The 56,647-nt window shown below is 71.5% G+C and carries 51 protein-coding genes, 1 tRNA gene and 1 pseudogene (2 of these 53 only partly in view); 21 read left to right on the top strand and 32 right to left on the bottom strand.

The window, feature by feature from the left end:
• The 7 genes from ACGF5T_RS15955 to ACGF5T_RS15925 form a co-directional block, all read right to left on the bottom strand.
• A protein-coding gene (locus ACGF5T_RS15955; RefSeq protein ID WP_392888136.1) for a hypothetical protein crosses the window boundary here: on the bottom strand, positions 1-215 show its 5' portion. 79 nt of this gene lie to the left of the window's left edge; only the first 215 of its 294 coding nucleotides appear in the window; it begins with the start codon at positions 213-215; the stop codon falls past the left edge of the window.
• The gene (locus tag ACGF5T_RS15950) at positions 212-1,258 is read right to left on the bottom strand and encodes a WYL domain-containing protein (protein WP_366768248.1); all 1,047 of its coding nucleotides are present in this window, start codon (positions 1,256-1,258) and stop codon (positions 212-214) included. Before ACGF5T_RS15950 ends, ACGF5T_RS15955 begins: the two co-directional genes overlap by 4 nt.
• A gap of 18 nt (positions 1,259-1,276) precedes the next feature.
• The gene (locus ACGF5T_RS15945; RefSeq protein WP_356605916.1) at positions 1,277-2,254 is read right to left on the bottom strand and encodes a WYL domain-containing protein; all 978 of its coding nucleotides are present in this window, start codon (positions 2,252-2,254) and stop codon (positions 1,277-1,279) included.
• Between the two features lie 137 nt (positions 2,255-2,391).
• Positions 2,392-2,763 carry an FKBP-type peptidyl-prolyl cis-trans isomerase gene (locus tag ACGF5T_RS15940; RefSeq protein WP_361012462.1) on the bottom strand — a complete coding sequence of 124 codons (372 nt, stop codon included), beginning with the start codon at positions 2,761-2,763 and terminating at the stop codon, positions 2,392-2,394.
• A gap of 60 nt (positions 2,764-2,823) precedes the next feature.
• Entirely contained in the window at positions 2,824-3,825 is a 1,002-nt protein-coding gene (locus ACGF5T_RS15935; RefSeq protein WP_366768249.1) for an FKBP-type peptidyl-prolyl cis-trans isomerase, read from the bottom strand.
• Between the two features lie 151 nt (positions 3,826-3,976).
• Positions 3,977-5,338: a Pup--protein ligase gene (gene pafA / locus ACGF5T_RS15930; RefSeq protein WP_052837743.1), complete on the bottom strand. Its 1,362-nt coding sequence runs from the start codon at positions 5,336-5,338 to the stop codon at positions 3,977-3,979.
• A gap of 9 nt (positions 5,339-5,347) precedes the next feature.
• Positions 5,348-6,607 carry an MFS transporter gene (locus tag ACGF5T_RS15925; RefSeq protein ID WP_361012467.1) on the bottom strand — a complete coding sequence of 420 codons (1,260 nt, stop codon included), beginning with the start codon at positions 6,605-6,607 and terminating at the stop codon, positions 5,348-5,350.
• A 147-nt stretch (positions 6,608-6,754) separates the two neighbouring features.
• Here ACGF5T_RS15925 and ACGF5T_RS15920 point away from each other — a divergent pair, with 147 nt between their 5' ends.
• Complete coding sequence (locus ACGF5T_RS15920; protein WP_366768250.1) at positions 6,755-7,774, top strand: LacI family DNA-binding transcriptional regulator; 1,020 nt, start codon at positions 6,755-6,757, stop codon at positions 7,772-7,774.
• Between the two features lie 60 nt (positions 7,775-7,834).
• Here the strand turns inward: ACGF5T_RS15920 and prcA are convergent, their stop codons facing one another.
• The 6 genes from prcA to arc all read right to left on the bottom strand — a co-directional run bounded on the left by prcA (position 7,835) and on the right by arc (position 14,020).
• Positions 7,835-8,596, bottom strand: coding sequence for a proteasome subunit alpha (prcA, locus tag ACGF5T_RS15915; protein ID WP_356605926.1), 762 nt, complete (start codon positions 8,594-8,596; stop codon positions 7,835-7,837).
• A 63-nt stretch (positions 8,597-8,659) separates the two neighbouring features.
• The gene (prcB, locus tag ACGF5T_RS15910) at positions 8,660-9,505 is read right to left on the bottom strand and encodes a proteasome subunit beta (protein WP_356605928.1); all 846 of its coding nucleotides are present in this window, start codon (positions 9,503-9,505) and stop codon (positions 8,660-8,662) included.
• The gene (locus ACGF5T_RS15905) at positions 9,457-10,062 is read right to left on the bottom strand and encodes an endonuclease VII domain-containing protein (protein ID WP_366768251.1); all 606 of its coding nucleotides are present in this window, start codon (positions 10,060-10,062) and stop codon (positions 9,457-9,459) included. The genes prcB and ACGF5T_RS15905 overlap by 49 nt, the downstream gene beginning before the upstream one ends.
• A gap of 51 nt (positions 10,063-10,113) precedes the next feature.
• Positions 10,114-10,332 (bottom strand): ubiquitin-like protein Pup, encoded by a 219-nt coding sequence (locus ACGF5T_RS15900; protein WP_053128307.1) that lies wholly within the window; start codon positions 10,330-10,332, stop codon positions 10,114-10,116.
• Between the two features lie 177 nt (positions 10,333-10,509).
• Positions 10,510-12,021 (bottom strand): depupylase/deamidase Dop, encoded by a 1,512-nt coding sequence (gene dop, locus ACGF5T_RS15895; protein WP_356605933.1) that lies wholly within the window; start codon positions 12,019-12,021, stop codon positions 10,510-10,512.
• 232 nt (positions 12,022-12,253) lie between these two features.
• On the bottom strand, positions 12,254-14,020 hold the full coding sequence (gene arc / locus ACGF5T_RS15890) for a proteasome ATPase (protein WP_356605935.1): 1,767 nt from the start codon (positions 14,018-14,020) through the stop codon (positions 12,254-12,256).
• 245 nt (positions 14,021-14,265) lie between these two features.
• Here arc and ACGF5T_RS15885 point away from each other — a divergent pair, with 245 nt between their 5' ends.
• Entirely contained in the window at positions 14,266-14,571 is a 306-nt protein-coding gene (locus ACGF5T_RS15885; RefSeq protein ID WP_356605937.1) for a ferredoxin, read from the top strand.
• Positions 14,572-14,645: 74 nt separating this feature from the next.
• Here the strand turns inward: ACGF5T_RS15885 and ACGF5T_RS15880 are convergent, their stop codons facing one another.
• The 3 genes from ACGF5T_RS15880 to ACGF5T_RS15870 all read right to left on the bottom strand — a co-directional run bounded on the left by ACGF5T_RS15880 (position 14,646) and on the right by ACGF5T_RS15870 (position 18,013).
• A complete protein-coding gene (locus tag ACGF5T_RS15880; RefSeq protein ID WP_361012482.1) occupies positions 14,646-15,224 on the bottom strand; it encodes a hypothetical protein in 579 nt (192 codons plus the stop codon).
• Positions 15,225-15,437: 213 nt separating this feature from the next.
• Positions 15,438-16,340 carry a tRNA (adenine-N1)-methyltransferase gene (locus ACGF5T_RS15875; protein WP_356605941.1) on the bottom strand — a complete coding sequence of 301 codons (903 nt, stop codon included), beginning with the start codon at positions 16,338-16,340 and terminating at the stop codon, positions 15,438-15,440.
• A 59-nt stretch (positions 16,341-16,399) separates the two neighbouring features.
• The gene (locus tag ACGF5T_RS15870; protein ID WP_361017545.1) at positions 16,400-18,013 is read right to left on the bottom strand and encodes a site-2 protease family protein; all 1,614 of its coding nucleotides are present in this window, start codon (positions 18,011-18,013) and stop codon (positions 16,400-16,402) included.
• A 172-nt stretch (positions 18,014-18,185) separates the two neighbouring features.
• On the opposite strand from ACGF5T_RS15870, the gene ACGF5T_RS15865 reads away from it, so the two are divergent.
• Both ACGF5T_RS15865 and ACGF5T_RS15860 read left to right on the top strand, forming a co-directional pair.
• On the top strand, positions 18,186-19,175 hold the full coding sequence (locus ACGF5T_RS15865; protein ID WP_356605945.1) for a RecB family exonuclease: 990 nt from the start codon (positions 18,186-18,188) through the stop codon (positions 19,173-19,175).
• A 14-nt stretch (positions 19,176-19,189) separates the two neighbouring features.
• A complete protein-coding gene (locus tag ACGF5T_RS15860) occupies positions 19,190-19,861 on the top strand; it encodes a response regulator transcription factor (protein WP_361017547.1) in 672 nt (223 codons plus the stop codon).
• A gap of 75 nt (positions 19,862-19,936) precedes the next feature.
• Here ACGF5T_RS15860 and ACGF5T_RS15855 read toward each other — a convergent pair whose 3' ends face one another.
• From ACGF5T_RS15855 to metH, 3 genes are all read right to left on the bottom strand, one after another.
• Positions 19,937-21,541 (bottom strand): ABC transporter substrate-binding protein, encoded by a 1,605-nt coding sequence (locus ACGF5T_RS15855; RefSeq protein ID WP_361017549.1) that lies wholly within the window; start codon positions 21,539-21,541, stop codon positions 19,937-19,939.
• Positions 21,542-21,985: 444 nt separating this feature from the next.
• Positions 21,986-22,687 (bottom strand): HAD family phosphatase, encoded by a 702-nt coding sequence (locus ACGF5T_RS15850; RefSeq protein WP_361017551.1) that lies wholly within the window; start codon positions 22,685-22,687, stop codon positions 21,986-21,988.
• Positions 22,688-22,814: 127 nt separating this feature from the next.
• Positions 22,815-26,327, bottom strand: a complete 3,513-nt coding sequence (gene metH / locus ACGF5T_RS15845) for a methionine synthase (protein ID WP_361017553.1) — start codon at positions 26,325-26,327, stop codon at positions 22,815-22,817.
• 439 nt (positions 26,328-26,766) lie between these two features.
• On the opposite strand from metH, the gene ACGF5T_RS15840 reads away from it, so the two are divergent.
• From ACGF5T_RS15840 to parJ, 6 genes are all read left to right on the top strand, one after another.
• Positions 26,767-27,531, top strand: a complete 765-nt coding sequence (locus ACGF5T_RS15840; RefSeq protein ID WP_361017555.1) for an IclR family transcriptional regulator — start codon at positions 26,767-26,769, stop codon at positions 27,529-27,531.
• Between the two features lie 338 nt (positions 27,532-27,869).
• Positions 27,870-28,664 (top strand): MIP/aquaporin family protein, encoded by a 795-nt coding sequence (locus ACGF5T_RS15835; protein ID WP_356605957.1) that lies wholly within the window; start codon positions 27,870-27,872, stop codon positions 28,662-28,664.
• 84 nt (positions 28,665-28,748) lie between these two features.
• Complete coding sequence (gene glpK / locus ACGF5T_RS15830; RefSeq protein WP_356605959.1) at positions 28,749-30,287, top strand: glycerol kinase GlpK; 1,539 nt, start codon at positions 28,749-28,751, stop codon at positions 30,285-30,287.
• A gap of 17 nt (positions 30,288-30,304) precedes the next feature.
• Entirely contained in the window at positions 30,305-31,921 is a 1,617-nt protein-coding gene (locus ACGF5T_RS15825) for a glycerol-3-phosphate dehydrogenase/oxidase (RefSeq protein ID WP_356605961.1), read from the top strand.
• 124 nt (positions 31,922-32,045) lie between these two features.
• Positions 32,046-32,717, top strand: coding sequence for a FadR/GntR family transcriptional regulator (locus ACGF5T_RS15820; protein WP_356605963.1), 672 nt, complete (start codon positions 32,046-32,048; stop codon positions 32,715-32,717).
• A 156-nt stretch (positions 32,718-32,873) separates the two neighbouring features.
• Complete coding sequence (gene parJ, locus ACGF5T_RS15815; RefSeq protein WP_356605965.1) at positions 32,874-33,857, top strand: filament polymerization regulator ParJ; 984 nt, start codon at positions 32,874-32,876, stop codon at positions 33,855-33,857.
• A gap of 70 nt (positions 33,858-33,927) precedes the next feature.
• On the opposite strand, the gene mshC is transcribed toward parJ, so the two are convergent.
• The 4 genes from mshC to ACGF5T_RS15795 all read right to left on the bottom strand — a co-directional run bounded on the left by mshC (position 33,928) and on the right by ACGF5T_RS15795 (position 37,417).
• A complete protein-coding gene (mshC, locus tag ACGF5T_RS15810; protein ID WP_366768015.1) occupies positions 33,928-35,157 on the bottom strand; it encodes a cysteine--1-D-myo-inosityl 2-amino-2-deoxy-alpha-D-glucopyranoside ligase in 1,230 nt (409 codons plus the stop codon).
• A gap of 104 nt (positions 35,158-35,261) precedes the next feature.
• Positions 35,262-36,092: an SCO1664 family protein gene (locus ACGF5T_RS15805; protein ID WP_366768016.1), complete on the bottom strand. Its 831-nt coding sequence runs from the start codon at positions 36,090-36,092 to the stop codon at positions 35,262-35,264.
• On the bottom strand, positions 36,056-36,646 hold the full coding sequence (locus ACGF5T_RS15800; RefSeq protein ID WP_053128347.1) for a DUF3090 domain-containing protein: 591 nt from the start codon (positions 36,644-36,646) through the stop codon (positions 36,056-36,058). The genes ACGF5T_RS15805 and ACGF5T_RS15800 overlap by 37 nt, the downstream gene beginning before the upstream one ends.
• 84 nt (positions 36,647-36,730) lie before the next feature.
• A complete protein-coding gene (locus ACGF5T_RS15795) occupies positions 36,731-37,417 on the bottom strand; it encodes a histidine phosphatase family protein (protein WP_361017563.1) in 687 nt (228 codons plus the stop codon).
• 61 nt (positions 37,418-37,478) lie between these two features.
• Here ACGF5T_RS15795 and corA point away from each other — a divergent pair, with 61 nt between their 5' ends.
• Positions 37,479-38,474, top strand: a complete 996-nt coding sequence (gene corA, locus ACGF5T_RS15790) for a magnesium/cobalt transporter CorA (RefSeq protein ID WP_356605974.1) — start codon at positions 37,479-37,481, stop codon at positions 38,472-38,474.
• A gap of 22 nt (positions 38,475-38,496) precedes the next feature.
• On the opposite strand, the gene ACGF5T_RS15785 is transcribed toward corA, so the two are convergent.
• Entirely contained in the window at positions 38,497-39,285 is a 789-nt protein-coding gene (locus ACGF5T_RS15785) for a ferritin-like domain-containing protein (RefSeq protein ID WP_361017565.1), read from the bottom strand.
• Positions 39,286-39,560: 275 nt separating this feature from the next.
• Entirely contained in the window at positions 39,561-40,619 is a 1,059-nt protein-coding gene (locus tag ACGF5T_RS15780) for an LLM class F420-dependent oxidoreductase (RefSeq protein ID WP_366768017.1), read from the bottom strand.
• A 112-nt stretch (positions 40,620-40,731) separates the two neighbouring features.
• On the opposite strand from ACGF5T_RS15780, the gene ACGF5T_RS15775 reads away from it, so the two are divergent.
• Positions 40,732-41,718, top strand: a complete 987-nt coding sequence (locus tag ACGF5T_RS15775) for an aldo/keto reductase (RefSeq protein WP_356605980.1) — start codon at positions 40,732-40,734, stop codon at positions 41,716-41,718.
• The gene (locus tag ACGF5T_RS15770) at positions 41,715-44,240 is read left to right on the top strand and encodes a helix-hairpin-helix domain-containing protein (RefSeq protein ID WP_366768018.1); all 2,526 of its coding nucleotides are present in this window, start codon (positions 41,715-41,717) and stop codon (positions 44,238-44,240) included. The genes ACGF5T_RS15775 and ACGF5T_RS15770 overlap by 4 nt, the downstream gene beginning before the upstream one ends.
• A 105-nt stretch (positions 44,241-44,345) precedes the next feature.
• On the opposite strand, the gene ACGF5T_RS15765 is transcribed toward ACGF5T_RS15770, so the two are convergent.
• Entirely contained in the window at positions 44,346-45,146 is an 801-nt protein-coding gene (locus ACGF5T_RS15765; protein WP_356605984.1) for a hypothetical protein, read from the bottom strand.
• Between the two features lie 47 nt (positions 45,147-45,193).
• On the opposite strand from ACGF5T_RS15765, the gene ACGF5T_RS15760 reads away from it, so the two are divergent.
• Positions 45,194-45,382 (top strand): DUF5703 family protein, encoded by a 189-nt coding sequence (locus ACGF5T_RS15760; RefSeq protein ID WP_027758838.1) that lies wholly within the window; start codon positions 45,194-45,196, stop codon positions 45,380-45,382.
• A gap of 123 nt (positions 45,383-45,505) precedes the next feature.
• On the opposite strand, the gene ACGF5T_RS15755 is transcribed toward ACGF5T_RS15760, so the two are convergent.
• From ACGF5T_RS15755 to ACGF5T_RS15745, 3 genes are all read right to left on the bottom strand, one after another.
• Positions 45,506-46,459 (bottom strand): chaplin family protein, encoded by a 954-nt coding sequence (locus ACGF5T_RS15755; RefSeq protein WP_366768019.1) that lies wholly within the window; start codon positions 46,457-46,459, stop codon positions 45,506-45,508.
• A 168-nt stretch (positions 46,460-46,627) separates the two neighbouring features.
• Positions 46,628-46,861, bottom strand: coding sequence for a chaplin ChpH (chpH, locus tag ACGF5T_RS15750; protein ID WP_356605988.1), 234 nt, complete (start codon positions 46,859-46,861; stop codon positions 46,628-46,630).
• A 166-nt stretch (positions 46,862-47,027) separates the two neighbouring features.
• On the bottom strand, positions 47,028-48,353 hold the full coding sequence (locus ACGF5T_RS15745; RefSeq protein ID WP_356605990.1) for a M20/M25/M40 family metallo-hydrolase: 1,326 nt from the start codon (positions 48,351-48,353) through the stop codon (positions 47,028-47,030).
• Between the two features lie 173 nt (positions 48,354-48,526).
• Here ACGF5T_RS15745 and ACGF5T_RS15740 point away from each other — a divergent pair.
• Together ACGF5T_RS15740 and ACGF5T_RS15735 are read left to right on the top strand one after the other, a co-directional pair.
• Positions 48,527-48,614 (top strand) — tRNA-Leu (locus ACGF5T_RS15740).
• A 62-nt stretch (positions 48,615-48,676) separates the two neighbouring features.
• Positions 48,677-49,060: a YchJ family protein gene (locus tag ACGF5T_RS15735; RefSeq protein WP_392888116.1), complete on the top strand. Its 384-nt coding sequence runs from the start codon at positions 48,677-48,679 to the stop codon at positions 49,058-49,060.
• A gap of 6 nt (positions 49,061-49,066) precedes the next feature.
• On the opposite strand, the gene ACGF5T_RS15730 is transcribed toward ACGF5T_RS15735, so the two are convergent.
• On the bottom strand, positions 49,067-49,768 hold the full coding sequence (locus ACGF5T_RS15730; RefSeq protein WP_356605994.1) for an FCD domain-containing protein: 702 nt from the start codon (positions 49,766-49,768) through the stop codon (positions 49,067-49,069).
• A gap of 146 nt (positions 49,769-49,914) precedes the next feature.
• On the opposite strand from ACGF5T_RS15730, the gene ACGF5T_RS15725 reads away from it, so the two are divergent.
• Both ACGF5T_RS15725 and ACGF5T_RS15720 read left to right on the top strand, forming a co-directional pair.
• Positions 49,915-50,433: a gluconokinase gene (locus ACGF5T_RS15725; protein ID WP_361017646.1), complete on the top strand. Its 519-nt coding sequence runs from the start codon at positions 49,915-49,917 to the stop codon at positions 50,431-50,433.
• A gap of 90 nt (positions 50,434-50,523) precedes the next feature.
• The gene (locus tag ACGF5T_RS15720) at positions 50,524-51,921 is read left to right on the top strand and encodes a gluconate:H+ symporter (protein ID WP_356605998.1); all 1,398 of its coding nucleotides are present in this window, start codon (positions 50,524-50,526) and stop codon (positions 51,919-51,921) included.
• Positions 51,922-52,021: 100 nt separating this feature from the next.
• On the opposite strand, the gene ACGF5T_RS15715 is transcribed toward ACGF5T_RS15720, so the two are convergent.
• On the bottom strand, positions 52,022-53,560 hold the full coding sequence (locus tag ACGF5T_RS15715; protein WP_366768021.1) for an APC family permease: 1,539 nt from the start codon (positions 53,558-53,560) through the stop codon (positions 52,022-52,024).
• A 37-nt stretch (positions 53,561-53,597) separates the two neighbouring features.
• Positions 53,598-54,548, bottom strand: a complete 951-nt coding sequence (locus tag ACGF5T_RS15710) for a hypothetical protein (RefSeq protein WP_356606002.1) — start codon at positions 54,546-54,548, stop codon at positions 53,598-53,600.
• Between the two features lie 262 nt (positions 54,549-54,810).
• On the opposite strand from ACGF5T_RS15710, the pseudogene ACGF5T_RS15705 reads away from it, so the two are divergent.
• From ACGF5T_RS15705 to ACGF5T_RS15695, 3 genes and pseudogenes are all read left to right on the top strand, one after another.
• Positions 54,811-55,705: pseudogene (locus ACGF5T_RS15705) on the top strand (DMT family transporter).
• A 26-nt stretch (positions 55,706-55,731) separates the two neighbouring features.
• Complete coding sequence (locus ACGF5T_RS15700; RefSeq protein WP_356606006.1) at positions 55,732-56,241, top strand: NUDIX domain-containing protein; 510 nt, start codon at positions 55,732-55,734, stop codon at positions 56,239-56,241.
• A 70-nt stretch (positions 56,242-56,311) separates the two neighbouring features.
• Positions 56,312-56,647, top strand: partial view of a DUF202 domain-containing protein gene (locus ACGF5T_RS15695; RefSeq protein WP_366768022.1) — the 5' portion only. The gene runs 57 nt beyond the window's last position; 336 of the gene's 393 nt are visible here — the first part of the coding sequence; the start codon lies at positions 56,312-56,314; its stop codon lies beyond the right edge, outside the window.

Here is a 56,647-nt window from a genome sequence, read left to right as displayed (position 1 = left end):
CGGACCGCGGAGCCGCACTCGGGGCACGTGAACGAGTAGAAGGTGGTGCGGCTCGTGGCGCCGATGGCGAGGCGCAGGGCGCTCGCGGCGAGTTCGAAACGACCGCGGCAGTCGGGGCAGCCCGCCTTGAACACGACCGGGGACACCCGCCTCATGCCGGCGAACGCGGACGCCGCCGTGATGCCCGGCACCGCCGGCCGCGCGGACTCGGTCACAGCGCTCGCTCCTGCCTGTCGTCGGACCCGGCGCCCGGTCCGTCGTGCACCCCGGCCGCCTCGATCCCGTCGTACGCCGCCAGCGCCTCGCGGGCCACCCGCCGGGCGCTGTCGGCCAGCTCGGGCGGGGAGACGATCCGCCCGTCGCGCCCGAGCCGCAGCGCCAGCCGCCGCAGGGACGCCGGGTCGGGGGTGCGCAGGGTGATGCGCAGTCCGCCGTCGGCCAGCTCCTCCGCACTGTCGTGGGGGTAGTACTCGGCGACCCAGCGCCCGCCCGGGCCGACCTCCACCACGACCTCCGGATCCTCGGCGGCAGGCTGCACCAGGCCTTCGGAGAGGTCCCGCAGCTCCACCTCGGGCGGCGCGGACGGCTCGTCCAGGATGCGGATCTCGGCGACCCGGTCGAGCCGGAAGGTGCGCCGGGCCTCGGACCGACGGCACCAGGCCTCCACGTAGGTGTGCCCCACGCTGACCAGCCGGATCGGGTCGATCTCGCGCTCGGTCAGCTCGTCGCGCGCCGGTGAGTAGTAGCGGATCCACAACCGGCGGCGCTCGGAGATCGCCCGGTCCACGTCGGCGAAGACACCGCCCTCGGACTCGAAGGTGACGGACAGGCGCGAGCTGGCGCCCGCGGCCTCACCGGCCGAGGTCTCCACCTTGGCGGTCGCCCGCAGCAGCGCCTGCCGGTCGCTCTCGCGCAGGCCGGGCAGGGTCGCCACGGCCCGGGCCGCGACGAGCAGCGCGGTGGCCTCGTCCGCGGCCAGCCGCAGCGGCTCGGCGGCGTCCGCACCGAGGGCGGCGGGGTTGTGCCACCAGATGCGCTCACCGTCGGTGTCGATGTCCAGCAGGTCGCCACCGCGGAAGCTGGTGCCGCACATGGGCAGCACGTCGAGGTCGGAGACCAGCTCGTCCTCGGTGATGCCGAAGGCGCGCGCGACGTCCTCGACGCGGGCGCCGGGGCGCTCCCGCAGATACGTCACCAGGGACAGCATCCGTCGGGTCTGGTCGATGGCGTTCACGGGCCTGACCGGTTTGCCTGCCACTGTGTTGTCCGCTCCCCCTCAGCCCTTGGCCACGGCACGCAGCCGGTCCACCACGTCCGCGCGCAACTCCGCGGGCTCCAGCACCACCACGTCCGGTCCGAACTCCACCAGCCAGGCGTCCAGACCGTGCCCGTACGGGATCTCCAACTCGTCCCAGCCGTCACCGAGTTCCCGCACCGCCGTGGCCTTCGCCCGAAGGGGGTAGCCCGCGCCCGTGCGCAGCCGGATCCGCGCGGAGCGGTCGGCGGTCTCCCCCGCCCAGCTCGCGACCGTCTCGCGGACGGTGACGACGTCGGGCACGGGGGCGGTGAACCGCGCACCGCGCGAACGGACCTTGCCGGTGATCCTGGACAGCCGGAAGACCCGCTCGGCGCCGCGGTCGCTGTCGAACCCGGCCAGGTACCAGTGGCCGCGCCAGCACTCCAGCGCCCAGGGCTCGACGTGCCGGACCTCGGGCTGGGCCGCGTTGGCCTTGCGGTAGTCGAAGACGACCGGGCGGCGGTCCCGGCAGGCCAGCATCAGCGGCTCGAAGGCGGCCTCGTGCACCGGGATGCGCGGCTCCAGCGCGCTGTGCGCCTCGTACGGGTCGACGTCCTCGGGCAGCCCGGCCGCACGCAGCTTCTGCAACGCGCCGCTCGCGGCGCCGGCCAGCCTGGCCTGCTGCCACACCTTGGCGGCCAGACCGAGCGCGGCGGCCTCCTCGGCGTCCAGGGTGATGGGCGGCAGGCGGTTGCTGTCGCGGCGGGCCAGGTAGCCGACCTCGCCGTCGAGGCTCTCGACGGTCTCGATGACGAGCCCCAGCTCCCGCAGGTCGTCCTTGTCCCGCTCGAACATACGGTTGAAGGAGTCGTCGGAGCCCGCCGTGCCCTGACCCGACCGGGACGCCTCGACGTAAGCCTCGATGGAGTCACGCAGCTCACGCTTGCTGAGGGGCCGCCGCGTCCCGAGCAGACACAGCGCCAGGTTCATCAGCCGCTCGGCCTTGGCAATGGCCATCGACGCCCTTCTCCCTATGGTGCTTACGACGGATGACCGTACCGCCCCGGAGCGGCGCGGCAAAAGCCGAGGGCCCATGCCCGAGCAGGCATGGACCCTGGATGACCGGCTCTGATCACTGTCCGTTCGGACGTCGATCAGACTCCGAGCAGATCGACCACGAAGATCAGCGTCTCACCGGGCTTGATGGCCGGGGTCGGGCTCTGGTCGCCGTAGGCGAGGTGGGCCGGGATGGTCAGCTGACGACGGCCGCCGACCTTCATGCCCTGCACGCCCTGGTCCCAGCCCGCGATGACACGGCCGCCACCGAGCGGGAAGCGGAACGGCGCACCGCGGTTCCAGCTGGCGTCGAACTCCTCGCCCGTGCTGAACGCCACGCCCACGTAGTGGACGGTCACGGTCTGACCGGCCTCCGCGACCGGGCCGTCGCCCTCCCAGATGTCCTTGATCTCGAGGTCCGTCGGGGGCTCGCCACCCGGGAAGTCGACCTCGGGCTTGTCGATGCTCACGTGTTCAGCTCCTGCTTGTGTACGGAAAGGCAACGGGCCAAGTCTTACATCACCGAGGGGTCACATCTTCGCCAGGATGTCGACGGAGAAGACCAGCGTGGAGTCCTTCTCGATGCCGCTGCCCTGCGGCGGGTTGTCGCCGTAGCCCAGGTCGGGCGGGATGACGATGAGGACGCGGCTGCCGACCTTCTTGCCGGTCAGACCCTGCGACCAGCCCTTGACGACCTGCTGGAGCGAGAACGACGTCAGCTGCTTCCTGGCGTACGTGGAGTCGAACTCCTTGCCGCCGTCCCACACCACGCCCTTGTACTGCACGAGCACGCTGTCCTGGGCGCCGACCTCGGGGCCGTCGCCCTCCATGACGTACTCGGCCACGAGCTTCTTCGGCGCGTCGGCCTTGGGCACCTCGATGGAGGGCGCCTTGCCGTCGGTGTTGGTGCCGACCTCGGGCAGGGCCGCGTCGTCCTGGGGGACCTTCTCGCCCTTGGCGGAGCTGTTGGCGTTGAACGTGTCCTGGACGTCGACCACGAACACCAGGGTGTCGGTGCCCTTGATGCCCGCCTCCTCGTTGCCCTGCTGGCCGTAGCCCCAGGTGGGGGGCACGGAGAACTGGACCCGGCTGCCGGTCTTCCGGCCCGCGAGCGCGTACCGCCAGCCCTCGATGATGCTGCCCTGGGCGAGCTGGATGACCAGCGGGGTCTTGCGGTCGTAGGAGTTGTCGAAGACCTTGGCGCTGCTCCAGATCTGGCCGAGGTAGTTGGCGATCACGAAGTCGTTCTCGGCGACCGCCTTGCCGCCTCCGGCGATGACGGTCCTCACCGCGAGGTCCTTGGAGGGGTCGCCGCTGCCCTTGGCCACGGTCGGCTTCTCGTCGAACTTCGTACCCGCGGTGATCGCCGGCAGCGGACCGTCGACGATCTTCGGGGACGGTGGTGCCGACGTGCCCGAGGCCTCGGGCGAGGCGCTGTCGCCGGTGCTGCTCGAACCGGAGTCGTCGTCGCCGCACGCGGCGAGTGTGACCAGTCCGGCGGGGACGGCGATGAGGAGTGAGCGTCGGCGCACGGTGGGGGCCTCGTTATCGGTGTCGGGTCGATCCTGCGGGACGGGGTGCGCGCAACTCTACGACGCGAGAAGGGCACCGTACGGTTAACGTACGGTGCCCGTGTGGCGTTCCGCCCGCTCGTGCGGGGCGTCCGCCTCGTCCTCGTCCGGCTCACATCCCGGCGATCAGCTTCTCCACCCGGTCGTCCACGGAACGGAACGGGTCCTTGCACAACACGGTGCGCTGCGCCTGGTCGTTGAGCTTGAGATGGACCCAGTCGACGGTGAAGTCCCGGCGCTGCTCCTGGGCCCGCCGGATGAAGTCGCCGCGCAGCCGGGCCCGAGTGGTCTGCGGCGGGACGGACTTGCCCTCGAAGATCTTCAAGTCGTTGGCGACCCGGGCCGCCTGACCCTTCTTCTCGAGCAGGTAGTACAGGCCACGACGACGGTGGATGTCGTGATAGGCGAGGTCTATCTGCGCCACCCGGGGGTGCGACATCGTCATGTTGTGCTTGGCCCGGTACCGCTCCAGGAGCTTGTACTTCATGACCCAGTCGATCTCGGTACCGATGCGGTCGAGGTCCTCGGCCTCGATCGCGTCCAGCGTCCGGCCCCACAGCTCCAGCACCCGCTCGACGGTGCCGGTGCGGATGCCGCGGCGCTCACAGAAGTCCACGGCCTTCTCGTAGTACTCCCGCTGCACCTCCAGCGCCGAGGCCTCCCGACCGCTGGCCAGGCGCACCTTGCGCCGGCCGGTGATGTCGTGGCTCACCTCGCGGATCGCCCGGATCGGGTTCTCCAGGGTCAGGTCGCGCATCACCGTGCCCGCCTCGATCATGCGCAGCACCAGGTCGGTGGCGCCGACCTTGAGCAGCATGGTCGTCTCGGACATGTTCGAGTCGCCCACGATGACGTGCAGCCGCCGGTAGCGCTCGGCGTCCGCGTGCGGCTCGTCGCGGGTGTTGATGATCGGACGGGAGCGGGTGGTCGCGGAGGAGACGCCCTCCCAGATGTGCTCGGCCCGCTGGCTGACGCAGTACACCGCACCGCGCGGCGTCTGCAGCACCTTGCCGGCCCCGCACAGCAGCTGCCTGGTCACCAGGAACGGAATGAGGATGTCCGCGAGGCGGGAGAACTCCCCGTGCCGGGCCACCAGGTAGTTCTCGTGGCACCCGTAGGAGTTTCCCGCGGAGTCGGTGTTGTTCTTGAAGAGGTAGACGTCGCCCGCGATTCCCTCCTCGTGCAGGCGTCGTTCGGCGTCCACCAGGAGTCCTTCGAGAATGCGCTCGCCCGCTTTGTCGTGGGTGACGAGCTCGATCACGTTGTCACATTCGGGTGTGGCGTATTCCGGATGCGATCCCACGTCGAGATAGAGGCGGGCGCCGTTGCGCAGGAAGACATTGCTGCTGCGGCCCCATGACACGACACGGCGGAAGAGGTACCGCGCCACCTCGTCAGGCGACAGGCGGCGCTGTCCCCTGAACGTGCACGTGACGCCGTACTCGTTCTCCAGCCCGAAAATGCGGCGGTCCATGACTGAACATTACGCCTGATGACCCGAACTGAAACGGGGTTCGACGGCACGGTTTGGATCATTTTCCGATGAAGCCGCAACCACCCCCTGCCGGGCGGGAACTGCGAGGACCCGCCCGGTGCACGCCAGGACGAGCAGGGAGACGACCCCGGCCGCCCCGGGCAGGGCGAAGCCCCACACCGCCCCACCGTGCTCGACCACCGGCCCCGCGAAGCCCGTTCCCACCGACGCGCCCACGGTGAAGGTCGTCACCAGCCAGGAGAAGGCCTCCGTCACCGTGCCCCGCGGCGCGTGCCCGTCGACCAGGACGAACGCACAGGCGATGCACGGCGCGAGGAAGACACCGGCGAGCACCGTGAGCAGCACCATGGCGACCGCGCCGGGCATCAGCAGCAACGGCAGGTAACACACCGCCAGCAGTGCCACGAGCACGCGCAGGCGCCGCGCCGGGTCACCGGTCCACTGCCGGGCCCCGTACGCGGCCCCGCCCACGAGCGCGCCGAGTCCCAGGGCGGCCATCAGCCAGCCGTAGACCGCGTCCCCGCCGTGCGTGTCCGCGTAGGACACCGAGGCGACCGTGATGGACCCGAGCGCCATCCCGACGAACAGGAAGGCACCCAGCAGCGCCAGCAGCCCGGACGAGCGCAGCGCTCCCAGCCAGTGCGCCTCGCGCGGCGCCGACCGCCACGCGCGCGAGGGCGGCGAGACCACCACGGACAGCGCGCCGAGCACACCCACCGCATTGAGCACGAGCAGGGCCACCAGCGGCGACCAGAGCGCCACACACACCGTCACGAGCAGCGGCCCGACGGTGAACATGACCTCCTGCGCGATGGCGTCCATGGCGTACGCCGTGTGCACCTGGTCCTCCTTGCCGAGCACACTGGGCCACAGCGCCCGCAGCCCGCCCTCCAGCGGCGGTGTGAACAGCCCCGACACCCCGACCGCCGCGTAGGCGAGCCAGGCCGTCCCGGTGCCGACGAAGGCGAACACCCCCATGGCGAGCCCCGAGACCACCGCGGCCGGCAACTGCACCCGCGGCTGCCCGTGCAGATCCACCAGCCGCCCCAGCACGGGCTGGCCGACGGCGTTGGCGACCCCGTACACGGCGGCCAGCGCTCCCGCGAGGCTGTAGGAGCCGCCCTCGGCCCGCACGAACAGCACGATCGCGATCGCCGCGGTGGCGTTGGGCAGCCGCCCCACCAGCGTGCCCACGAGCAGCCGCACGGCATGCCGCGCCCGGAGGATGTCCAGGTATCCGGCGACCACGGCCGCCCCCTTCCCAGGAACCCGCGAGGCACTGCCTCAAGCAGGTTGTACGTATAACTAGCTGTGCCATACGTACCATGTCGCCTGTCCACGAGTCCAGACGAACAAGTCCAGACGAACGAGCCCACACGAAAGCGCAGGCGCACGGTGGCACGAGGCAGCACCCGCCCGACCAGCCGGGACGTCGCCCAGGCCGCGGGCGTCTCCCAGGCCGCGGTCTCCCTGGTGCTCGGCGACAAGTGGCGCGGCCGCGTCTCCGAACCCACCGCCCAGCGCGTCCGCCAGGCCGCCCTCGAGCTCGGCTACCGCCCCAACCTCGCCGCCCGCAACCTCCGCCTCGGCCGCACCCGCACCGTCCTCCTGGTCGTACCCGCGCTGACCACGGAGTTCTTCGCCGAGGTCTACACGGGCGCCGCAAGAATCGCCGCCGAGCACGGGTTCGGCGTGGTGCTCTACCCCTCCCCCGAGGGCGTGGGCCCGGCCAGGGACCCCTTCGCCTCCGCCCCGGCAGCCCTGGACGGCGTCATCGCCTCCTCCATGGCGGCCGACGCGCTCACCGCGATCCGGGGCGACCAACTGCCGCTGGTCATGCTGGACAGCGACCCGGAGGGCAGCCTGGGCGCCGCGACGGTCAACCTGGACATCGCCGACGGCATCCGCCAGGTCACCGAGCACCTGGTGACCCTGGGGCACCGCCGCTTCCTCCACCTGGCAGCCGACGTACCGTCCTGGACCTTCGAGATCCGCGCCCGGGAACTGGCCGCACGGCTCTCCACCGTCACCGGCACCGAACTCCGCACCGCACACGCCCCCATCTCCGTCGAGGGCGCCCTGGCCGCCACAGAAGCCGCCCTCGCGGTACCGGGCCCCCGACCCACGGCCCTCGTCTGCGACGACGACAAACTGGCCGTCGGCGCGTACAAGGCGGCCCGGCGCGCCGGGCTCCACGTCCCCGACGACCTCTCGATCACCGGTCTGGACGACCTCGGCCTGGCCACCGCCATCGACCCCGAGCTCACCACCGTCCGCCTGGACGCCGAGCTGTTCGGCGAACGCGGGATGCGCGCCCTCCTGGCGGTGATGGAAGGCCGGACCCCCGAGGCGGGAGACATCCCGGTGCACCTGGTGGTACGAGGCTCCACGGCACCGCCACCGGAGAAGAACTGAGCGGCACCGGGGCCCATGGCACCCGGCGCCGCTCGAAGGGTCTCGCGCAGCGGCTGTCCGCTACTTCTCGCCCTCGCCGTCGTCCCCGTCCTCGTCCGGCAGAGACAGGTCCTCGGCACCCGCCCCCGCATCCAGCAGCCGCGACAGCTGACCGCCCACGATGCGCTTGAACTTCCGCTTCTGCGGACGCGTACGATCCAGCACCGCGACCTCCAGCCGCTCCGCCGGAATCTCCCGCTCACTGCCGTTGGTGTCACGCGACAACGCCTGGACCGCGAGCTTCAGCGCCTCGGCCAGGGTCATGTCGTCCCGGTGCCGCTGATCCAGGTAGCCACTGATCTGCTCGGCATTGCCGCCGACCGCGACCGAGCCGTGCTCGTCCACGATCGAGCCGTCGTGCGGCAGCCGGTAGATCTGGTCACCGTCGGCACTCTCGCCGACCTCCGCGACGACCAGCTCCACCTCGTACGGCTTCTCGGCCTGGCTGGAGAAGATCGTGCCCAGCGTCTGGGCATACACATTGGCCAGGCCCCGGGCCGTCACATCGTCGCGGTCGTACGTGTAACCCCGCAGATCGGCATAGCGCACACCACCGATCCGCAGGTTCTCGTACTCGTTGTACTTACCGGCGGCCGCGAAACCGATCCGGTCGTAGATCTCGCTGAACTTGTGCAGCGCACGGGACGGATTCTCGCCGACGAACACGATGCCGTCGGCATACTGCAGCACGACCAGGCTGCGACCACGGGCGATGCCCTTGCGGGCGTACTCCGCCCGGTCGGCCATCGCCTGCTGGGGTGAGACATAGAACGGCGTCGACACCGGTTATCCATCCCTTTCTGAAGAAGTCACCGCACCACCTGACAACACAACCGACCGCGCCCGCTACAGCAACGCGGCCCGCGGCCCGTCGGGCTGCTCGAGCCGCCGCTCCAGCACCGAGCGGGCCAGCTCCGCGGACTCGTCGTCGCCGAGCCGGCGGAAGCCGTCCTCGGTGATCACAGTGATGATCGGGTAGATCCGGCGGGCGACATCGGGACCACCGGTCGCCGAGTCGTCGTCTGCCGCGTCGTACAGCGCCTGGACCACCAGCGTGGTGGCCTGCTCCTCGGTCAGGTCCTCACGGAACAGCTTCTTCATCGCACCCCGGGCGAAGATCGACCCCGACCCGGTGGTCGCGTAGCTCTGCTCCTCGGAACGCCCACCCGTCACGTCGTACGAGAAGATGCGCCCCCGGCCGCGGTCCACGTCGTACCCGGCGAACAACGGCACCACGGCCAGCCCCTGCATCGCCATGCCGAGATTCGACCGGATCATGGTCGACAGCCGGTTCGCCTTGCCCTCCAGCGACAGCTGCGCACCCTCGACCTTCTCGAAGTGCTCCAGCTCCAGCTGGAACAGCTTCACCATCTCCACGGCCAGACCCGCCGTACCCGCGATACCCACCGCGGAGTACTCGTCGGCCGGGAAGACCTTCTCGATGTCCCGCTGGGCGATCATGTTGCCCATCGTGGCCCGGCGGTCACCGGCCAGGACGACACCACCCGGGAACGTCACCGCCACGATCGTCGTGCCGTGCGGCGCCTCGACGACACCCTGCACCGGCGGCAGCTGCCGGTTGCCCGGGAGCAGCTCCGGCTGGTGGTCGCCCAGGAAGTCCATGAAGGAGGAGGAGCCAGGCGTCAGGAAGGCAGCTGGTAGACGCCCGGTGCTACGAGTGTTGGCTTCCACGCGATTCCTTCCACGTAAGCGGCAGCCCGCCTTATGGCATCGGGCCGATCCTTGAACTGCCCCAGGGCTGCGTTGCAGCTGAAGCACAGTACGCCACGGACCCTACCCGTCTCGTGGCAGTGATCCACATGTGCGGCGGGAGCCGCAAGACATATGCAGCAGACGCCGCCTTGGTCGGCGACCAACTGATCGCGCTCGGCCTCGGTGAGACCGTATTGGCGCTTCAGATGCCCTTCCCGCCCTTGAACGGCCCGGCATGCCTTGCAGCGGGTCGACAGGCCATCTGAGGCGGTCGCGTTGCGATGCCACTCACTGTGAGGCTTGACTTCGCCACAAGTGCGGCAGAGCTTGTGCCCCGCCGGAACATCGACCTTCTCCCGGACAGTCCGCCCCTCGGCCTCCCGGCGGCGCCGGTAGTACGCGGCGCTGTACTCCGCCACGCACTTCCGGCACCGCACCTGAAGGCCGTCACTACGGTTGCTGTCCCGGGCGAAGGCGGCCACCGGCTGATCCCGCTCGCAGCCCGTACACCGCTTCTCGCCTGGCTTCCCAACCACTCGCGAACCCCCCGCACCCTTCACTTCGAAGGAAGAATCCCCGCGATACCTCTACTGTCCACCCTTTTGCACGAAGCTTCGCACGAAATCCTCGGCATTTTCCTCGAGTACATCATCGATTTCGTCGAGGACGGAGTCCACGTCGTCGTTCAGCTTCTCCTGACGCTCCTTGAGGTCCTCGGAAGCCTGCGCGTCCTGCGCCTGCTCCTCGACCTCCTCGGTGGAACGCGTGGCCTTCTGCTGCCCGCCGCCGGTGTCCTTGGTCGCCATAACCCTCACCCCGCTCGGTTCGCCCGACACAGTTGCTCGGTCAAGATCAGACCCTACAAGCCGGGTCCGACATCGGCCCCGCGTTTCTCCAACGAACGGGGGCCATCTCGATGGTTCCCGGACCGGGTGGCTTTCCACCCTGCCCGGCGGTCTCCTCCGTGTACCCGCTCGCCGCGCCTATTGGCCGGCCAGGACCTTGACCAGGTCTTCCGCGGTCCGGCAGCGGTCCAGGAGCTCCTTGACGTGATTACGCGTTCCGCGAAGCGGTTCCAGGGTTGGCACCCGCTGGAGCGAGTCCCGGCCCGGCAGATCGAAGATCACCGAGTCCCAGGAGGCCGCCGCGACGTCGTCCGCGTACTGCTCCAGGCAGCGTCCGCGGAAGTAGGCGCGCGTGTCCTCCGGCGGCTTCGTACGGGCCCGCTCGACCTCCGACTCGTCCAGCAGCCGCTTGATGCGCCCGCGGTCCACCAGGCGGTTGTACAGGCCCTTGTCGGGCCGTACGTCGGCGTACTGGAGGTCCACGAGGTGCAGGCGGGCCGCGTCCCAGTCCAGGTCGTCGCGGCGCCGGTAACCCTCCATGAGCTCGCGCTTGGCGACCCAGTCCAGTTCGCCGGCCAGGCTCATCGGGTTGTTCTCGAGCCGGTTGAGGGTGTCCTCCCAGCGGCCCAGGACGTCCTTGGTCTGGTCGTCGGCGTCCGCGCCGTAGCGCTCCTCGACGTACTTGCGGGCCAGCTCGTAGTACTCCATCTGGAGCTGGACCGCGGTCAGTGTCCGGCCGCTGCGCAGGGTGACCAGGCGCTTCAGCGTCGGGTCGTGCGAGACCTGGTGCAGGGTGCGCACCGGTTGGTCGACGGCCAGGTCGACGGCGATGAAGCCGTCCTCGATCATCGAGAGCACGAGCGCGGTCGTGCCCAGTTTCAGATAGGTGGAGATCTCCGACAGGTTCGCGTCGCCGATGATCACGTGGAGGCGCCGGTACTTCTCGGCGTCCGCGTGCGGCTCGTCGCGGGTGTTGATGATGGGCCGCTTCAGCGTCGTCTCCAGGCCCACCTCGACCTCGAAGTAGTCCGCGCGCTGACTGAGCTGGAAGCCGTGTTCGTGCCCGTCCTGGCCGATGCCGACGCGGCCGGCTCCGGTGAAGACCTGGCGGGAGACGAAGAAGGGCGTCAGGTGGCGCACGATGTCCGAGAAGGCGGTCTCCCGCTTCATCAGGTAGTTCTCGTGCGTGCCGTAGGAGGCGCCCTTGTTGTCGGTGTTGTTCTTGTAGAGGTGGATCGGCTGTGCGCCGGGAAGCTGGGCGGCCCGCTCGGCGGCCTCGGCCATGATCCGCTCGCCGGCCTTGTCCCACAGCACGGCGTCGCGCGGGTTGGTGACCTCCGGTGCGCTGTACTCGGGGTGGGCGTGGTCGACGTAGAGCCGTGCTCCGTTGGTGAGGATGACGTTGGCCAGGCCGATGTCCTCGTCGGTGAGCTGGCTGGAGTCGGCGGCCTCGCGGGCGAGGTCGAAGCCTCGCGCGTCCCGCAGCGGGTTCTCCTCCTCGAAGTCCCAGCGGGCCCGGCGGGCCCGGTGCATCGCCGCCGCGTAGGCGTTGACGATCTGGGACGAGGTGAGCATGGCATTGGCGTTCGGGTGGCCGGGGACGGAGATTCCGTACTCCGTCTCGATGCCCATTACTCGCCGTACGGTCATGCGGCCCTCCTTGCCCGGCGGCGCCCGTCCTGGGCGCCGCTCGCGTACCGCTGGCGCTCCGATGCGTGTGCGGTGCCCGTCCCCGCACTGCGCGACTCGGCGGTACGGAAGAGCCTAGAACGCCTTTGCGCTGGTGGGGAGATCATTTGCGGCATTGCCTTGCTCCAGTCGGGGCTCCGGAAAACAGTCGGCTGCGGGTACCCGCCGAGGGCACCCGCAGCCGCCCCGCCTTTTACAGGTATTGACCGGTGTTCGCCACCGTGTCGATGGAGCGTCCGGTGTCCGCGCCCTGCTTTCCGGTGACGAGCGTACGGATGTACACGATCCGCTCGCCCTTCTTTCCGGAGATCCGGGCCCAGTCGTCCGGGTTGGTGGTGTTGGGCAGGTCCTCGTTCTCCTTGAACTCGTCCACGCAGGCCTGGAGGAGGTGGGAGACGCGGAGGCCCTTCTGGTTCTTGTCGAGGAAGTCCTTGATCGCCATCTTCTTGGCGCGGCCCACGATGTTCTCGATCATGGCGCCGGAATTGAAGTCCTTGAAGTAGAGGACTTCCTTGTCGCCGTTGGCGTAGGTGACTTCCAGGAAGCGGTTCTCCTCGGATTCGGCGTACATGTGTTCCACCGCCGTCTGGATCATGCTCTGGACGGTGGCCGCCTTGTCCTTCTCGTGCTCCGCGAGGTCGTCGGAGTGGAGCGGGAGGCGCTCGGTGAGGTACTTGCCGAAGATGTCCTTGGCCGCCTCGGCGTCCGGACGTTCGATCTTGATCTTCACGTCGAGCCGGCCGGGCCGCAGGATGGCGGGGTCGATCATGTCCTCACGGTTGGAGGCACCGATCACGACCACGTTCTGCAGGCCTTCCACGCCGTCGATCTCGGCGAGCAGCTGCGGGACGATGGTGTTCTCCACGTCCGAGCTGACACCGGAGCCGCGGGTGCGGAAGAGGGACTCCATCTCGTCGAAGAAGACGATGACGGGGGTGCCCTCGCTGGCCTTCTCACGGGCTCGCTGGAAGACCAGGCGGATCTGCCGCTCGGTCTCACCGACGTACTTGTTGAGAAGCTCGGGACCCTTGATGTTGAGGAAGAAGCTCTTGCCGGCGGCCTGGCCGGTCACTTCGGCGACCTTCTTGGCCAGCGAGTTGGCGACCGCCTTGGCGATGAGTGTCTTGCCGCATCCGGGGGGCCCGTAGAGCAGGACGCCCTTGGGCGGTCGCAGCTCGTGCTCCTTGAACAGGTCGGGGTAGAGATAGGGGAGCTCGACGGCGTCGCGGATCATCTCGATCTGTCCGCCGAGGCCGCCGATCTGCTCGTAGCCGATGTCGGGGACTTCTTCGAGGACGAGCTCCTCGACCTCGCTCTTGGGCACGACCTCGTAGACGTAGCCGGAGCGGGGTTCGAGCAGGAGGGCGTCGCCGGGGCGGATGGTGATGCCCCGCAGCGGCTCGGCGAGCCGTACCACTCTCTCCTCGTCGGTGTGACCGAGCACCAGGGCCCGCTCGCCGTCCTCGAGGATCTCCTTGAGGGTGACGATGTCACCGACGCTCTCGTACTCCATGGCCTCGACCACGTTGAGAGCTTCGTTGAGCATCACTTCCTGGCCGCGCCGGAGCTCTTCGAGCTCGACGCTCGGGCTGACGTTCACCCGGAGTTTGCGGCCGCCGGTGAAGATGTCGGCGGTGCCGTCCTCGTTGGCCTGCAGGAAGACGCCGAAGCCTGCCGGTGGCTGGGCCAGCCGGTCGACCTCCTCTTTGAGGGCCACGATCTGGTCGCGGGCCTCGCGGAGCGTACCGGCGAGTCGCTCGTTCTGGGCGGACACGCCGGCCAGATTGGTCTGCAGTTCGACGATCCGCTCTTCGAGGATCCTCGTGTGCCGCGGAGATTCGGCGAGCTTGCGTCGCAGGACGGCGATCTCCTGCTCAAGGTAGGCCACCTGCCCGGCCGGGTCCTCGGACCCGCGTCCCGGGCGGATGCCGCGGTTCATGTCGTCGTCGTGGGCTGCCACGGTCCTCACCTCCTCCAAGGGGAGCTGGACGCTTCCAGACCCTACCTGGGTGGGTGTCGATTGAAACCCCTAGATCACAAAGACTGTCGGGGTGTGTCCGATCTTCACCCTTGCGCTCTCCCTCACGCCAGGGGAATACCCACCGAACGTGAATGGAACCCAGCCGGAGGTAGGGTCGAAGCGTTCAACACCCGTCAGAGCTGGCCGGATTCCCGAAGGGCTCGACGTAGCAAACGGCAGGAGAGATGAGCGTGCAGCAGGAGGCCGGAGTCCACGGCGAGGCGCTCGAGGTCTGGATCGACCAGGACCTGTGTACCGGTGACGGCATCTGCGCGCAGTACGCGCCCGAGGTGTTCGAGCTGGACATCGACGGTCTGGCCTACGTCAAGGGCGCGGACGACGAGCTCCTCCAGGCGGAGGGGGCGACAACGCCCGTGCCGTTGCCGCTTCTCACCGACGTGGTCGACTCCGCGAAGGAGTGTCCGGGCGAGTGCATTCACGTGCGTCGCGTTTCGGACAGGGTCGAGGTCTACGGCCCGGACACAGAGTGACCGAACCGTTACTCATTCTGTACGCTGCGTGACCGGCGGCGGCCGGGTCGCACGCTCCGTCGCGGGACCGCCGGTCAGACGGTGCGCGCCTGGGACGGCGTGTCACGGACGAACGTGCCGTTCTTCCACTGCCACTTCACGTCCTCCGTGACGTCGGGGCAGCAACTGGGCACGTCGGCCGACGAGTAGCCGAGGAGCGTGGCGCGGACGACACCGGCGCGCACCGTGAAGTCGGTGACCGTCCGTCGGTCCCCGGGGTCCACGAGGGTGGCGACGACGCGGGGCGCACCGTCGTCGGCGCCGGGTGTGACGACGTACACCCCGTCGGGCGGGGTGCCCATGGGCGCGTCGCAGTGCACGACGGCCACGGTCTCCGGCCGGCCGTCGCCGTCGAGGTCGCCGGAGGCCTTCTTCTGCACCACCGCCTCGACCGGTCCGCACTCCAGGGGGAAGGCGACGGCCGCCGGGTCGGGGGGCGCGATGTGGGCCGGGGCGTTCTTCTTCTCGGGCACGGCGGTCTGTGCCGCCGTCGCGGCGTCGGGCTGCAGGACCGAGGACAGGGCGACCACCCCGGCGAGGGCCGTGGCGGTGGCGACCCAGTGGATGGGGCGGGTGTGCGTGTGCGACAGGTCCGGAACGGCGGGGTGCTGCACGAGGAGTGTCTCCTGTGAGGGCTGTACCGGCGGGTGTGGCCAGCATCGTGCCACACGTCACAGTGCGGGGGAACGGTGGGGTGGGTACTCGCTCGGGCTGTTGCGTCGGGTGTCGCGTTGCCCTGGCAATGCGACGGCGCCGTGGTCGAGTTCCCGGGAGTGTCCGGGAACTCGACCACGGCGCCTGTACGTTGTTCGCGGCACGGGGCCGCCTCAGCGGCCGGCGCCTCCGTCGGCGTTGGGGCCGTCGTAGTCCTCGCCGTACGCGCCCTTGGCGGGGCGGCGGCGGCGCATGGGCGGCTCGACACCGTCCGCGAGGCGGCGGGCGGTGAGCAGGAAGCCGGTGTGGCCGATCATGCGGTGGTCCGGGCGGACGGCCAGGCCCTCGACGTGCCAGTTGCGGATCATCGTCTCCCAGGAGGTCGGCTCGTTGAAGCAGCCGATCTCGCGGATGGACTCGACGGTCCGGGCGAGCTGGGTGGTGGTCGCCACGTAGCAGCACAGGATGCCGCCGGGCACGAGCGCCTTCTTGACGACGTCCAGGCACTCCCAGGGGGCGAGCATGTCCAGGATGACGCGGTCGACGTCGGTGTCGGAGAGGTTGTCCTGGAGGTCGCCCACGGTGAGCTGCCAGGCGGGGTGCGGGCCGCCGAAGTAGCGCTCCACGTTCTGCCGGGCGATGTCGGCGAAGTCCTCGCGGCGCTCGTAGGAGTGCAGCATGCCCTGGTCGCCGATGGCGCGCAGCAGGAAGCTGCTCAGGGAGCCGGAGCCGACCCCGGCCTCCACGACGCGCGCGCCGGGGAAGATGTCGGCGAAGGCGAGGATCTGCCCCGCGTCCTTCGGGTAGACGACGGCTGCCCCGCGGGGCATGGACAGGACGTAGTCGGGGAGCAGGGGGCGCAGCGCGAGGTAGGCGACGTTCCCGGTGGTGCGGACAACGCTGCCCTCGGGAGCACCGATCAGTTCGTCGTGGGGGAAGGAACCCTTGTGGGTGTGGAAGTTCTTCCCGGCCTCGAGCGTGAACGTGTAGTGGCGGCCCTTGGGGTCGGTCAGCTGAACCTGGTCCCCGACCTTGAAGGGCCCGCGCCTGCGGGCGGCACCGGTCGGTTCGGACATGTGACCAGCCTACCGGTCCCCGGCGGGGCCGCCGACCACGGCGGAGGTCTGGGTGGAGGTCAGGAAGGGCGGGCCATGGCCTTGACGAAGGCGCGCTCCACGTCGGCGGCGGACAGGACTCCGTAGATCTCACCGGTGTCCTCGACCACCAGGTACTCGGTGGCCGGGTTGGCGCGCAGCGCGTCCAGGAGTTCCTCGCCGGAGAGCTCGGCGGAGACGCGCATGCCGTCGGTGAGGTCCTGGGCGAGGCCGCTGACCGGCACCCAGGGGCGGCGGTGCTCGGGCACGCCGACGATGGCGGCCTCGCGGACCAGGGAGACGGGAATGCCGTCGGCGTCCACGACGACCAGGGCGCGGGCGCCCGAGGCGTTGGCGCGCCGCAGGGCTTCGGAGAGCGGGGTGTCGGCCGGGACGGGGACGGCGCGCCGGGTGAGGGCGCGGGCGCGCAGCTCCGGCAGGTGCTCGCGCAGGCGGGCCATGCGGAGGCTGTTCCCGGCGCCGGTCCAGATGATCGCGGCGAGGATCGCGGCGAGCAGGGCGTCCATCACCGTGTCCATGCCGACGTCGTCCACGGCGCCGGAGCCGAGGGCGCTGGTGACCAGGGGCAGCCCGATCAGGACGGCGACGGCGAGGGCGCGGCCGACCCAGGCCGCGGCGACCGTGCCGTTCATCGGCTTGCCGGTGATCTTCCAGACGACGGCGCGGAGCATCCGGCCGCCGTCGAGCGGGAGGCCGGGCAGCAGGTTGAACGCGGCTACGAGGAGGTTGGAGATCATCAGGCCGGCCAGGAGCACGCCGGGGACCGTGCCGGGTTCGACGGGGAGCATCGCGACGTAGAAGACGCCGGCCAGGACGAGGGAGAGCAGCGGGCCGACGAAGGCCAGCACGAACTCGCGGCCGGGGGTCTCGGCCTCCTTCTCGATCTCGGAGACGCCGCCGAAGAACTGGAGCTGGATGCGGCGGACCGGGAGCTTGAAGCGGAGCGCTGCGATGGTGTGCGCCAGCTCGTGGACGAGGACGGAGGCGTAGAAGGCGACCGCGAAGAAGAGGGAGACCAGGTAGCGGGCGGCGCCCAGTTCGGGGAGCACGCGGTCGAGCTGGCCGCCGAACACCCAGGTGATCAGGGCGGCGACCAGGAACCAGCTGGGCGCGACGTAGACGGGCACGCCGAAGGGCCGGCCCATCAGCAGGCCGCCCCCGGGCTCCGGCCGCCGCTGCGGCGGCCGGCCCGGTCCGGTCCCCCCGGTGTGGGCGTCGGCACGGGGGCGGTCGGGGTGGGCGTCGTACGGGCTGTGGCCCGGTTCCACGGGCGGATGGGCGGGGCGGTCACCGCCGGGCGTGCGGGGAGACGATGTCTCGGGGTCCGGTGTGTGAGGACCCGGTGTGCCGGGACCCGGTGTGTGAGGACCCGGTGCCGGCGGGTCCTGCGTCCCCGGGCCCGGTGCCGGCGTACCCGGTGCCGGCGTGTGTTCCCCGGTTGCCGGGCCGGGGTGCTCGCCGGGGGCCTCGCCCGTCGGCCGGGGCGGCCGGGCCCCGGGGCGGTGCCCGGGCGGACCGGAGTCCGCGGGCTGCGGCTGTGCGGAGCCGGTGGCCGGGGCCGTGGAGCTCGCCTCGGGCTCGGCCGGCTCGTCGCTGCCGGACCGCGGGTGCCCGTTCCCGCCGCTCACGTCCACGGTGTCCCCTCGTTCGAAGCGTCTCCCGCGCCTGCCGGACGGGAGGTCTCGTCTCGATGGTATGCGTCCGTCGTGACCCGTTCCGCTCCGGCACCCCCGTGCTTCCCTTCTGTCGCACGGGTCGGGGCCGCGGGAGGGGGACTGTCAGTCGCGGGCCGTAAGGTCTGTGGGCATGGAGACGAGCATCGAGGATGTCGCGGCGGACGCCGGTGGGGCCGCCCGGCCGGCGGTGACGGCGGCGGGCCCCGTGGGCGCGGCGGCGGACTCGGCGGTGGACGGGGCCGTCACCGGCGCCGCGCCCGCCCCTGCGGCCGTGGCGCCCTCCTCGCTCTCGCCCTCCCGGGCCGGTGACTTCATGCAGTGCCCGCTGCTGTACCGGTTCCGGGTGATCGACCGTCTCCCGGAGAAGCCGAGCGAGGCCGCGACCAGGGGCACCCTGGTGCACGCGGTGCTAGAGCGGCTCTTCGACGCCCCGGCGGCCGAGCGCACCGCACCGCGGGCGAAGGCCCTGGTCCCGGGTCAGTGGGACCGTCTGCGGGAGAGCAGGCCGGAGGTCGGGGAGCTGTTCGCCGACGATCCGGAGGGTGAGCGGCTGGCGCAGTGGCTCACCGAGGCCGAGCGACTCGTGGAGCGCTGGTTCACCCTGGAGGACCCGAGCCGGCTGGAGCCGGCCGAGCGGGAGCTGTTCGTGGAGACCGAGCTGGACTCGGGCCTGCGGCTGCGCGGCATCATCGACCGGGTCGACGTGGCCCCCACCGGCGAGGTGCGGATCGTCGACTACAAGACGGGCAAGGCGCCCCGGCCGCAGTACGCCGAAGGCGCCCTCTTCCAGATGAAGTTCTACGCGCTGGTGGTGTGGCGGCTGAAGAAGGTCGTCCCGCGCCGCCTTCAGCTCGTCTATCTCGGCAGTGGTGACGTGCTCACCTACGATCCGGTCGTCGCCGACCTGGAGCGGGTCGAGCGCAAGCTGCTGGCGCTGTGGGAGGCCATCCGGCTGGCGACCGAGACGGGCGACTGGCGCCCGCGGCCCACCAAGCTGTGCGGCTGGTGCGACCACCAGGCGCACTGTCCGGAGTTCGGCGGTACTCCCCCGCCCTATCCGCTGCCCGTGAGGGCGGCCGACCCCGACGACGGCGGACAGGGCAGAATGGGGCCGGACTAGCGAAGGAGACTTACGTGGCCATCCGCGTCCTACTGGTCGACGACCAGCCGCTGCTGCGCACGGGCTTCCGGATGATTCTGGAGGCGGAGCAGGACCTCGCGGTCGTCGGCGAGGCCGGAGACGGCCTCCAGGCACTCGACCAGGTGCGGGCGCTCCAGCCCGACGTGGTGTTGATGGACATCCGCATGCCGCGGATGGACGGCGTCGAGGCCACCCGGCAGATCACCGGGCCCGAGCGGGACGGCCCGGCGAAGGTGCTGGTGCTGACCACCTTCGACCTCGACGAGTACGTGGTGGAGGCGCTGAAGGCGGGGGCCAGCGGCTTCCTGCTGAAGGACGCCCCGGCCGCCGAACTGGTGCAGGCCATCCGCGTGGTGGCGAACGGCGAGGCGATGCTCGCGCCGAGCATCACCCGGCGGCTGCTCGACAAGTACGCCACGCATCTGCCCTCGGGGGACGACCCGGTGCCCAACACGTTGCACACCCTCACCGATCGCGAGGTCGAGGTGCTGAAGCTGGTGGCCCGCGGCCTGTCGAACGCGGAGATCGCCGCCGACCTCTTCGTCAGCGAGACCACGGTCAAGACCCATGTGGGTCATGTGCTGACCAAGCTGGGCCTGCGCGACCGTGTACAGGCAGCGGTGTACGCGTACGAGAGCGGTCTGGTCCGTCCCGGCGCGCAGTAGCGGGCCGCTCGGCACGAAGGGCGCCCTCCTCCCGTGGGAGGAGGGCGCCCTTCGTCGTGGTGTCCGGTGGGGACGTCAGCCGCTCACGCCCCGGCCCAGCTCCCAGACCTGGAGCGTGGAGGAGGAGTTGAGGACGTAGGCCGTGCCGGTGATGTCGTCGCGTGCGGCGACGTACTGCTTGCCCTGCCACAGCGGGATCACCGGGACGTCGTCGGCGGTGATGTCCTGGATCTCGTTGAGGCTGTCCACGGCGGAGAGGCGGTCGGCCTCACGACGGGACTCGGGGATCAGGGTGTTGCGGATCTGCGGGTTCGCGTACGGCGAGTTGAGGGTGTTGTCCTTGTCGAGGAACGGGGCGATGAAGCTGTCGGCGTCCGGGAAGTCGGGGAACCAGCCCATGCCGAAGACGTCGTACTCGCCCTTCAGCTCCGCCGGGCGGAACTTGTCCCAGGGGGCGCCCTGGATGTCGACGTCGAAGAGGCCGCTGTCGTTCAGCTGCTTCTGCAGCTGCTCGAACTCCTGCTTGGTGGCGGCACCGTAGTGGTCCGTCGTGTAGTGCATCGTGAGCTTCACGGGCGTGTCGACGCCCGCGTCCTCCAGCAGGCCCTTGGCCTTGTTCGTACTCGGGTCGCCGTACTTGTTGAAGAACGAGTTGGAGTGGCCGGTGATGCTGGCCGGGACCATCGAGTACAGCGGTTCGGCCTGGGAGCCGTAGACCGCGGAGACGAGTTCGCTGCGGTTGATGAGCTGGGCCATCGCCTGTCGGACGGCCTTGTCCTTCACCGTCGCCGCGTCCGTGTTGAAGCCCAGGTAGCGGATCTCGAGACCGGCCACCTCGACCAGGTCGACGTCGGAGTCCGTGGCGTTGGACAGCTTCTGGATCTGGTCCGGCGTCATCGCACGGGTCATCACGTCGATGTCGCCCTGGTCGAGCGCCTTGCCCATGGCATCGGCGTCCTCGAACGAGACGACCTCGACCTTGTCGTTGTTCACCGTGAGACTCCCCTTGTAGTCGGGGTTCTTGGTGAACACGGCCTTGGTCATCTCGTCGCCGTCGACCTCGGCCTTCATCGTGTACGGGCCGGAGCCGTCCAGTGCGAAGCCCTCGCGCAGCTTGCCCTTCTCGTAGTCGTCGGGGTTGACGATGCCGGCGACCGGGGTCGACAGCTTGTACGGGAAGGTGGCGTCGGCGGTCTTGAGGTGGAAGACGACCTCGCGGTCGCCCTGCGTCTCGATGGTGTCGACGGTCGAGAGCAGACCGAAAACCTGGCTGTCCGCCTTGATGGACAGGGCGCGCTCGATGGAGAACTTGACGTCCTCCGCGGTGACGGCGTCGCCGCCCGCGAACTTCAGGCCGTCGCGCAGGGTGCACGCGTAGCGCTCGTTGCCGGTGTCGGTGAAACCGCACTTCTCGGCGGCCTCGGGCACGGGTTCACCGTCGCCGCGGGGCTGGATCATCAGGGTCTGCGTGGTCTGACGCAGGATGTTCCAGGTGCCGACGTCGTAGGCGAACGCCGGGTCGAGGGGCGCGGGCGCGTCCTCCGAGGCGGTGAACCGGTCCGTGGTGCCGACGACGATCGCGTCCCCGCCGCCGCTGCCGCCGTCGGACCCGCCGCAGGCGGCGAGCACCGGCGCGAGCAGGCCCACGACGGCCGGCAGCACCAAAGTCTTGCGGTTCATGCTCGAGTTTCTCCAGAGCTGTCGGTCCGTGTATCCGGCATGCAGGGGTGTCGCGGCGGATCACGGGGGTAGTGGCCGATGTTCTCGCGACGAGATTAGTCCGCGGCCGCACGGGGGCTCGCAGCCAGTGGAGTTGGGGCCTCATCACGGAGCGAAACCGGGTGCGGACACACCGAAAACCCGACAGTGGAAGGATTAGTGCAGGGTTTCACCAATCAGGACACAAGGGCGCCTCGACAACGTTCGCCAAGCCCGAGACAGCACATCTACGCCTTCGTGTCGACCCCGCGCAAGGTGGCGAACGTCACACTTCGGCCTGGGGTGACGAGCGCCCTTATTCAGCCATCCGGAACGGTCGCAATTCCCCGTCCGTGTCCCCTTGTTGACGTGGGCACGCGGTTTCCGGAATTACCGCGTTGCCGGTGCCGCACGCTCGGTGAACACCTAGCGCATTCGTGTCATCAGGCCGCGCAGGAATGTCAGATCGACCTCTTCCAGCGAGCCGACCACCGTGCGCCGGGCCGCCGGGGTGATGGGCGCCACCGAGGGCACGGCCACCACGTGGCAGCCCGCCGCCTCGGCGGCGGCGACCCCGGTCGCGGTGTCCTCCACGACGGCGCACCGGGCCGGGTCCACCCCGAGTCCGGCCGCGGCGGCCAGGTACGGGTCGGGGTACGGCTTGGTGCGGGGCACCTCGTCGCCGGCCACCGTGAGGGCGAAGTGCTGGGGGCCGAGCGAGGTCAGCACGCGGTCGATGATGCGTCGGTGCGAGGCCGAGACCAGGGCCGTGGGGATCTCGTGCGCGGCGAGTTCGGCGAGCAGGCGGGCGGCGCCCGGCATGAGCGGCAGGGTGCGGGCGATGCGCTGCTCGAAGCCGTCGTTGAGCAGCACGCTCAGCTCGGCGAGGGTGATGTCCGCCCCGGTCGCCTCGATCAGGAAGCCGGCGCTGCGGCTCATGGGACCGCCGACGACGACATGGCGCCACGAGTCGTCCAGGGTGTGGCCGAGGGAGGCGAAGACCTCCACCTCGACGTCCCACCAGAAGCCCTCCGTGTCCACCAGGGTGCCGTCCATGTCGAGCAGCACGGCCTGCAGGGCGGAGCCTTCGGCCGTACGGGTTCCGAGCGCGGGGACCGTACTGGTCATCCACGTACCTCCTTGAGGGACGATCAGGCCGGTTCCCGGGAAGGGAACCGGCCTGCGGTGGACCGACCAGTGTACGTCGTGCGGGTCGAGAACGCCTGGTGTGGCCTGCGGAGCGGTGCGGGAGGCCTCAGCGGGCGTTGAAGTACTTGGCCTCCGGGTGGTGGATCACGATGGCGTCGGTGGACTGCTCGGGGTGGAGCTGGAACTCCTCGGAGAGGTGGACGCCGATCCGTTCCGGCCGGAGCAGGTCGGCGATCTTGGCGCGGTCCTCGAGGTCCGGGCAGGCGCCGTAGCCGAGGGAGAAGCGGGCGCCCCGGTACTTCAGGGCGAACATGTCCTCCATCTCGGCGGGGTCCTCCCCCGCGAAGCCCAGCTCGGAGCGGACGCGCGCGTGCCAGTACTCGGCGAGGGCCTCGGCGAGCTGGACCGACAGCCCGTGCAGTTCGAGGTAGTCGCGGTAGGCGTTGGCCTCGAACATCCGGGCCGTCTCCTCGCCGATCCGGGAGCCGACGGTGACGACCTGGAAGCCGACGACGTCGGTCTCGCCGGACTCCTCCGGGCGGAAGAAGTCCGCGAGGCACAGCCGCCGGCCGCGCCGCTGGCGCGGGAAGGTGAAGCGGGTGCGCTCGTTGCCCGCGTCGTCGAGGACGATCAGGTCGTCGTCCTTGGACACGCAGGGGAAGTAGCCGTAGACCACGGCCGCCTCCAGCAGGTTCTCCGTCTGGAGCCGGTCCAGCAGGCCGCGCAGGCGCGGACGGCCCTCGGTCTCGACCAGTTCCTCGTACGACGGGCCCTCGCCGGTGCGGGCCTGCTTGAGGCCCCACTGGCCCTTGAAGAGGGCGCCCTCGTCGAGCCAGGACGCGTACTCCTTGAGCTGGATGCCCTTGACGACGCGGGTGCCCCGGAAAGGCGGCTCGGGGACGGGGTTGTCGACGGCGACGTCGGAGCGGACGTGCCCTTCCTCGGGCCGCTCCTCGACCTCGACGGTGGCCGCCCGCACGCGGCGCTGCCGCAGCTCGGGCAGTTGTGCGCCGGGCACGCCCCGCTTGATGCCGATCAGCGCGTCCATCAGCCGCAGGCCCTCGAAGGCGTCGCGGGCGTAGCGGACCTCGCCGTCGTAGATCTCGTGCAGGTCCTGCTCGACGTAGGCCCGGGTGAGGGCCGCGCCGCCGAGGATCACCGGGTAGTCGGCGGCCAGCTTGCGCTGGTTCAGCTCCTCCAGGTTCTCCTTCATGATCACCGTGGACTTGACCAGGAGACCGGACATGCCGATCACGTCGGCGCGGTGCTCCTCGGCCGCCTCGAGGATCGCGGAGACCGGCTGCTTGATGCCGAGGTTGACGACGGTGTAGCCGTTGTTCGACAGGATGATGTCGACGAGGTTCTTGCCGATGTCGTGCACGTCGCCGCGGACCGTGGCCAGCACGATCGTGCCCTTGCCGTCGTCGTCGGTCTTCTCCATGTGCGGCTCCAGGTGGGCCACCGCGGTCTTCATGACCTCGGCGGACTGGAGCACGAACGGCAGCTGCATCTGCCCCGACCCGAACAGCTCGCCGACGACCTTCATGCCGTCCAGCAGGGTCTCGTTGACGATGTCCAGGGCGGGACGCTCCTGGAGGGCCGCGTCCAGGTCCTGCTCCAGGCCGTTCTTCTCGCCGTCGATGATGCGCCGCTTGAGCCGCTCCTCCAGCGGGAGCGCGGCCAGTTCCTCGGCCTTGGACGCCTTCAGCGACTTCGCGGTGGCGCCCTCGAAGAGCTGCATGAGCTTCTGCAGCGGGTCGTAGCCCTCGCGGCGGCGGTCGTGGATCAGGTCGAGGGCGGTGGTGACCTGCTCCTCGTCGAAGCGGGCGATCGGCAGGATCTTCGAGGCGTGCACGATCGCCGAGTCCAGGCCGGCCTTCACGCACTCGTCCAGGAAGACCGAGTTGAGCAGGATGCGGGCGGCCGGGTTGAGGCCGAAGGAGATGTTCGACAGGCCGAGGGTGGTCTGCACGTCCGGGTGGCGCCGCTTCAGTTCCCGGATGCCCTCGATGGTGGCGATGCCGTCCTTGCGGGACTCCTCCTGGCCGGTGCAGATGGTGAAGGTCAGACAGTCGACGAGGATGTCCGACTCGTGGATGCCCCAGTTGCCGGTCAGGTCCTCGATCAGCCGTTCGGCGATCTCGACCTTCTTCTCGGCGGTACGGGCCTGGCCCTCCTCGTCGATGGTGAGCGCGATCAGCGCGGCGCCGTGCTCGCGCGCCAGCCGGGTGACCTTGGCGAAGCGGGACTCGGGGCCGGCGCCGTCCTCGTAGTTGACGGAGTTGATCACCGCGCGGCCGCCGAGCTTCTCCAGGCCGGCCCGGAGCACCTCGACCTCGGTGGAGTCCAGCACGACCGGCAGCGTCGAGGCGGTGGCGAACCGGCCGGCCAGCTCCTCCATGTCGGCCACGCCGTCGCGGCCCACGTAGTCCACGCACAGGTCCAGCATGTGCGCGCCCTCGCGGATCTGGTCGCGGGCGATCTCCACACAGTCGTCCCAGCGGCCGTCCAGCATGGCCTCGCGGAACTTCTTGGAGCCGTTGGCGTTGGTCCGCTCACCGATCGCCAGGTACGAGGTGTCCTGGCGGAAGGGCACCGACTGGTACAGGGAGGCCGCGCCGGGCTCCGGGCGGGGGTGCCGCTCGGTCGGCGCGGTGCCGCGGACCCGCTCCACGACCTGCCGCAGGTGCTCGGGCGTGGTGCCGCAGCAGCCGCCGACCAGGGAGAGGCCGTACTCGCGGACGAAGGTCTCCTGGGCGTCCGCCAGCTCCGGCGCGGTCAGCGGGTAGTGGGCGCCGTCCTTGCCGAGGACGGGCAGTCCGGCGTTGGGCATGCAGGACAGCGGGATGCGGGAGTGCCGGGCCAGGTAGCGCAGGTGCTCGCTCATCTCGGCCGGGCCGGTGGCGCAGTTCAGGCCGATCATGTCGATGCCGAGCGGCTCCAGCGCGGTCAGGGCGGCGCCGATCTCGGAGCCGAGGAGCATCGTCCCGGTCGTCTCGACGGTCACGGACACGATCACCGGCACGTCGAGGCCGAGGGCGTCCAGGGCGCGCCGGGCGCCGAGCACGGAGGCCTTGGTCTGGAGCAGGTCCTGCGTGGTCTCCACCAGCAGCGCGTCGGCTCCGCCGGCCACCAGTCCCTCGGCGTTGCGCTGGTAGGCGTCGCGCAGGATCCGGTACGGGGCGTGGCCGAGGGTGGGGAGCTTGGTGCCGGGGCCCATGGAGCCGAGGACCCAGCGCTGCCGGCCGTCCCGGGCGGCGAACTCGTCGGCGACCTCGCGGGCGACCCGCGCGCCGGCCTCCGACAGCTCGTGGACGCGCTCGGGGATGTCGTACTCGCCGAGCGCGGAGTGGTTGGCGCCGAAGGTGTTGGTCTCCACGCAGTCCACGCCGGCCGCGAAGTACTCCTCGTGCACCGAGCGCACGATGTCGGGCCGGGTCAGGTTCAGGACCTCGTTGCAGCCCTCCAGCTGCTGGAAGTCGTCCAGCGAGGGGTTCTGCGCCTGGAGCATGGTGCCCATCGCGCCGTCGGCGACCACCACGCGGGTGGCGAGCGCCTCGCGCAGGGCGGACACACGGGTCCGGGTGTCGGCGGAAGGGGTGGACGGCGACGAGGCCATGAAGGGGCTCCCTAGGATGCGACGGCTGTCGGCTTTGCGCTGCCCGGGGCCGTCCGCAGGGGACGTCCCGGGGAGAACGCACGCCGCCAGCGTAGCCGGGACCGGGGGCGGACGGTCAGGGCGTCCACGACACGGACGCGGATGGCGGGGCGGAGCGCCGCCGAAGGAGTGAGCATCCGGCACCGGGACCGGCCCGCCTGCCGGCCGCCGCGCCCGGCGACGGCCCGGCGACGGCTCTGCGACGGCCCCAGGGCGGCCCCGCGGCGGCCGTGACCGTGGTCTGCGGGGCGAGATACGAGCCACCGCGGCATGGCCGAAGTGCAACAGTTGCCCATCGACCATTAGCGGGAGGTCGGCAACGACCGGTAGTGTTCGGCATTGCCGAACGACGTCAGCGTCGCCGAGGTCGGCAGTCGAAGGGGACGGAGGCAGTACGTCGATGGCACGGAACATCCAGTCGCTCGAACGGGCGGCCGCGATGCTGCGCCTGCTCGCGGGCGGCGAGCGGCGGCTCGGCCTGTCGGACATCGCCTCGTCGCTGGGACTGGCCAAAGGCACCGCCCACGGCATCCTGCGCACCCTCCAGCAGGAGGGCTTCGTAGAGCAGGACGACGCGTCCGGGCGCTACCAGCTCGGCGCGGAGCTGCTGCGCCTGGGCACGACCTACCTCGACGTGCACGAGCTGCGGGCGCGCGCCCTGGTGTGGACGGACGACCTGGCGCGCTCCAGCGGCGAGAGCGTCCACCTGGGCGTCTTGCACCAGCAGGGCGTCCTGATCGTGCACCACGTCTTCCGGCCGGACGACAGCCGGCAGGTCCTGGAGATCGGGGCCATGCAACCCCTGCACTGCACGGCGCTGGGCAAGGTGCTGTCGGCGTACGACCCGGTCGCGCACAGCGAGGCGCTGGAGGCCGACCGCAAGGCGTTCACGGACCGGACGGTCTGCGATCCGGACGCCTTCGAGAGCATCCTGGACATCACCCGCGCGCGTGGCTACGCGGCCGACGTCGAGGAGACCTGGGAGGGTGTGGCCTCCATCGCCGCGCCCATCCACGACCGCAGGCGCATGCCGGTCGGCGCGGTCGGCATCACCGGGGCCGTGGAGCGACTGTGCCGGGACGGTGAGCTGCGGCCCGAGCTGGTCGCGGCGGTGCGCGACTGCGCCCGCGCGGTGTCGCGGGACCTGGGCGCCGGGCGCTTCTAGGACCTTTCGGCCGCGGACACGAGGATCGGGACCGGGATGCCGGACGGCGTCCCGGTCCTTTCGCGTGCCCCGGGGCGGCTTCCGTCCGCCCGGCTCCCGGGACCGATAACCCGCGACGATCAATAACGATCGTGCTTTCGATTACAGAGCTCTTGACGCATGTGTGAGGGCGAAGCGAGACTCGCGTCCATCGGTCGGCATTGTCGAACACCTACCGGCAATACGCGTTAGAGTGTGACAACGCCAAGGGCCGCCATCGCTCTCACACCGAGGGCGCCGGAACACCCGGAGGGACCCGGGGTTCGGCTTCCCCTGGACGAAGGACAAAGGAGTCGCGGGTGTCCAGCTCCGACATCTTCATCGGCGAGACCATCGGTACCGCCATACTCATCCTGCTCGGCGGCGGTGTCTGCGCCGCCGTGACGCTCAAGGCCTCCAAGGCCCGCAACGCCGGCTGGCTCGCCATCACCTTCGGGTGGGGTTTCGCCGTCATGACGGCGGCGTACATCTCGGGTCCGCTCTCCGGTGCCCACCTCAACCCGGCCGTCACCGTCGGCATCGCGATCAAGGACGGTGACTGGAGCAACACCCCGACCTACTTCGCCGGCCAGCTCCTGGGCGCCATGATCGGCGCGGTCCTGGTCTGGCTCGCCTACTACGGCCAGTTCCAGGCGCACCTCACCGACCGGGAGATCGTCGGCGGTCCGGGCGCGCAGGACACCACGGCCAAGGCCGTCGAGGCCCAGGAGAAGGGCGCCGGCCCCGTCCTCGGCGTCTTCTCCACCGGCCCGGAGATCCGGCACACGGTCCAGAACCTCGCCACCGAGATCATCGGCACCTTCGTCCTGCTGCTCGCCATCCTCACCCAGGGCCTCAACGACGAGGGCAACGGCCTCGGCGTCCTGGGCGCCCTGGCCACCGCGTTCGTGGTGGTCTCGATCGGCCTCTCCCTCGGCGGCCCGACGGGTTACGCGATCAACCCGGTCCGCGACCTCGGCCCGCGCATCGTGCACGCCCTGCTGCCCCTGCCGAACAAGGGCGGCTCCGACTGGTCCTACGCCTGGATACCGGTCGTCGGCCCGCTGATCGGCGGTGCGATCGCCGGAGGTGTCTACAACGTCGCGTTCGCCTGAGCGGACCTCCGCCCGGCCATCATCGAGCCGCAGTACACGCGCCGTACGCACCGGCCACCACACCACGGAACCCAGGAGCACACAGTGACCGACGCTCACACCGCAGGCCCCTTCATCGCCGCGATCGACCAGGGCACCACCTCCTCGCGCTGCATCGTCTTCGACCGCGACGGACGCATCGTCTCCGTCGACCAGAAGGAGCACGAGCAGATCTTCCCCAAGCCCGGCTGGGTCGAGCACGACGCCACCGAGATCTGGACCAACGTCCAGGAGGTCGTCGCCGGGGCGGTCGAGAAGGCCGGCATCACCCGTGACGACATCAAGGCCATCGGCATCACCAACCAGCGCGAGACCACGCTGGTCTGGGACAAGAACACCGGCGAGCCCGTCCACAACGCCATCGTCTGGCAGGACACCCGCACCGACGCCCTCTGCCGGGAGCTCGGGCGCAACGTCGGCCAGGACCGCTTCCGCCGCGAGACCGGCCTGCCCCTCGCCTCCTACTTCGCCGGCCCCAAGGCCCGCTGGCTGCTCGACAACGTGGACGGCCTGCGCGAGCGCGCCGACGCGGGCGACCTGCTGTTCGGCACCATGGACACCTGGGTCATCTGGAACCTGACCGGCGGGGTGAACGGCGGCAAGCACGTCACCGACGTCACCAACGCCTCGCGCACCATGCTGATGAACCTGCACACCATGCAGTGGGACGAGAAGATCGCCGAGTCGATCGGCGTGCCGACGCAGATGCTCCCCGAGATCCGCTCCTCCGCCGAGGTGTACGGCGAGATCACGGGCGGCCGGCTCGGCGAGCTGCTCGGCGGCATCCCGGTCGCCTCCGCGCTCGGCGACCAGCAGGCGGCCCTGTTCGGCCAGACCTGCTTCTCCGAGGGCGAGACCAAGTCGACGTACGGCACCGGCACCTTCATGGTGATGAACACCGGTGACAAGCTCATCAACTCCTACTCGGGCCTGCTCACCACCGTCGGCTACAAGATCGGCGACCAGGACACGGTCTACGCCCTGGAGGGCTCGATCGCCGTCACCGGTTCGCTGGTGCAGTGGATGCGCGACCAGATGGGCCTGATCTCCACCGCCGCCGAGATCGAGACCCTCGCCCTCACGGTCGAGGACAACGGCGGCGCCTACTTCGTGCCGGCCTTCTCCGGCCTCTTCGCCCCGTACTGGCGCTCCGACGCCCGCGGTGTGATCGCCGGCCTCACCCGGTACGTCACCAAGGCGCACCTCGCGCGCGCCGTCCTGGAGGCCACCGCCTGGCAGACCCGCGAGATCGCGGACGCCATGACGAAGGACTCCGGGGTGGAGCTGACCGCCCTCAAGGTCGACGGCGGCATGACCTCCAACAACCTGCTGATGCAGACCCTCGCCGACTTCGTGGACGCCCCCGTGGTGCGCCCGATGGTCGCCGAGACCACCTGCCTCGGCGCCGCCTACGCCGCCGGCCTGGCCGTCGGCTTCTGGAACAGCACCGACGACCTGCGCGCCAACTGGCGGCGGGCCGCCGAGTGGACCCCCCGCATGGACGCGGACACCCGCGACCGTGAGTACAAGAGCTGGCTCAAGGCCGTCGAGCGGACCATGGGCTGGATCGCCGACGAAGACTGACTAGGAGCAAGACCGCAATGACCACACAGCCCGCCCTGCAGTCCGTGCCTGCCCTGGGGACCCACTCGGCCTCCGGCTCCAACCCGAGCCGGGCCGAGACCCGGGAGCAGCTCTCCAAGGCGTCGTACGACCTTCTCGTGATCGGCGGCGGCATCCTCGGCATCTCCACCGCCTGGCACGCCGCGCAGTCCGGCCTCAGGGTGGCCGTGGTCGACGCCGGCGACTTCGCCGGCGCCACCTCCTCAGCCTCCTCCAAGCTGCTCCACGGCGGACTGCGCTACCTGCAGACCGGCGCGGTGAAGCTGGTGGCGGAGAACCACTTCGAGCGCCGTGCGGTCTCCCGCCAGGTGGCCCCCCACCTGGCGAACCCGCTCACCTTCTACCTCCCCGTGTACAAGGGCGGGCCGCACGGCGCGGCGAAGCTCGGGGCCGGCGTCTTCGCGTACTCGGCGCTGTCCGCCTTCGGTGACGGCGTCGGCCACCTGCTCTCCCCGGCCAAGGCCGCGCAGGACGTGCCGGAGCTGCGCACCGACAACCTGAAGGCCGTGGCCGTGTACGGCGACGACCAGATGAACGACGCCCGCATGGCCCTGATGACCGTCCGCGCGGCGGTCGACTCCGGCGCGGTGGTGCTCAACCACGCCGAGGTGACCGGCCTGCGGTTCACCCGGGGCCGGGTGACCGGTGCCGAGCTGAAGGACCGGATGACCGGGGACGAGTTCGGGGTGAACGCCCGCCTCGTGCTCAACGCCACCGGCCCCTGGGTCGACCACCTGCGCCGGATGGAGGACCCGGCCGCGGCCCCGTCCATCCGCCTGTCCAAGGGCGCGCACCTGGTGCTCAAGCGCACCGCGCCCTGGAAGGCCGCGCTGGCGACCCCGATCGACAAGTACCGGATCACCTTCGCCCTCCCCTGGGAGGACATGCTCCTGCTCGGTACGACCGACGAGGAGTTCGAGGGTGACCCGGGTGACGTCTCGGTCAACGACAAGGACATAGCCCAGATCCTCGACGAGGCCGCGTTCTCCATCCGCGACCAGCAGCTCGACCGGGACCTGATCACGTACTCCTTCGCGGGTCTGCGGGTGCTGCCGGGCGGTCCCGGTGACACCGCGAAGGCGAAGCGCGAGACGGTCGTCACCGAGGGCCGCGGCGGCATGCTGTCCGTCGCCGGCGGCAAGTGGACCACCTTCCGCCACATCGGCCGTACGGTCATGAAGAAGCTGGAGGCGCTGCCGGGCCACCCCCTCGGCGACGACTTCGAGCCGATCGCCTCGCTGCCGAAGAAGCTGCCGCTGCCCGGCGTCGCCAACCCGCGCGCCGTCGCGCACCGGCTGCTGGTGGACAACCCGGCGCCCGGTCCGCGGATGGCGGCGGACACCGCCAGGCACCTGGCCACGCACTACGGCTCGCTGGCCTTCGACATCGCGCGGCTCGCCAACGAGAACCCGGAGCTGGCCGCCCGCGTCCACCCGGACGCCCCGGAGATCTGGGCACAGGTCGTGTGGGCGCGCGACAACGAGTGGGCCCAGACCCCGGAGGACGTGCTGCGCCGCCGGACGACGCTGACGATCCGCGGCCTGGCCACGGACGAGGTCCGCGCGAAGGTCCAGGACCTGCTCGACGGGAAGTGAGACCCGCGTCCGCCGCCCACCGCCTCCCCGGCCGGTGGGCGGCGGACGGCGGTGCCCCGGGACCGCCATAATGTCCTGAGACATCGGATGTCTCAGCGGCATCCCGGACCCAGGGAGGTCGGCCGTGGCGGTCACCGACGAGGCGATCGAGAAGATCAAGGGCATGATCGTCTCCGGCGCGCTGCGACCGGGCGACCGGCTGCCCAGGGAGAGCGAACTCGCCGCCGGCCTCGGCCTGTCCCGCAACTCCCTGCGCGAGGCCGTGCGCGCGCTCTCCCTGATCCGGATCCTGGACGTGCGCCAGGGGGACGGCACCTACGTCACCAGTCTGGATCCGCAACTCCTGCTGGAGGCCCTCAGCTTCGTCGTCGACTTCCACCGCGACGACACGGTGCTGGAGTTCCTCGCCGTGCGCCGCATGCTGGAGCCGGCCGCGACCGCGCTGGCGGCCTCCCGGATCAGTGAGCGGGAACTGGACGCCCTCGGCGCACGGCTGGACGCCCTGGGCACCGAACCGTCGGTGGAGGAACTGGTCGCCTGCGACCTCGAGTTCCACCGGAGCATCGTCGGAGCCTCGGGCAACTCGGTCCTGTGCTCCCTCCTCGACGGCCTGTCCGGTCCCACCACGCGGGCCCGGGTCTGGCGCGGGCTCACCCAGGAGGACGCGGTCGGCCGCACCCTGCACGAGCACCGCGCGATCCTCGCCGCGTTGCGCGACCGGGACGCGGAGGCGGCGCGTTCGTGGGCGACGGTGCACATCGCGTCCGTGGAGCAGTGGCTGCGCGCCAGTCTCTGACCGTCCTGGCCGGTGGTGCGGCGGCGCGGCGGGTGTCCGGGCGCCGGGAACGGGGCAGTGATCCGTTCACCACCCCGCGCAAGGGGGCTGCGGAGGGCCCCTCGGCACGCCGTAAGGTTGTGGGGTACGCGAGGGCACGTCGGAAGGAGGCGCTGGGTGATCGAGCTCGAGGGGGTTCCCGAGCTGGTCGACCCGGTCATGGTGGCCGCGTTCGAGGGCTGGAACGACGCAGGTGACGCCGCCTCCACCGCGGTCGCGCATCTCGACCGGGAGTGGAAGGGCGAGGTGTTCGCGGCGCTGGACGCCGAGGACTACTACGACTTCCAGGTCAACCGGCCCACGGTGTTCATGGAGGACGGCGTCCGCAAGATCACCTGGCCGACGACCCGGCTCTCGGTGGTGCGCGTCGGCGGCGACACACCGCGCGACCTCGTCCTGGTCCGCGGGATCGAACCGTCCATGCGCTGGCGCTCGTTCTGCAACGAACTGCTCGGCTTCGCCCATGAGCTGGGCGTCGAGCTGGTGGTCGTCCTGGGCGCCCTGCTGGGCGACACCCCGCACACGCGTCCGGTCCCGATCAGCGGGACCACGTCGGACGCCGACCTGGCCCGGCGCATGGACCTGGAGGAGACCAAGTACGAGGGGCCCACGGGCATCGTCGGCATCCTCCAGGAGGCCTGCACCCACGCGGGCGTACCGGCCGTGTCCCTGTGGGCCGCGGTGCCGCACTACGTGTCGCAGCCGCCCAACCCGAAGGCCACGCTGGCCCTGCTGAACCGGCTGGAGGACCTGATCGGCGTGCGCGTGCCGCTGGGCGAGCTGCCCGAGGACGCGCGTGCCTGGCAGACGGGCGTGGACCAGCTCGCCGCCGAGGACAGCGAGGTCGCCGAGTACGTCCAGTCGCTGGAGGAGGCCCGGGACACCGCGGAGCTGCCGGAGGCGTCGGGTGAGGCGATCGCCCGCGAGTTCGAGCGGTACCTGCGCCGCCGGGACGGCTCCGGACCGGGCGGCCACGCCACGGCGGACGGCGGCGACGGCACGCCCCAGACACCGTTCCTCCGGGACAACCCGAGCGGGCGGGCCCGTCCGCCGAGACCGCCGAAGACGAGCGGCGACGACGAGGAGTCCTCGGAGGACTGAGTCGACGCGCAGACATGCGGCAGGGGGCGCTTCCCGCGGGAAGCGCCCCCTGCCGCACGCGGGGCGGGCCCTACAGGGCGACGCCGAGCAGCGCGTCGACGGCCCGGGAGACGACACCGGGTGCCCCGATGTCCGTGCCGCCGCTCTCCTGCTGGAGCGCGGCCCAGCGGTCGACGGCCTCCAGTGCGGCCGGGGAGTCCAGGTCGTCGGCGAGAGCCGCGCGGATCTCCTCGACGAGGGCGTCGGCGGGCGGTCCGTCGGGCCGGGAGACGGCGGCGCGCCAGCGCTCCAGGCGGTCCACGGCGTCCGGCAGCACCTGGTCGGTCCACTCCCAGTCCGACCGGTAGTGGTGGGCGAGGAGCGTCAGCCGGATCGCGGCCGGGTCGACGCCCTCGTGCCGCAGCTTCGACACGAAGACCAGGTTGCCCTTGGACTTCGACATCTTCTCGCCGTCGAGAGCCACCATGCCGGCGTGGACGTACGCCTTGGCCATCGGGAACTCGCCGGTGAGCGCCTGCGCGTGCGAGGCGCCCATCTCGTGGTGCGGGAAGGCGAGGTCGGAGCCGCCGCCCTGGACGTCGAAGCCCATGCCGAGGTGGTCGAGGGCGATGGCGACGCACTCGATGTGCCAGCCGGGCCGTCCGCGGCCGAGCGAGGCGCCGTCCCAGCTGGGCTCGCCCTCGCGGGCGGCCATCCACAGCATCGGGTCGAGCGGGTTCTTCTTGCCCGGCCGGTCCGGGTCGCCGCCCCGCTCGGCGGAGAGCAGCCGCATGGCGGCCGCGTCCAGGTGGGAGACCCCGCCGAAGTGCGGGTCCGCCTCGACGGAGAAGTAGGTGTCGCCCTCGAGCTCGTAGGCGGCGCCGAGGTCCCGAAGCCGCTCGACGAGCGGGACGATGCCGGGTATGGCCTCGACGGCGCCTATGTAGTGCCGCGGCGGCAGCATCCGCAGCGCCGTCATGTCCTCGCGGAAGAGGGCGGTCTCCTGCTCGGCGAGGGCGGTCCAGTCGACGCCGTCCCGCACGGCACGCTCCAGGAGCGGGTCGTCGACGTCGGTGACGTTCTGGACGTAGTGAACCTGCCGCTTGTTGTCGAGCCACACGCGCTGCACGAGGTCGAACGCGTTGTAGGTCGCCGCGTGTCCCATGTGGGTGGCGTCGTACGGCGTGATGCCGCAGACGTAGAGGCGGGCGACGGGACCGGGGTCGAGGGTGACCAGGCCTCCGGTCGCGGTGTCGTGGATCCTCAGGTCGCGACCCTGACCAGGCAGGGCGGGGACCTCGGAAGCGGGCCAGGCATGCATGTCATGAGCGTAACCGGACTGATGTTGCGTGCACGAACCGGCCGGGCCGGACGGCCGGTAAGGCGCTCTTGCGCGACACGCGCCGGTGTGCAGCCCGGAAAAGACTAAACCGGCGGCCAGGGGATGGCCGGCCACTCCCCGCTGGGCTCGGGGTGCCGCCCGGAGGCCAGCAGGGCGTCGACCCGCGCGCGCGTGGCGTCCAGCTCGGCGGGGGTGATCAGCGCGGCGAGCCGGCCGGCCAGGGTGCCACCGTCCTTCAGCGCCTCGCGGAGGGCGTCCAGGACGGTCAGGGCCTCCCCGGTGAGCGGGTCGCCCGCCCAGCCCCACAGGAGGGTGCGCAGCTTGTTCTCGGCGTGGAAGGTGACCCCGTGGTCGATGCCGTACAGCCGCTCGCCGGCCGCGGGCAGCAGGTGGCCGCCCTTGCGGTCGGCGTTGTTGAGTACGGCGTCCAGGACGGCGAGCCGGCGCAGGCGTGCGTCGTCGGCGTGCACCAGCAGCGCGGTGCGGCCCTCGTCGACCTCGGCGAGGCCGACGGCCTTCCAGCCGGGGCCGGGCTCCTCGGCGTCCACCAGGGCGAGCAGCTCCGTCCCCGGCACGGCCTCGATCCACAGCTGGACCATGCCCTCTCCGTACGGCCCCTCGCGCAGCACGGTGGGCGGTACGAGGCCCCAGCCGGTCGCCTCGGCGACCTCGTAGGCGGCGACCTCGCGCTGGGCGAGGGTGCCGTCGGGGAAGTCCCACAGGGGCCGCTCGCCGGCCACCGGCTTGTAGATGCAGGCCGCCTCGCGCCCCTCGTGCGTCACCGTGCAGTACAGGGCCGCGTTGGAGGCGTCACGGATGCGTCCGCGCACGGTCAGCTCGCCCCGGGCGAGCAGCTCGGCGGCCACGGCGTCGGTGGTCACGCTCCGCGGCGGTATCCGTTCTGGCGCGGACATACGTGTCCTTCCGGGTCGAGCGGGAGGCTGCACAGCGGGCACGGCGGCCGCCCGGCGTTGACGACGTCGAGGGCGCGCTTGGCGAAGGCCCTGGCCTGCGCGCCGGTGAGGCGGACCCGGAGCATCGGCGGGCCGTTCTCCTCGTCCTGGAGGAGCCGTTCCTCGGCCTCCGCCAGGTCCTCCTCGGACTCGGCGTCCAGCTCGACGAGGGCCTGGGCCTCGACGATCATGCGCTGGTCCTCGCCGTCCCAGGCGAGCGCCATGGTGCCGACCCGGAACTCCTCCTCCACCGGAGTGTCCAGCGGGGCGGTGTCGGCGGGTTCCGTGGGCGCCACGGCGGGGACGGCGGTGCTGCCGCCGCTGCGCCGCACGACCTCGTCGAGGAGTTCGTCCATGCGCTCGGCGAGAGCGGCGACCTGGGTCTTCTCCAGGGCCACGCTGGTCACCCTGGAGCCCGCGGTGGCCTGGAGGAAGAACGTACGGCGCCCGGGCAGCCCGACCGTGCCGGCCACGAAACGTTCCGGTTGGTCGTAGAGGAACACCTGACGGGACACGTCCTGTCTCCATGAGAAGTCGTAAGAAGCGGAATGACCGAGTCGGTCACTGCTGCGATCGCCTCACCCTACTGCGGCCGACGATCACGGTGCGCCCGCACCACCACCGACCGTGGCCTCGTCGCCCGGTGGCTCCTGCCGCGGGGCCAGGGAGGCGAAGTCGCCGGTGTCGCCGAGGCGCACCAGGAACGGGCGCAGCCGGGTGTAGCGGATCGCGGTGACGGAGCAGGGCTCGACGGAGATCCGCTGGAAGAGGTCGAGATGCAGGCCGAGTGCCTCCGCGACGAGGGACTTGATGATGTCGCCGTGGGAGCACATGAGGTAGACGGCGTCGGGGCCGTGGTCGCGCTCCACGCGCGCGTTCCACTCGCGCACCGCCTCGGCGGCGCGGGTCTGCATCGCGCGCATGGACTCGCCGCCGGGGAACGCGGCGGCGGACGGGTGCGCCTGCACCACCTCCATCAGGGGCTCGTCCTTGAGCTCGGCGAGTTTGCGGCCGGACCAGTCGCCGTAGTGGCACTCCCCGATCCGCTCGTCGGTGTGCGCCCGCAGTCCGGGCCGGGCGTCGAGCAGGGGCCGGACCGTCTCCTGGCAGCGCTGGAGCGGGCTGGCGACGATCTCGGAGAGCGGCAGGGCGGCGAGCCGCTCGGGCAGGGCGGCGGCCTGTGCGGCGCCGCGTTCGTCGAGGGCGACGCCGGGCGTCCAGCCGGCGAGGAGCCCCTCGGTGTTGGCGGTGGAACGTCCGTGCCTAACCAGGATCAGCGTGGGCATGCGGCCAGGGTAGGCGTACGGCGCGGCACGAGGGCGCCGGGGCGAAGGGAGAATGCGTTCGGTGATCGTCGACTGTGCCATCTACCGGGACGGGCACCGCGCGGACGGGCCCGAGGACTTCTCCGACGCGGTCGGCGAGGCGCGCGCCGCGGGCGGCTTCGTCTGGATCGGGCTGCACGAACCGACGGAGGAGGAGTTCGACCTGGTCACCCAGGAGTTCGGACTGCATCCGCTGGCGGTGGAGGACGCCCTGAAGGCGCATCAGCGGCCCAAGCTGGAGGTGTACGAGGACTCGCTCTTCGCCGTCCTGAAGCCGGTGGTCTACGACGCGGCGAGCGACGCCGTGTCCACCGGTGAGCTCATGCTCTTCATGGGCGACGCCTTCGTGGTCGTCGTCCGGCACGGCGAGGGCGCCCCGCTGAAGGCCGTGCGCCGGCGCCTGGAGCAGGAGCCGGAGCTGCTCGGCAAGGGCCCCACCGCGGTCCTGTACGCGGTGGCGGACGCCGCCGTCGACCACTACCTGGACGTGGCCGTCGAGCTGCAGAACGACCTGGAGGAGCTGGAGGCCGAGGTCTTCTCGCCGGACGGCGGCGGCTCGCGCCACACCGCGTCCCGGATCTACAACTTCAAGCGGCAGATCCTGGAGTTCCGGCGGGCGACCGGTCCGCTGGCACCGCCCCTGGCCCGGCTGTCCGGGACGGGGGCGGCCGGCGCCGGGGTGCCGTTCGTCAACGAGAAGGCACGGCCGTTCTTCCGGGACGTGAGCGACCACCTCACGCGGGTGAACGAGTCGGTGGAGGGCCTGGACCGGCTGGTCTCGGACATCCTGTCGGCGCACCTGGCGCAGACGAGCGTCCGGCAGAACGACGACATGCGGAAGATCTCCGCGTGGGCGGCCATGGCGGCGGTCCCGACGATGGTCGCGGGGGTGTACGGCATGAACTTCGAGCACATGCCGGAGCTGCGCTGGGAGTGGGGCTATCCGGCGGTGATCGTGGTGATGGCCGTCCTGGAGGTGCTGCTCTACCGGACGTTCAAGAGCCGGGGCTGGCTGTAGCGCGGAGGGCGGGTCCGGCCCGTCAGGCCACTTCCGGGGCCACGGCCCCCGGCCCGCCGAGCGCGTCGCGGCGGGCGGGTGTGCGCAGGGTCACCATGCGGCGCCAGCCGGCCAGCCGCTCGTACGCGTACACGGCGTGGATGCCCGCCGCGAGCATCGCGGACCGGGGGTGCGACCACCCGAGGAGGCGTCCCATGCGGGCCATCACGGCGAGGCTGACGTCCCGGTGGACCCGGATCTCCGCGAGGGCGCACTCGCGGAGCGTCCGCTGGATGTACCGGCCGTGTCCGGCGGCCGCGTAGCGGAGCAGTTCCTCGTGGGAGTAGGCGAGGTGGTTGTCCTCGTCGGCCGAGATCATCCGGACGGCGCGGCCCAGCTCCGGGTGGTCCCCGAAGTACTTGAGGAGCATCGCCATCTGCTCGGCCGCGCGCTGCTCGGTGACCCTGCTGTGCGCGAGGTAGGTGATGATGTCCCGCACCGTGAGCGGCTGGTCGGCCTTGAGCTTCTCGTGGGCGAGGCCGATGCCGTGCCGCTCCAGGAGCATGGTGTAGTCGGTCTCGGGAGGCACTTCGACGGGATCCAGCCCGCGCTTCTTCAGCAGGGCGCCGAAGATCCGGCCGTGCTTGTCCTCGTCGGCGCCGTGCCGGGTGATCTTGGGGGCGAGGGCGCGCTCGCTCTCCGGCACCAGCGCGGCGATGCGCGCGTTCTCCCAGCCGCCCTGCGACTCACCGCTGGCCGCGATCGAGCAGAAGAGACGGAACGACTCGTCGTTGTCGAGGATCTCCTGGAACAGACTCCTGGCCGAAAGCATCGTTGGCCCCTCTCCTGCTCTGCCGCGGTTCCGCGGTCTCCGCAGGGCACGAGTCAAGTGCGGGTGGCGGGGCGCGGCAACAGGTGCGGCGGACAACTGCGCCGAACGAGGGAGGGCCGGGGACGGGAGAAGGCGTAACCACACGGGCGCGGGCGCGTTGATCCCCGTGACGGCCGTGGCGGGGAAGACCCCCGAGCCCCCACCACGGCCGCAGAATCCACAGCAGGCCCCAGGCCCCTCTCCGGTGGACCGGATCGGGGGGCTGAGCCGTACGGCTACTGGGCCAGCCCGGCGCGCTCCAGGGCCTCCGTACCGGCGCGGAGCGAGGCGATCCGCTCGTCCAGGGTGAAGCCGGCGGGCGCGAGGGTCAGCGTGGTGACGCCGGCGGCGGCGTAGGCCTTCATCCGGTCCGCGATGCGGTCGACGGAGCCGAGCAGGGTCGTCTGGTCGATCAGGTCGTGCGGTACGGCCGCGGCGGCCCCCTGCTTGTCGCCGGCCAGGTACTTGTCCTGGATCTCGGCGGCCTCCCGCTCGTAGCCCATGCGCTGGGCGAGCTGGTTGTAGAAGTTCTGCTTGCGGCTGCCCATGCCGCCGACGTAGAGCGCGGTGTAGGGGCGGAAGGTGTCGGCGAGTGCGGCGACGTCCTTGTCCTCGCCGAGGGCGAGCGGCACGGTCGGGCAGACGTCGAAGCCGTCGAGGGTCTTCCCCGCCTTCTCACGGCCGGCGCGCAGGTGCCGGATCGCGGTGTCCTCCAGGTGATCGGCGGACGGGAAGATCAACAGGGCGCCGTCGGCGATCTCGCCGGTCTGCTCCAGGTTCTTCGGGCCGATGGCGGCGATGTACAGCGGGATGTGCTCGCGCTGCGGGTGCACGGTCAGCTTGATCGGCTTGCCGGGGCCGCCCGGCAGCGGCAGCCTCCAGTGCTGCCCCTCGTACGACAGACGCTCGCGGGTCATCGCCTTGCGCACGATCTCCACGTACTCGCGGGTGCGGGCGAGCGGCTTGTCGAACTTGACACCGTACCAGCCCTCGGAGACCTGGGGGCCGGAGACGCCGAGGCCGAGGCGGAAGCGCCCCTGGGAGAGGGAGTCCAGGGTGGCGGCCGTCATCGCGGTCATCGCGGGCTGGCGGGCCGGGATCTGGAAGATGGCCGAGCCGACGTCGATGCGCTCGGTCTGGGCGGCGACCCAGGTGAGCACGGTGGCCGCGTCGGAGCCGTAGGCCTCGGCGGCCCAGCAGACGGCGTAGCCGAGCCGGTCGGCCTCCTGGGCGACGGCCAGGTTGTCCGCGTCCATTCCGGCACCCCAGTAGCCGAGGTTGATCCCGAGCTGCATGGCCGATTCCCCTTACCGATCAGTAACGTTGTGTGCGCCCCGACCATAGCGCGGGAATTCGGTTGTCCACAGGCCCCCACAGCGCAAGCCGTGGCCAGTAATGTCGCCGTCCATGGAGCAGAGGCATCTCGGCCGCACGGGCCTGCGCGTGTCCCGTATCGGTCTCGGCACCCTGACCTGGGGCCGGGACACCGACGAGCATGACGCGGCCGACCTCTTGAAGACCTTCTGGGAGGCGGGCGGGACCCTCGTCGACACGGCGGACGTGTACGGCGACGGGGAGGCGGAGTACCTGCTGGGCCGGTTGATGGAGGGCCTCGTGCCGCGCCGGGACCTGGTGATCTCCACCAAGGCGGGCAGCGTGCCGGACCCCGACCGCCGTTTCGACGGTTCGCGGGCGCATCTGCTCTCCGCGCTGGACGCCTCGCTGGCCCGTCTCGGCACGGACCACGTCGACGTGTGGCACCTGCACGCCTTCGATCCGCACACCCCGCTGGAGGAGACGCTGCACGCCCTCGACGTGGCGGTGAGCAGCGGCCGGGCACGGTACGCGGGCGTCTCGAACTTCTGCGGCTGGCAGCTGGCCAAGGCGGCGACCTGGCAGCTGGCGGCACCGGGCGTGCGCAACCGGCTGGCGAGCACGCAGATGGAGTACTCGCTGCTCCAGCGGGGCATCGAGCGCGAGGTGCTGCCGGCCGCCCTGGACCTGGGCATAGGTCTGCTGCCCTCGTCGCCGCTGGGGCGCGGGGTCCTCACCGGCAAGTACCGCAAGGACGCCACGCCGCCGGACTCGCGGGGCGCCTCGGACCACCTCGCCCCGTTCGTCGCGCCGTACCTCGACGAGGCGGCCGGTCACATCGTGGACGCGGTGGCGACGGCCGCGGACGGGCTCGCGGTGACGCCGCTCCAGGTGGCACTGGCCTGGGTCCGGGACCGGCCCGGCGTGGTCGCCCCGATCGTCGGCGCGCGCAACGCGCGGCAGCTCACGGCGGCGCTGTCAGTGGAGACCCTTAGTCTTCCTGACGAGATCTGCCGGGCGCTGGACGACGTGTCGGCGCCGGTGCACCGCTATCCCGATCACGACTGGAGCACGCTGTGAGCACGGAGCCCGAGTCCGCCTCTGAGGACACCGCGGAAGCCGTGGACGCCGGGCCGGGGGCCCAGGGCGCCACGCCCGGGGCGGAGCCGGACGCCGCCGAGGGCGAAGCGGCGGCCGACGGCCGGGCCGGGGCGGCCGCCGGACCGTCGGAAGGCGACGGCGCGGACGGCGCCGGGCCGGCGGCCGCGGGTGACGGCGGTTCGGACGCCCCGGCCACCGGGGCGGACGCGAGTGACGAGGGCGTGGGAGAGCCGGCCCGCGCGACCGAGGCCGGGACGACCGGCCCGGCAGCCGACGGTCCCGGCGGCGCGGGGACCGGGGAGCCGGGCGGTGTGGACGTCGGCGGTGCCGGTGGGGCGGATCGGCTCTCCGAGGCCGAGGCCGAGCTGGCCGCGCAGCGCCTGGAGCGGGAGCGGATCGAGCGGCGCAAGGCCGAACGGCAGGGGACGATCGCCGCCGGGGGCAAGCTCAGCGGCACGGCGGCCGACCTGCTGGCCGCCGTGCGCGCCGTGGAGAGCGGCGAGAAGCCGACGGCCACGGTCTTCGACGACCCCGCTCCCGCGCCCCGCCGGACCGCCCAGGAGCCTGTGCGGCGACCGCGTCCGGCGGCGGCCGAGCCCGCCGGCCCGGCGGGGCCCGTGCCGGAAGCCGTCGAGGCCGTCCGGCGCGTCCTGGCCGAGGGCGGCGCCCCCGAGGCGCTCGCGCCGCAGACCGCCGCGCTCCTCGGCGAGGCGGCGGAGGAGGCGCTGCGCGCGGACCCCTGGCAGTTGCTGAGGGTCGGCGGGGTCCGGCCCGAGCAGGCCGACGGGTTCGCCCGGGCGCTGCTCGGCGCGGAGTGCCGCCCGGACGACGAGCGGCGCGGCCGTGCGGTCACGGTGTGGCTGCTGGAGCAGGCGGCGCTGGCCGGGCACACGGCCCTGGAGCTGCCGCGGCTCACCGCGACCCTGGCCCAGCGGGGCGTGCCGGACCCCGACGCCGCCGTGCAGAGCACGCTGGCCGAGGGTGAGGCGCTCGCCTTCCAGGACGCCCTGGAGCAGACCGGCACCCCTCCCCAGCCCGCACCGGGCGGGACGGAGGGGACGGATGAGGCGGACGGGACGGACGGGGCCGATGAGGGTGAGGGCCACCCGGTCCGGGTCCTGATCGGTCTGGAGCGCTACGCCCTCGCCGAGGAGAGTCTGGCCGACGGTCTGGCCCGGCTGGTCAACTCGACTCCGAAGCAGGACGGTTCGGCGGCCGACTGGGAGCGGGCCGCCGCCGGCGCGCCGGGTTCCGCGGCCGAGCTGATCCGAGCCGTCGCGGACCACGGGCTGGTCCTGCACACCGGCGGGGAGGCCTCCCTGGCCGAACCGGCCGCCCTGCTGCACGCGGCGCACGCCCTGGGCCTGCGTGCCTGGGCCGCCGCGCACGGGCCGCTGGGCCGCGACCGCTTCGCCGCCCTGGCGGCCCACCGGGCAGCCGGGCCGCACTCCCAGGACCCCACCGCACCGGCCTCCACCGCGCCGGACCCCGCCGCCTCCGACGGCTCCGACGGCTCCGTCCCGGCCGGTCCCGGCGCGGCCGAGCGGGCCGTCGTCACCGTGAGCGGGCTGCTCACCGGGGCGGAGGGGCCGGGACGCGACGCGGACGGTGCGCTGGACCTCGATCTGCTCGTCGTGCTCGACGCGCCGCAGCTCGACGTCGAGGCGGGCGCCCTGCTGGCGGAGTCGCTGCCGGACGGTGCCCGGCTGGTGCTGTCGGGTGACCCGGGGGTGCTGTGGTCGGCGGGGCCCGGACGGGTCTTCGCGGACCTGCTGGCGGCGCAGATCTGCCCCCGGGTCGCCTCGCGGCGCCCGGACCCCGGCCCGCTCGGCGAGCTGGTCTCCGGCATCGGGATCGGCGAGCTGGGCCAGGTGGAGTCGCCCGGGAAGGAGGTCGTGATCGTGCCGGTGCGCGACGCCGGCGAGGCCGTCCACCGCACCGTCCAGCTCGTGGCCGACTCGGTGCCGCGCGCGCTCGGCGTTCCCGCCGAGGAGACCCAGGTGATCACGCCGGGCCACGGCGGCGCGGCGGACACACGTGCGCTCAACGCGGCCTTGAAGCAGCGGCTGAACCCGGGGCCCGGGCGCTTCGGCGGCTTCGACCCCGGCGACCGCGTCGCCTACTCCCCCGCGCCCGGCCGTGTGCTGCCGGGCCGGGTGGTGCGGGCGGACGCCGACGGACTGCACCTGACCTGCGCCGACGAGGCCGTCGTCGTACCGAAGGAGCGGGTGGAGCAGTCCGTACGCCATGGCTGGGCGCTGACCGCTCACCAGGCGGTGGGCGGCCGGTGGCCGGCCGTGGTCGTGGTACTGCCCGGGGACGCCGCGCAGGCTCTCAGCCGTCCCTGGGTGTACACGGCGTTCGGCCGGGCCGCGCGTCATCTGTCCGTCGTGCACGGTGTGGAGCAGGCGCTGCCGCGGGCCGTCGCCGAGGTTCCCGCGAAGCCGCGCACGACCCGGCTGCCGGTGCTGCTCGCGCCGCAGGTCCCGGTGGCCGACTGAGCGTCCGGCCGGGCGTCCGGCCGGTGCTGACGTCAGGGACGGCGGCGGCCACGGGGATGTCCCCCCGTGGCCGCCGTCGTCATGCCGTCCCGCGGCTCGCGCCGTTCAGCGGTCCGAATCCAGGCGCGCGGGTTCGCCGTCCCGTCCCCGGAGGGGCTCCAGATCCTCGTCCGCGTCCAGGTCGGGGTCCAGGTCCTCGTCGAGGTCGAGGTCCTCCTCCAGGTCCTCCAGGTCGGCGCCACCGTCGACGGCGCCGTCCTCGTCCTCGTCCTCGTCGACGCCGTCGTCCATGCCGTCGTCGAACTCCTCGTCGAACACCGCGCTGACGTCGAAGCGGCAGACCACGTGCTGAGCGTCGACCTGCTCGAACGGGGCCTCCAGCCACTCGCCGGGGTCGGGGGTCTCCTCCGCGGCCGTCACCCAGAGCGTGGAGTCGCCCTCCTCCAGGCCGAACTCCTTGTGCCGGGAGGCGATCTCGTCCGGCTCGAACTCGCCGAACAGCAGACCGAGCGCCCCGTGCACCGTGCCCGAGGCCGCCACCCCCGCGTCCTCGTCGTCCGCCGCCTCGATCCGACGGGCCTGGGCCATCAGCCGCTGCGGCTCGGCCACGGCGTAGTCACGGCGGATCAGGACGCTCAGCGCGTTCGGCTCCTCGGGACCCGTGTACGGCGGCAGCGAGTCCTCCGCGTCGGGGATCTCGAAGGGGGTGACCTCGTCGTAACGGTCGTAGAGCAGTTCGTCGTACGCCTCCGCGGCCGCGGCCAGCTGGTTGAACGCGTCGTAGACGGCCGGGTCGTCCTCCCCCGACCGGCGTTCGACCGCGGCCAGGTGGCGGTCGAGCGCGGTCTTGACCGCCTCGGCGGCGGCGCGTACCTCGGCAGCGGTGGGCTGCGCAGCATCAGACATAGTGCAGACGCTATCCGTACCGGACCCCAGCCCGCACAATAGATGCGATGCCGGAATACGAATTTGTCGACGTGTACGTGCCACGCGGGGTCTCCCGCAAGGAGACGACGCGTCTGCTGACGGACCACGCCGAGTACGGACACTGGGAGCTCTACCGCCTGAGCCTGTTGCGCGACGGCAGCCGCAGGGTGCGGTTGCGGCGGCGGATCATCCGCCAGGTGCGCGCCACCTGGTGAGCCGGGAGACCGGCTCGACCGGACGGAGTGACGCGGACCGCGGTGGCGGATTGCGCGGTGACGGAAACGGAGCGGGCCCCGCTGGTGCGGGGCCCGCTCGACGTGCCGCTCCTGCGGCCCGCGTCACGCCGAGGCGCGCGCCTTGCGGTAGAGCACCGTCCCGGCGAGCAGCGCGCCCGCTCCGACGGGGAGGGCGAGGCCCAGGGGCAAGCCGCTGCCGGTCTCGGCGAGCCGCGCGTCGCCCCGGGGCTGCGCGACGGCCTGGGCACCCGGCTGGTTGCCGCCGAGGGAACCACCCGGCGTCTCGTCACCCGGACCGGGCGGGGTGCCGGGGTTTCCGGGGGTGCCGGGGTTTCCGGGGGTGCCGGGGTCACCAGGGGTGCCGGGGTCACCGGGGTTGCCCGGGTCACCGGGGTTGCCCGGGTCACCAGGGTTACCCGGATCACCAGGATCACCGGGGTTGCCCGGATCACCAGGGTCGCCCGGGTTGCCCGGATCACCAGGGTTACCCGGATCACCGGGGTTACCCGGATCACCAGGGTCACCGGGGTTACCCGGATCACCAGGGTCACCAGGATTACCCGGGGCACCCGAGCCCCCGTTGCCACAGTCATTGCCGGTGGTCGGGTTGAGGACGCCGATGACGGAGACGCTGTTGCCGCAGACGTTCACCGGCACGTGGATCGGCGCCTGGATGTGGTTGCCGGAGCCGACGCCGGGCGAATCGGTGGCGTGCCCGCCCGCGTGCGAGCCGCCGTGCGAGCCGCCCTGGCCCCCGTAGCCGCCCTGGTCCCCGTAGCCGCCGTGGTCGCCGTACCCGCCGGACGCACCGCCGCCCTGGTTGGCGCACGAGTTGCCCATCGCCGGGTTGAGGACGCCCACGACGTCGACCGTGTTGCCGCAGACGTTCACCGGCACGTGCACCGGTGCCTGCACCGTGTTGCCGGACAGTACGCCGGGCGACCCCGAACTCGCTCCGTGCGCGCCCGAGTCCGCGTGGGCGGTGCCGCCCGCGGCGGCGATCACGCCGGTGGCCGCCGCCATCGTCATCAGGCCCTTGCGGGTGACCTGTCGCATTTCCTGAATCCCTGCCTTGCCCTGGTCCCGTGGATACGGGAATGCCGAGAATTCCGACGTTGCCGTCGTTCCCCCGCCCTCTAAGGCCGCACAGTCCGTCGGCCCCGGAGCGCGTGGCGCGCGCTCCGGGGCCGACGGACTCAGACCCTCAGAGGGCGAGGCACAACGTCACTTGTTGATGCAGACGTTGCCGAAGGCGGGGTTCAGCAGACCGATCACGGAGATCGTGTTGCCGCAGACGTTCACCGGCACGTGGACGGGCACCTGAACGACGTTGCCGGAGAGGACGCCGGGCGAGTGCACAGCGGCACCCTGGGCACCGGAGTCGGCGACGGCCATGCCGGCGCTCGCGAGAACCAGACCACCGGTGGCAGCAGCGGCTGCGACGACCTTCTTGAGCATTGTTCCTCCTAGTTGGCAAAGGCGATCCAGGTTGCTGATCGCATCACTTGTAACGAGGAGGGAGTAATGAGGCTACGAGCTTATGAGCGCATTCACCCGTCCCGGGCGCCTCCCGCACGCGCGGCCGAATAGCGCCGGGTGCGGAAGGCGCGTTTCTCCGGGCGATTCAGGACGCGTCGATGAAACGGTCGAGCACCCGCACGCCGAACCGCAGTCCCTCCACCGGCACCCGCTCGTCCACCCCGTGGAACATGCCCGCGAAGTCCAGCTCCGGCGGCAGCTTCAGCGGTGCGAAGCCGAAGCCCCGGATGCCGAGGTCGTCGAAGGACTTCGCGTCCGTGCCGCCGGAGAGCATGTACGGGATCGCCTTGGCGGCCGGGTCCTCGGCGAGCAGCGCGGACTGCATGGCGTCGACGAGCGCGCCGTCGAAGGTGGTCTCGACGGCCTTGTCGGCGTGCACGTCCTCGCGCCGCACCTTCGGGCCGAGGATCCGGTCGAGGTCGGCGAGGAACTCCTCCTCGTGGCCGGGCAGGAACCGTCCGTCGACGTGCGCGGTGGCCTCGCCGGGGATGACGTTGACCTTGTAACCCGCGCCCAGCTGCGTCGGGTTGGCGGTGTTGCTCAGGGTCGCGCCGATGAGCTTGGCGATACCGCCGAGCTTGGCGAGGGTTCCCTCCATGTTCTCCGGGTCCAGCTCGGTGCCGAGCGCGTCGCCCAGTTCGTCGAGGAAGGCCCGGGTGGTCTTGGTGACCCGGATGGGGAACTTGTGGCGGCCGAGGCGCGCGACGGCCTCCGACAGCTCGGTGATGGCGTTGTCGCGGTGGATCATCGAGCCGTGCCCGGCGGTGCCGGCCACGGTCAGTTTCATCCAGTGCATGCCCTTCTCGGCCGTCTGGATCAGATAGAGGCGGCGCTGCTCGCTCACGGTGAAGGAGAAGCCGCCCACCTCGCTGATCGCCTCGGTGACGCCCTCGAAGAGGCCGGGGTGCCGGTCGACGAGGTACCGGGCGCCGTACGTCCCGCCGGCCTCCTCGTCCGCGAGAAACGCCAGCACGATGTCGCGCGGCGGCCTGCGCCCGCTGCGCAGCCGGTCGCGGACGACCGCCAGGGTCATCGCGTCCATGTCCTTCATGTCGACCGCGCCGCGCCCCCAGACACACCCGTCCGCGATCTCGCCGGAGAAGGGGTGGTGGGTCCAGTCGTCCGCGTTGGCCGGGACGACGTCGGTGTGGCCGTGGATGAGCAGCGCGGGCCGGGACGGGTCCTCGCCCTCGATCCGGGCCACCGTGGACGCGCGGCCGGGGTGGGACTCGAAGATCTGCGGTTCGAGTCCGACCTCGGCGAGCTTCTCGGCGACCCACTCGGCCGCCTTGCGCTCGCCCGGGCCCGAGTGGTCCCCGTAGTTGCTGGTGTCGATCCGGATCAGCTCGCGGCAGAGGTCGACGACCTCGTCCTCGCCGGTGACGCTGCTGGCCGTGCCCGAGTCGCTCACGTGGTTCCTCCCGCTGTCACTGCTGGTGTCCCTGCTGGTTTCCCTGCCGGTGGGTCCCTCTCATCCTCCTCCCCGGACCGTCCGGGCCCAAGGAGGGGGTGATCGGCCACCCCGGAAAGCCTGGTAATGTTTACGTCGTCGCCGCGGGCAACGCCCCGTACGACAGACACCTTGTCCGGGTGGCGGAATGGCAGACGCGCTAGCTTGAGGTGCTAGTGCCCTTTATCGGGCGTGGGGGTTCAAGTCCCCCCTCGGACACCAGTGAAGACCCCTGCTCGTCAGGGGTCTTCTGCTTTTTTCGGGGCCCGCTCCGACCAGGCACAATGGCCGCCATGACCACCCCCTCCTGCCCGTGCGGGCTGCCCGGTCCGTACGAGAACTGCTGCGGCCGCTTCCACTCGGGTGCCGCCTCCGCGCCGACCGCCGAGGCCCTGATGCGCTCGCGGTACAGCGCTTTCGTCCGGCTGGACGCCGGGTACCTGCTGCGGACGTGGCATCCGCGGACGCGTCCCGAGCGGCTCGATCTCGACCCGGGTACACGGTGGGCCGGACTGGAGATCCTCGCCACCACCGACGGGTCCGCCTTCCACTCCGCCGGGACCGTGACCTTCCGGGCGTCCTACCGCGGGGGGTCGCTGCACGAGCGCAGCCGGTTCGAGCGGGTCGGCGGGGCGTGGGTGTACGTGGACGGGGAGTTCCTGGAGTAGTCCGTGTCAGGGCGCCAGGATGTCCAGCTCCTGGAGCGCCCCCACCGTGATCTCCCGGGTCAGCCGCTCCGCGCGCTCCGCGTCCCGGGCGCGCACCGCCTCGGCGACCTGGACGTGCAGGGTGACGGCGGCCGGGTCGGGGTCCTCGAACATCACGTCGTGGTGGGTGCGGCCCGCCAGGACCTCGGCGACGACACCGCCGAGACGCGCGAACATCTCGTTGCCGGAGGCGGTCAGGATGACGCGGTGGAAGGCCACGTCGTGGAAGAGGTACTGCTCCAGCCGGTGACCGCTCGAGTTCGCGACCATGCCGAGCGCGCACTCGGTCAGCTCGGCGCACTGCTCGGGCGTGGCGAGGCGTGCCGTCAGCCCCGCCGCCACCGGCTCGACCGCCGAGCGCAGCACGGTGAGGGAGCGCAGCTGCCGCGGGCGCTCGGAGCCGGCCAGGCGCCAGCGGATGACCTGCGGGTCGTAGACGTTCCACTCGCACTCGGGCAGGACGGTCACGCCCACGCGGCGGCGCGAGGCCACGAGGTGCATGGACTCCAGTACGCGGACCGCCTCGCGCATCACCGAGCGCGACACCTCGAAGCGCTGGGCCAGCTCGTCCGTGCGCAAAACGCTGCCCGCAGGGTATTCGCCCGCTGTGATCGCGGGGCCGAGGGTGTCCAGTACGCGGCCGTGCAGCCCCCGGCCCGGTGTGCTCATGCACTCAGCGTACGGGGCAGATCACGGGAACAAAAAGTCAGACTTATATGTCACAGGCTCTTGAATTTGTCGTACCTAATAGGTTTCAGTTGCGTCGACATCACGTGTCGACGAAGACAGCAGACAGCGAGAGTGCGATGCAGCGACTGCACACCCCCCATGTCGTCGTGGTCATGGGAGTAGCGGGCACCGGGAAGACCACGATCGGTCCCCTGCTCGCGGCCCGGCTCGGCGTTCCCTACGCCGAGGGCGACGACTTCCATCCGCCGGCCAACATCGCCAAGATGACGGCCGGCACCCCGCTCACCGACGAGGACCGGTGGCCCTGGCTGGACGCCATCGGCGGCTGGGCGCACGGGCGGGCGGGACTCGGCGGGGTGGTGAGCAGCTCGGCGCTGAAGCGGTCGTACCGCGACCGGCTGCGGGCCGCCGCTCCCGGGGTCGTCTTTGTGCATCTCACGGGCAGCCGCGAGCTGATCGAGGACCGGATGTCGCACCGGAAGGGGCACTTCATGCCGACGGCCCTGCTCGACTCCCAGTTCGCCACGCTCCAGCCGCTGGAGCCGGACGAGGCGGGGGTCGCGGTGGATGTCGCCGGCTCCCCCGAGGAGATCACCGAACGGGCGGCGACCGCCCTGACGGACCTTCCCGAGCCGGTCCAGTAACCCCCCACTCCCCTCTTCGCGGGGTCGTGCCGCCCCCCGCGGGCCCGGCCCCGGAGCCCCCCGAACCCCCATCACCGCAAGGAAACCACCGTGACCAGACTCAGCGTCGAGATGCTGGCAGCGGACACCGTCGAGCCCATCACCTCGGCCGGCCACGCCCAGCTGGGCATCGCCGTGCTCCTGGGCATCGCCGTCATCGTCCTGCTCATCACCAAGTTCAAGCTGCATGCCTTCCTGTCGCTGACCATCGGGTCGCTGGCGCTCGGCGCGTTCGCCGGGGCCCCGCTGGACAAGGTCATCACCAGCTTCACCGCCGGGCTCGGCTCCACCGTCGCGGGCGTCGGCGTGCTGATCGCGCTCGGCGCGATCCTCGGCAAGATGCTCGCCGACTCGGGCGGCGCCGACCAGATCGTGGACACCATCCTCGCCAAGGCGAGCCCGCGTTCGATGCCGTGGACGATGGTCCTCATCGCCTCCGTCATCGGACTGCCGCTCTTCTTCGAGGTCGGCATAGTCCTGCTGATCCCGGTCGTGCTGATGGTCGCCAAGCGGGGCAACTACTCGCTGATGCGCATCGGCATCCCGGCCCTGGCCGGACTGTCCGTCATGCACGGTCTGGTGCCGCCGCACCCCGGTCCGCTGGTCGCGATCGACGCGCTGGGCGCCAACCTCGGCGTGACCCTCGCGCTGGGCGTCCTGGTCGCCATCCCGACGGTGATCATCGCCGGGCCGGTCTTCTCCAAGTACGCGGCCCGCTGGGTGGACGTCCCCGCTCCCGACCGCATGATCCCGCAGCGCGCCTCGGAGGAGTTGGAGAAGCGCCCCGGTTTCGGTGCCACGCTGGCCACCATCCTGCTGCCGGTCGTGCTGATGCTGGCCAAGGCACTCGTCGACATCATCGTCGATGACCCGGAGAACCTGGTGCAGCGCACCTTCGACGTGATCGGCAACCCGCTGATCGCCCTGCTCGCGTCCGTGATCGTCGGCATCTTCACGCTGCTGCGCCCGGCCGGGTTCGGCAAGGACCGCCTCTCGGGGCTGGTCGAGAAGGGCCTCGCGCCCATCGCGGGCATCCTGCTGATCGTCGGCGCGGGCGGCGGCTTCAAGCAGACGCTGATCGACTCCGGCGTCGGCCAGATGATCCTGGAGATCTCCGAGGACTGGTCGATCCCGGCGCTGCTGCTGGCCTGGCTGATCGCGGTGGCGATCCGGCTGGCGACCGGTTCGGCGACCGTGGCGACCGTCTCGGCGGCCGGTCTGGTCGCACCGCTGGCGGCCGACATGTCGACCACGCACGCGGCCCTGCTGGTCCTGGCCATCGGCGCCGGCTCGCTCTTCTTCAGCCATGTCAACGACGCCGGCTTCTGGCTGGTGAAGGAGTACTTCGGCCTGAACGTCGGCCAGACCATCAAGACCTGGTCCGTCATGGAGACGATCATCTCGGTGGTCGCCGGTGCCCTGGTCCTGCTGTTGTCCCTGATCATCTAGCGCCGCCGGCCCGAAGCCGGCGGAGAGAGCGGCCGTTCCCCGATCCACGGGGAGCGGCCGCTCCGCTGTGCGCGGGAGGCCGGGGAGCCTCCGGTGCGGCTCAGGAGGACGCGGCCTTGTCCAGCTGGAACGCCTCGTTGCCCTGGCCGATCCGCGCGTGCCGTTCGGGCGCCCGGGCCCGCAGGACCAGGCCCTGCGCCAGGCCGGCGAGCGCCGCGAGGCCGATGACGCCGGGCAGCATCCAGCTCAGGGCGGAACCGGGGCCCGCGCCGACGAGGACGTCGAAGTCCCTGACCGTATAGCCGGCGATGACCAGCAGGGCGAGTCCCGCGACGGTGGAGGTGGCGAGCCGCACCTTCTGGGCACCGGCGGCGCCGCGGCGGACGAAGAAGGCCACCACGGAGAACGAGGCGGCGGCCATCAGCACGATGACGCCGAGGGCGCCGATGTTGCCGCCCCAGGTGAACAGGTGCAGGACGGGCTGGGTCGGGTCGCCGTGCGGCTTGTCGTCGGCGACGGCGAAGCCGACGACCACGACCGCGGACACGGCGGTCTGGAGCAGCGACCCGGTGCCGGGTGCGCCGCTGGAGCCGCTGGTCCGCCCGAAGGCGGCGGGCAGCAGCCCCTCCCGGCCCATGGCGAAGGCGTACCGGGCGACGACGTTGTGGAAGCTGAGCAGGGCGGCGAACATGCCGGTCACGAACAGGATGTGCAGGACGTCCGTGAAGGTGCCGCCCAGCCGGGACTCGGTGAGGAAGAAGAGCAGCCCGGCGCTCTGTTCCTGAGCGGTTCCGACGATCCTGTCGGGACCGGTGGCGACGGTCAGAGCCCAGCTGCTGAGCGCGAAGAACACCGCGACCCCGCCGACTGCCAGGAACATGACACGCGGCACCAGCACATGCGGCCGGCTGGTCTCCTCGGCGTACACGGGTGCCTGCTCGAAGCCGAGGAAGGCGGCGATGCAGAAGCACAGCGCGGTCCCCACGCCCGCCCCGGTCAGGGTGTCCGGGTTGAACGCGTGCAGCGACAGCCCCTCGGCGCCCGGATCGGCGACGGCGGCGATGTCGAACACGACCACGAGCGCGACCTCGATCAGCAGCAGCACCCCCAGCACCCGGGCGTTGACGTCGATCTTCAGCCAGCCCAGGGCGCCGACCGCGAGCACGGCCAGCAGCGCCGGTATCCACCAGGCGACCTCCAGGTCGGCGTAGGTGGCCAGGAGCCCGGAGACCTCGAAGCCGAGGATGCCGTAGATGCCGACCTGGAGCGCGTTGTAGGCGACCAGCGCCACGAGCGCGGCGGCGGCACCGGCGGTGCCGCCGAGTCCGCGGGAGATGTACGCGTAGAAGGCCCCGGCGTTGTGGACGTGCCGGCTCATCTCGGCGTACCCGACGCTGAAGAGGATCAGCACCACACCCAGGAGCACGAAGAGCAGCGGCTGCCCCACGATGCCCATCACCGCGAAGGTGGTGGGCATGACGCCCGCGACCACCATCAGCGGGGCGGTGGCGGCGAGGACGGAGAGCAGCAGGCCCCCCGTGCCCAGCCGGTCGGCGCGCAGCGCCCGCTCCTGCCCCTTGAAGGTGCTGATGGCCCCGCCGCTCGCGGATCGGCTCGTGCTCGAACTGCCCCTGGTCATCGCAGGACGTCCTTCTTTCGTGTGCGTCGGGGGGGGGTCAGGCCGTGCCCAGTGCCCTCGCGCGGGCGGCACGGAAGGCCGGGTAGGGGTCGCGGTCCGGATACGACCACGGGGCGGGCGTGACGTGCTCGCCGATGCGGTGGAAGAGGGCGGCGGCCTCGGCGCCCCGGCCTTCGCAGCACTTGGCGTGCGCGAGGAAGTTGAGGTCGATCAGGCGGCGGGGGTGGCCGTCCTGCTCCCACTCCAGCCACCAGTCGAAGGCGGCCTTCATCACGAGCCGGGCGCGCCGGCCGACCCAGTGGCCGGAGGCGCTCGGGTGGGCGGACCCGTGGCCGGCGGCGGCCAGCACGCGGTAGCGCTCGGCGTGCGCGACGACCGGGAGGACGGCCAGCGGGGAGTCCGCGGGGGCCTGCTCGGCGGCCCAGTTCGCGAAGTCGTACACCTCGTGCAGCGGGTCCGCCTCACCGTCGCCGACGCGTTCGGCGAGCCGGGCCACCATCAGGTGGTGGGCGTGGTGGTGGTCGGCGTACCGTCCGCGCACCGCCTCGAAGACGCGTACGACATCGTCGTCCACGCCCAGCGAGCGCTCCAGCACGAGCAGTCCGAGCCACGGGGTGGGGTCGCCGGGGACGAGCGCGGCCGCGTCCCGGCACGCCTGCCGTGCCCGGTCCGCCTTCTCCTTGCCGCGCAGGGCGCGGTGGACCAGCGAGAAGGCGAGCAGGACCGAGGCGTCGGCCGAGTCGGGCTCGGCGAGCAGCCACTCGCGGACCCAGGCGGCGCAGTAGGGCTCCTTGGCGAGGACGGACACCCGGTGTCCCCGGCGGTCCCAGTCGTCGCCCGTGTGGACCAGCAGGGAACGCGCGGACTGCCAGCGCCCCTGGGCCAGCGCGGCCCGGGCGGCGACGAGTTCGGCGTCGTCGAGTGCCTCGTCGAAGGCCTGGGCGGCGCGCCCTCGGCCGCGGCCGAGGGGAGGCGGAGGTGGGGACACCGCGGGAACTTCCTCACGCGACGCGGTAGGTCGTCGTAGCCGGTCTGCCATGAACTGATCACGCACAGCAAACCGGCAGCCAAGGCTTGGCGTCAAGGGGAACCGAGCCGTTACACGCGTCAACTCGCTGATTGAAAACGGGACTTGTGGACCGGCCTCCCGCCCTGCCACTCGGATGCGGCGCCCACCCGGCACCCCGTGTGCGCCCGCACTAGAGTCGGCCTACGCACCGGTGGCCCGACCGACGATCGAGGTACGCAGCGTGTCGGTTCTGGTTGTGGTCCTCGCCGTGAGCGCCGCGTGCTGCCTCGGCTTCGGTTTCGTCCTCCAGCAGAACGCCGCCGAGCGCGCCCCGCTGGGCGACTTCCTCTCGCCCCGTCTCCTGCTCGACCTCGTACGGGTGCCGCGGTGGCTGGCCGGCATGGGGCTGATGGTGGCCGGGATGGTGCTGGGAGCCCTCGCGCTGGGCGGCGGGGAGCTGACCCTGGTCGAGCCCCTCCTGGCGACGAACCTGCTCTTCGCCCTGGCCCTCTCCCGCGCCCAGACCCGCCAGCCGCTGGGCCGCCAGGGCTGGGCCGGCCTCGCGCTGCTCGCCGGCGGGGTCACCGCGTTCATCGTGGCGGGCGAACCGCGCGGCGGCAGCGCGGTGACCGACCCGGTGCGGCACTGGCTGCTCATCGGCGTGATGCTGGGTGCGGCCCTGCTGCTCACGGTGTGCGCCGGCCGTTCCCGGCTGACCTGGGGACCGACCCTGCTGGCACTGGCGGCGGGCCTCGTCTACGGCGTGCAGGACGCGCTGACCCGGGTCAGCGGCCGGCGCTTCACCGAGGGTGGCCTCGCCCAGACGCTGACCGGCTGGCAGCCGTACGCGGTGGTGGTGCTCGGCATCACCGGTCTGGTCCTGGTGCAGAGTGCCTTCGAGACCGCCCCCCCTGCGCAGGTCGCTGCCCGCGCTGACGGCCGCGCAGCCGCTCGCGGGCATCGCCTGCGGGGTCGGGTTCCTCGGCGACCGGCTGCGGACCGACACCGGGGCCCTCGCTTGGGAGGCGGGCGGCCTCGCGGCGGTCGTGACCGGCATCGTCCTGCTGGGCCTGCATCCCGCGATGCCGCAGGGCACGGGCGAGGGCTGGAGCGCACGGGACCTGCAACGGCGCTGACCACGCGGCGCTGCTTGGATGAGGGCATGAGCGCTGCTGACGAGATCCTCGACATCGTCGACGAGAACGACCAGGTCGTCGGGCAGGCCCGGCGGGGCGACGTGTACGCGCGGGGACTGCGTCACCGCTGCGTGTTCGTGTACGCCCGGGACCCCGGGGGCCGCGTCTTCGTCCACCGCCGCACACCGACGAAGCTGGTGTTCCCGTCCCTGTACGACATGTTCGTGGGCGGTGTGGTGGGCGCGGGCGAGTCCTACGACGACGCGGCACTGCGGGAGGCCCAGGAGGAACTGGGGGTGACCGCGCTACCCCGCCCGGAGCACCTCTTCACGTTCCTCTACGACGACGGCGCCGGCCGGAGCTGGTGGTCGGCGGTGTACGAGGTGCGCTGCGAGGGGCCGGTCGCCCCGCAGGCGGAGGAGGTCGCCTGGCACGACTTCCTGACGGAGGCGGAGGTGGAGCGCCGACTCCGGGAGTGGGAGTGGGTGCCGGACGGCCTGGCGGCGTACGAGCGGCTGCGCGCCCGGCGGGCATGACACCCCCGCCCGCCCCGCGCCCGCACCGGCACCCGCACCCGCCCCCCGACCCGCCGGATAGGCTCCCCAAGTGATCGAATTCGTGCGGAACGTCCGGCTCTGGTTCGCCCCCGAGGAGGTCCGGCAGGAGGGCGGCACCCCCGACTACCGCTTCTCGCTGGCCAACGAGCGCACCTTCCTGGCCTGGCTGCGCACGGCCCTCGCCCTGATCGGCGGCGGTTTCGCCGTGGACCAGTTCCTGCCCGATCTGCGCTGGGGCTGGCGGGTGGGGCTGGCCCTCGCCCTGCTCGTCGCCGGCGTGCTCTGCTCGCTGCGCGCCGTGAACCACTGGGTGCGCTGCGAGCGGGCCATGCGCCGCGGCGAGGACCTCCCGGTCTCCCGCTTCCCGGCCCTGCTCAGCCTGGTC

The sequence above is a fragment of the Streptomyces sp. NPDC047853 genome, from assembly GCF_043204535.1.
Classification (GTDB): Bacteria; Actinomycetota; Actinomycetes; order Streptomycetales; family Streptomycetaceae; genus Streptomyces.
Note: the sequence above shows the minus strand (reverse complement) of the source record. Positions and strands in the feature narration are given on the sequence as shown.

Excerpts from the sequence above, each read along its gene's own strand:
- ACGF5T_RS15945 (WP_356605916.1), bottom strand. The coding sequence starts at position 2,254 with ATGGCCATTGCCAAGGCCGAGCGGCTGATGAACCTGGCGCTGTGTCTG.
- pafA (WP_052837743.1), bottom strand. The coding sequence starts at position 5,338 with ATGGACCGCCGCATTTTCGGGCTGGAGAACGAGTACGGCGTCACGTGC.
- ACGF5T_RS15900 (WP_053128307.1), bottom strand. The coding sequence starts at position 10,332 with ATGGCGACCAAGGACACCGGCGGCGGGCAGCAGAAGGCCACGCGTTCC.
- dop (WP_356605933.1), bottom strand. The coding sequence starts at position 12,021 with ATGACCGTACGGCGAGTAATGGGCATCGAGACGGAGTACGGAATCTCC.
- ACGF5T_RS15885 (WP_356605937.1), top strand. The coding sequence starts at position 14,266 with ATGAGCGTGCAGCAGGAGGCCGGAGTCCACGGCGAGGCGCTCGAGGTC.
- ACGF5T_RS15875 (WP_356605941.1), bottom strand. The coding sequence starts at position 16,340 with ATGTCCGAACCGACCGGTGCCGCCCGCAGGCGCGGGCCCTTCAAGGTC.
- ACGF5T_RS15865 (WP_356605945.1), top strand. The coding sequence starts at position 18,186 with ATGGAGACGAGCATCGAGGATGTCGCGGCGGACGCCGGTGGGGCCGCC.
- ACGF5T_RS15855 (WP_361017549.1), bottom strand. The coding sequence starts at position 21,541 with ATGAACCGCAAGACTTTGGTGCTGCCGGCCGTCGTGGGCCTGCTCGCG.
- ACGF5T_RS15850 (WP_361017551.1), bottom strand. The coding sequence starts at position 22,687 with ATGACCAGTACGGTCCCCGCGCTCGGAACCCGTACGGCCGAAGGCTCC.
- metH (WP_361017553.1), bottom strand. The coding sequence starts at position 26,327 with ATGGCCTCGTCGCCGTCCACCCCTTCCGCCGACACCCGGACCCGTGTG.
- ACGF5T_RS15840 (WP_361017555.1), top strand. The coding sequence starts at position 26,767 with ATGGCACGGAACATCCAGTCGCTCGAACGGGCGGCCGCGATGCTGCGC.
- ACGF5T_RS15825 (WP_356605961.1), top strand. The coding sequence starts at position 30,305 with ATGACCACACAGCCCGCCCTGCAGTCCGTGCCTGCCCTGGGGACCCAC.
- mshC (WP_366768015.1), bottom strand. The coding sequence starts at position 35,157 with ATGCATGCCTGGCCCGCTTCCGAGGTCCCCGCCCTGCCTGGTCAGGGT.
- ACGF5T_RS15805 (WP_366768016.1), bottom strand. The coding sequence starts at position 36,092 with ATGTCCGCGCCAGAACGGATACCGCCGCGGAGCGTGACCACCGACGCC.
- ACGF5T_RS15795 (WP_361017563.1), bottom strand. The coding sequence starts at position 37,417 with ATGCCCACGCTGATCCTGGTTAGGCACGGACGTTCCACCGCCAACACC.
- ACGF5T_RS15785 (WP_361017565.1), bottom strand. The coding sequence starts at position 39,285 with ATGCTTTCGGCCAGGAGTCTGTTCCAGGAGATCCTCGACAACGACGAG.
- ACGF5T_RS15780 (WP_366768017.1), bottom strand. The coding sequence starts at position 40,619 with ATGCAGCTCGGGATCAACCTCGGCTACTGGGGTGCCGGAATGGACGCG.
- ACGF5T_RS15775 (WP_356605980.1), top strand. The coding sequence starts at position 40,732 with ATGGAGCAGAGGCATCTCGGCCGCACGGGCCTGCGCGTGTCCCGTATC.
- ACGF5T_RS15765 (WP_356605984.1), bottom strand. The coding sequence starts at position 45,146 with ATGTCTGATGCTGCGCAGCCCACCGCTGCCGAGGTACGCGCCGCCGCC.
- ACGF5T_RS15760 (WP_027758838.1), top strand. The coding sequence starts at position 45,194 with ATGCCGGAATACGAATTTGTCGACGTGTACGTGCCACGCGGGGTCTCC.
- ACGF5T_RS15755 (WP_366768019.1), bottom strand. The coding sequence starts at position 46,459 with ATGCGACAGGTCACCCGCAAGGGCCTGATGACGATGGCGGCGGCCACC.
- chpH (WP_356605988.1), bottom strand. The coding sequence starts at position 46,861 with ATGCTCAAGAAGGTCGTCGCAGCCGCTGCTGCCACCGGTGGTCTGGTT.
- ACGF5T_RS15735 (WP_392888116.1), top strand. The coding sequence starts at position 48,677 with ATGGCCGCCATGACCACCCCCTCCTGCCCGTGCGGGCTGCCCGGTCCG.
- ACGF5T_RS15730 (WP_356605994.1), bottom strand. The coding sequence starts at position 49,768 with ATGAGCACACCGGGCCGGGGGCTGCACGGCCGCGTACTGGACACCCTC.
- ACGF5T_RS15715 (WP_366768021.1), bottom strand. The coding sequence starts at position 53,560 with ATGACCAGGGGCAGTTCGAGCACGAGCCGATCCGCGAGCGGCGGGGCC.
- ACGF5T_RS15700 (WP_356606006.1), top strand. The coding sequence starts at position 55,732 with ATGAGCGCTGCTGACGAGATCCTCGACATCGTCGACGAGAACGACCAG.